Origin of the sequence: Azorhizobium sp. AG788, assembly GCF_943371865.1 — a bacterium.
In the GTDB taxonomy this organism is placed as follows: domain Bacteria; phylum Pseudomonadota; class Alphaproteobacteria; order Rhizobiales; family Xanthobacteraceae; genus Azorhizobium.
This window is the reverse complement of the sequence record NZ_CALRWL010000032.1, coordinates 1-57,671: the sequence shown is the minus strand read 5'-3', so window position 1 is coordinate 57,671 and position 57,671 is coordinate 1. Positions and strand designations below refer to the sequence as shown.

38 protein-coding genes and 1 rRNA gene (1 of these 39 running past the window's edge) are annotated in these 57,671 nt (G+C 66.4%); 17 read left to right on the top strand and 22 right to left on the bottom strand.

What is annotated here, in order from left to right; all coding sequences use genetic code 11:
• From AAG816_RS17855 to urtA, 12 genes are all read right to left on the bottom strand, one after another.
• Window positions 1-991, bottom strand: partial view of an EAL domain-containing response regulator gene (locus AAG816_RS17855; RefSeq protein ID WP_341991019.1) — the 5' portion only. The gene continues 230 nt to the left of window position 1, outside the view; only the first 991 of its 1,221 coding nucleotides appear in the window; its start codon is at window positions 989-991; the stop codon falls past the left edge of the window.
• Window position 992: 1 nt separating this feature from the next.
• Window positions 993-1,403 (bottom strand): response regulator, encoded by a 411-nt coding sequence (locus tag AAG816_RS17850; protein WP_341991018.1) that lies wholly within the window; start codon window positions 1,401-1,403, stop codon window positions 993-995.
• Complete coding sequence (locus AAG816_RS17845) at window positions 1,400-3,100, bottom strand: ATP-binding protein (RefSeq protein WP_341991017.1); 1,701 nt, start codon at window positions 3,098-3,100, stop codon at window positions 1,400-1,402. The genes AAG816_RS17850 and AAG816_RS17845 overlap by 4 nt, the downstream gene beginning before the upstream one ends.
• Window positions 3,101-3,125: 25 nt before the next feature.
• The gene (locus tag AAG816_RS17840; protein WP_341991016.1) at window positions 3,126-3,626 is read right to left on the bottom strand and encodes a hypothetical protein; all 501 of its coding nucleotides are present in this window, start codon (window positions 3,624-3,626) and stop codon (window positions 3,126-3,128) included.
• A 298-nt stretch (window positions 3,627-3,924) separates the two neighbouring features.
• Window positions 3,925-5,751, bottom strand: coding sequence for a malto-oligosyltrehalose trehalohydrolase (treZ, locus tag AAG816_RS17835; RefSeq protein ID WP_341991015.1), 1,827 nt, complete (start codon window positions 5,749-5,751; stop codon window positions 3,925-3,927).
• A 106-nt stretch (window positions 5,752-5,857) separates the two neighbouring features.
• On the bottom strand, window positions 5,858-6,229 hold the full coding sequence (locus AAG816_RS17830) for an FmdB family zinc ribbon protein (RefSeq protein ID WP_341991014.1): 372 nt from the start codon (window positions 6,227-6,229) through the stop codon (window positions 5,858-5,860).
• Between the two features lie 80 nt (window positions 6,230-6,309).
• A complete protein-coding gene (gene fmdA, locus AAG816_RS17825) occupies window positions 6,310-7,539 on the bottom strand; it encodes a formamidase (RefSeq protein ID WP_341991013.1) in 1,230 nt (409 codons plus the stop codon).
• A gap of 112 nt (window positions 7,540-7,651) precedes the next feature.
• Window positions 7,652-8,341 carry an urea ABC transporter ATP-binding subunit UrtE gene (gene urtE, locus AAG816_RS17820; RefSeq protein ID WP_341991012.1) on the bottom strand — a complete coding sequence of 230 codons (690 nt, stop codon included), beginning with the start codon at window positions 8,339-8,341 and terminating at the stop codon, window positions 7,652-7,654.
• 10 nt (window positions 8,342-8,351) lie between these two features.
• A complete protein-coding gene (gene urtD, locus AAG816_RS17815) occupies window positions 8,352-9,119 on the bottom strand; it encodes an urea ABC transporter ATP-binding protein UrtD (protein ID WP_341991011.1) in 768 nt (255 codons plus the stop codon).
• Window positions 9,120-9,129: 10 nt separating this feature from the next.
• Window positions 9,130-10,281 (bottom strand): urea ABC transporter permease subunit UrtC, encoded by a 1,152-nt coding sequence (gene urtC, locus AAG816_RS17810; RefSeq protein ID WP_341991010.1) that lies wholly within the window; start codon window positions 10,279-10,281, stop codon window positions 9,130-9,132.
• A gap of 10 nt (window positions 10,282-10,291) precedes the next feature.
• Entirely contained in the window at window positions 10,292-11,218 is a 927-nt protein-coding gene (urtB, locus tag AAG816_RS17805; RefSeq protein WP_341991009.1) for an urea ABC transporter permease subunit UrtB, read from the bottom strand.
• 348 nt (window positions 11,219-11,566) lie between these two features.
• On the bottom strand, window positions 11,567-12,847 hold the full coding sequence (gene urtA, locus AAG816_RS17800) for an urea ABC transporter substrate-binding protein (protein WP_341991008.1): 1,281 nt from the start codon (window positions 12,845-12,847) through the stop codon (window positions 11,567-11,569).
• Window positions 12,848-13,275: 428 nt separating this feature from the next.
• Between urtA and AAG816_RS17795 the strand changes: the two genes are divergently transcribed.
• From AAG816_RS17795 to AAG816_RS17765, 7 genes are all read left to right on the top strand, one after another.
• Window positions 13,276-16,668, top strand: a complete 3,393-nt coding sequence (locus AAG816_RS17795) for an ATP-binding protein (RefSeq protein WP_341991007.1) — start codon at window positions 13,276-13,278, stop codon at window positions 16,666-16,668.
• Window positions 16,658-17,587, top strand: a complete 930-nt coding sequence (locus AAG816_RS17790) for a response regulator (RefSeq protein WP_341991006.1) — start codon at window positions 16,658-16,660, stop codon at window positions 17,585-17,587. The genes AAG816_RS17795 and AAG816_RS17790 overlap by 11 nt, the downstream gene beginning before the upstream one ends.
• Window positions 17,588-17,955: 368 nt before the next feature.
• Window positions 17,956-18,564: a sigma-70 family RNA polymerase sigma factor gene (locus tag AAG816_RS17785; protein WP_341991005.1), complete on the top strand. Its 609-nt coding sequence runs from the start codon at window positions 17,956-17,958 to the stop codon at window positions 18,562-18,564.
• Window positions 18,561-19,226: a ChrR family anti-sigma-E factor gene (locus AAG816_RS17780; protein ID WP_341991004.1), complete on the top strand. Its 666-nt coding sequence runs from the start codon at window positions 18,561-18,563 to the stop codon at window positions 19,224-19,226. Before AAG816_RS17785 ends, AAG816_RS17780 begins: the two co-directional genes overlap by 4 nt.
• Window positions 19,227-19,284: 58 nt before the next feature.
• Window positions 19,285-20,742, top strand: coding sequence for an aminotransferase class V-fold PLP-dependent enzyme (locus AAG816_RS17775; RefSeq protein WP_341991003.1), 1,458 nt, complete (start codon window positions 19,285-19,287; stop codon window positions 20,740-20,742).
• A 338-nt stretch (window positions 20,743-21,080) separates the two neighbouring features.
• The gene (locus AAG816_RS17770; protein ID WP_341991002.1) at window positions 21,081-22,937 is read left to right on the top strand and encodes an ABC-F family ATP-binding cassette domain-containing protein; all 1,857 of its coding nucleotides are present in this window, start codon (window positions 21,081-21,083) and stop codon (window positions 22,935-22,937) included.
• Window positions 22,938-23,065: 128 nt separating this feature from the next.
• Window positions 23,066-23,569 carry a DUF1993 domain-containing protein gene (locus tag AAG816_RS17765; RefSeq protein ID WP_341991001.1) on the top strand — a complete coding sequence of 168 codons (504 nt, stop codon included), beginning with the start codon at window positions 23,066-23,068 and terminating at the stop codon, window positions 23,567-23,569.
• 91 nt (window positions 23,570-23,660) lie between these two features.
• On the opposite strand, the gene AAG816_RS17760 is transcribed toward AAG816_RS17765, so the two are convergent.
• Window positions 23,661-24,638 (bottom strand): tripartite tricarboxylate transporter substrate binding protein, encoded by a 978-nt coding sequence (locus AAG816_RS17760; protein ID WP_341991000.1) that lies wholly within the window; start codon window positions 24,636-24,638, stop codon window positions 23,661-23,663.
• A gap of 533 nt (window positions 24,639-25,171) precedes the next feature.
• Here AAG816_RS17760 and AAG816_RS17755 point away from each other — a divergent pair.
• Window positions 25,172-26,476, top strand: coding sequence for a hypothetical protein (locus tag AAG816_RS17755; RefSeq protein WP_341990999.1), 1,305 nt, complete (start codon window positions 25,172-25,174; stop codon window positions 26,474-26,476).
• A 12-nt stretch (window positions 26,477-26,488) separates the two neighbouring features.
• On the opposite strand, the gene AAG816_RS17750 is transcribed toward AAG816_RS17755, so the two are convergent.
• On the bottom strand, window positions 26,489-28,165 hold the full coding sequence (locus AAG816_RS17750) for an alpha-amylase family glycosyl hydrolase (RefSeq protein WP_341990998.1): 1,677 nt from the start codon (window positions 28,163-28,165) through the stop codon (window positions 26,489-26,491).
• 258 nt (window positions 28,166-28,423) lie between these two features.
• Between AAG816_RS17750 and AAG816_RS17745 the strand changes: the two genes are divergently transcribed.
• From AAG816_RS17745 to AAG816_RS17720, 6 genes are all read left to right on the top strand, one after another.
• Entirely contained in the window at window positions 28,424-31,723 is a 3,300-nt protein-coding gene (locus AAG816_RS17745) for a maltotransferase domain-containing protein (RefSeq protein WP_341990997.1), read from the top strand.
• 3 nt (window positions 31,724-31,726) lie between these two features.
• Entirely contained in the window at window positions 31,727-35,032 is a 3,306-nt protein-coding gene (gene treS / locus AAG816_RS17740; RefSeq protein ID WP_341990996.1) for a maltose alpha-D-glucosyltransferase, read from the top strand.
• Window positions 35,033-35,120: 88 nt separating this feature from the next.
• Window positions 35,121-37,370 carry a 1,4-alpha-glucan branching protein GlgB gene (gene glgB / locus AAG816_RS17735; protein ID WP_341990995.1) on the top strand — a complete coding sequence of 750 codons (2,250 nt, stop codon included), beginning with the start codon at window positions 35,121-35,123 and terminating at the stop codon, window positions 37,368-37,370.
• 217 nt (window positions 37,371-37,587) lie between these two features.
• Complete coding sequence (gene malQ / locus AAG816_RS17730; RefSeq protein WP_341990994.1) at window positions 37,588-39,708, top strand: 4-alpha-glucanotransferase; 2,121 nt, start codon at window positions 37,588-37,590, stop codon at window positions 39,706-39,708.
• Window positions 39,705-42,491: a malto-oligosyltrehalose synthase gene (gene treY / locus AAG816_RS17725; RefSeq protein ID WP_341990993.1), complete on the top strand. Its 2,787-nt coding sequence runs from the start codon at window positions 39,705-39,707 to the stop codon at window positions 42,489-42,491. Before malQ ends, treY begins: the two co-directional genes overlap by 4 nt.
• Window positions 42,492-42,754: 263 nt before the next feature.
• Complete coding sequence (locus AAG816_RS17720; protein ID WP_341990992.1) at window positions 42,755-43,039, top strand: hypothetical protein; 285 nt, start codon at window positions 42,755-42,757, stop codon at window positions 43,037-43,039.
• Window positions 43,040-43,116: 77 nt separating this feature from the next.
• On the opposite strand, the gene AAG816_RS17715 is transcribed toward AAG816_RS17720, so the two are convergent.
• Window positions 43,117-43,644, bottom strand: a complete 528-nt coding sequence (locus tag AAG816_RS17715) for a DNA starvation/stationary phase protection protein (RefSeq protein ID WP_341990991.1) — start codon at window positions 43,642-43,644, stop codon at window positions 43,117-43,119.
• 271 nt (window positions 43,645-43,915) lie between these two features.
• Between AAG816_RS17715 and AAG816_RS17710 the strand changes: the two genes are divergently transcribed.
• Window positions 43,916-44,605: a YoaK family protein gene (locus AAG816_RS17710; protein WP_341990990.1), complete on the top strand. Its 690-nt coding sequence runs from the start codon at window positions 43,916-43,918 to the stop codon at window positions 44,603-44,605.
• Here AAG816_RS17710 and AAG816_RS17705 read toward each other — a convergent pair.
• From AAG816_RS17705 to wecB, 4 genes are all read right to left on the bottom strand, one after another.
• A complete protein-coding gene (locus tag AAG816_RS17705; RefSeq protein WP_341990988.1) occupies window positions 44,599-47,394 on the bottom strand; it encodes a bacteriophage N4 adsorption protein A in 2,796 nt (931 codons plus the stop codon). The genes AAG816_RS17710 and AAG816_RS17705 overlap by 7 nt on opposite strands.
• A 159-nt stretch (window positions 47,395-47,553) precedes the next feature.
• The gene (locus AAG816_RS17700) at window positions 47,554-49,674 is read right to left on the bottom strand and encodes a glycosyl transferase family protein (protein ID WP_341990987.1); all 2,121 of its coding nucleotides are present in this window, start codon (window positions 49,672-49,674) and stop codon (window positions 47,554-47,556) included.
• Window positions 49,675-49,691: 17 nt separating this feature from the next.
• Complete coding sequence (locus AAG816_RS17695; RefSeq protein ID WP_341990986.1) at window positions 49,692-51,953, bottom strand: cellulose biosynthesis cyclic di-GMP-binding regulatory protein BcsB; 2,262 nt, start codon at window positions 51,951-51,953, stop codon at window positions 49,692-49,694.
• Between the two features lie 107 nt (window positions 51,954-52,060).
• Window positions 52,061-53,194, bottom strand: a complete 1,134-nt coding sequence (gene wecB / locus AAG816_RS17690; protein WP_341990985.1) for a UDP-N-acetylglucosamine 2-epimerase (non-hydrolyzing) — start codon at window positions 53,192-53,194, stop codon at window positions 52,061-52,063.
• Between the two features lie 167 nt (window positions 53,195-53,361).
• Here wecB and AAG816_RS17685 point away from each other — a divergent pair, with 167 nt between their 5' ends.
• On the top strand, window positions 53,362-54,315 hold the full coding sequence (locus AAG816_RS17685; RefSeq protein ID WP_341990984.1) for a DUF4434 domain-containing protein: 954 nt from the start codon (window positions 53,362-53,364) through the stop codon (window positions 54,313-54,315).
• A 3-nt stretch (window positions 54,316-54,318) separates the two neighbouring features.
• Here the strand turns inward: AAG816_RS17685 and AAG816_RS17680 are convergent, their stop codons facing one another.
• Window positions 54,319-55,221, bottom strand: coding sequence for a LysR family transcriptional regulator (locus tag AAG816_RS17680; RefSeq protein WP_341990983.1), 903 nt, complete (start codon window positions 55,219-55,221; stop codon window positions 54,319-54,321).
• A gap of 104 nt (window positions 55,222-55,325) precedes the next feature.
• Here AAG816_RS17680 and AAG816_RS17675 point away from each other — a divergent pair, with 104 nt between their 5' ends.
• On the top strand, window positions 55,326-56,822 hold the full coding sequence (locus AAG816_RS17675) for a CoA-acylating methylmalonate-semialdehyde dehydrogenase (protein WP_341990982.1): 1,497 nt from the start codon (window positions 55,326-55,328) through the stop codon (window positions 56,820-56,822).
• Window positions 56,823-56,863: 41 nt separating this feature from the next.
• Here AAG816_RS17675 and AAG816_RS17670 read toward each other — a convergent pair whose 3' ends face one another.
• Together AAG816_RS17670 and rrf are read right to left on the bottom strand one after the other, a co-directional pair.
• Window positions 56,864-57,394, bottom strand: a complete 531-nt coding sequence (locus AAG816_RS17670; protein WP_341990981.1) for a flavin reductase family protein — start codon at window positions 57,392-57,394, stop codon at window positions 56,864-56,866.
• 168 nt (window positions 57,395-57,562) lie between these two features.
• Window positions 57,563-57,671, bottom strand: a 5S ribosomal RNA gene (gene rrf / locus AAG816_RS17665); the annotation flags it as partial.

The window sequence follows — 57,671 nt, the reverse complement described above, 5'->3', positions numbered from 1 at the left end:
AGCGCGATTTCACCCATCGGCGCGCCTGGGCGAGGATTTCGAGATCAATCTTCACTTCGGTGATCGGCAGATTCGCCACCTGGAGCAGCCCGCTTTGCCGCCGCCCCACATCATCCAGGGACAGGCCGAACCCGGCCAGACGCAATCGCGCCAACACCGCGAGGGCCTCAGTGGAGGAATCGTAGATCGAATCCTCGGTCAATTCGAAGATCACACTGCTCTCCGGTATGCCTGCCGCCCGCACGGTGGCCAAAAGGGTGGCCACAATCTGCTCGCCGCGCAACACCTCAAACGGCAAATTGATGCTGACCGGGCACGCCCATCCCGCATCTGTCCACCGCCGGCAGCCCTCCGCTGCCATTCGCACCACATCCAGGCTCATCTCCCGCAGGAGATGCGGATCGGATGCGGCCGCGTCCACCATGTCCGGCGGCGACACTGGCCCAAGATGCGGCAAGTGCCCGGCCAGGAGCGCCTCTGCACCGGCAAAGGCCAGCTGATCGCAGGTCACCTTGGGCTGAAACGCCAGCGGCAGGGTGCCGGTCTCCACCGCAAGGGCCACCGCACGCAAAATCTGATCGTTGGTCCATTGCGGCGCAGTGGTGAGTCGCGGGCGGGCGGGCGGGCGGCGCAGCAAGTCCAGCAGATCCTGCGGGTCGAACGGCTTCTGGAGCACGCCGACCACATCCACCTGCCCCCGGCGGGCCACATCGGCGACGGTCTGGAGCATGTCTTCGCCGCGGCCGCTGATCAGCAGCAGGCGCGGGGGCTGGGGCATCAGGCTGAACCGCCGCACCACGTCCAGGCCATCGAGGCCCGGCATGGCAATATCCAGGAGAACGACGTCGAAGGTCGTCAGCTGCGCATCGGACAATTCGCCCGCATTGCCGGCCGTATCGACGAAAAACCCCGCATCCAGGAGAAATTGGGCGATGTCCTCGCGCAATTCCGGTTCGTCATCCAGCACGAGAATGCCCCGGGCCCGCGCCATATCACCCCCTGAAGGCGCCCGATGATGCGGGATCCGTCGCGCCGGAAAGAAGCTTTTCGATGCCATCCATGACAATCACCGGATCGATGGGCTTCACGAACAAGAAATCCGCATTGAATTCGGCAGCAGCGGTTTCGCTCACCACATGCCCAGTGATAATCGCAACAACCTGCGGCTGCAAATGCTTTGGCAGCCCCCGGGTATGGGCCACAAGTTCTGCCCCGTCGTGATCGGCAATGCGCAGATCGGTCAGCAGGCAACTGGGGGCAAAACCGTTGTAGAGGGCGGCAAGGGCTGCCGGAGCCGAGATGCAGACCCGGACCTCCCAGCCGCAGGAGACAAAAAACTCTCCCAATTCTTCCGCCAGTTCCGCCTCGTCGTCACAGATCAGAATGGACCGCGTCGCCATCATGCGACGTCCTGCGACAGGCCGCGATCCACGGGGATGGTGATGGTGAAGCGGGCGCCGCCCTTGATGTTGGACGCGACGATGGTGCCGTTCATGTCCCGCACCACGTTGCGGGCCATGGACAGGCCGAGCCCGGTGCCCTTGTCGGCGGACTTGGTGGTGCAGAATGGATCAAAAATCTGGCCGATAATATCCTCCCGGATGCCGCCGGCATCATCCTCAACTTCAATCAACAGATCCGCACCCCGCAATTGGGTGCGCACCGCGACCACCGCCTGGCGGGTGTCGCGCTGTACGGTGTCATAGGCATCGCGGGCATTGACCAGAAGGTTCACGATCACCTGCTCGAACATGGTCTGGTCGCCCGCCAGCATCAGTTCGGGGGAGACTTCCTGTTCGAGCGAAATGCGGATGCCCGCGGCGCGATATTGTTCGGCGATGAAGCCGGCCGCCAGTTCCACCGCGTGGCGGCAGGAGAAACTGCCGGTTTGGTCGGAGGGCATGCGGGCGTAGCGGCGCACCTGGTCGGTGATGCGCTTGGCCCGGTCCACCTGGGCGCTGATGCGCTCCAGCTTGGAGGTGATGGCTTCCGGATCCGCCTCGCTCAGCACCAGCCGGCGGGCATTGGACACCGCCATCTTGATCACCGCCAACGGCTGGTTCAGCTCGTGGGCGATGGCGGTGGCCATTTCACCCAGGGTCGCGAGCTTGGCCGCCTGCATGAGCTGGAGTTCGGCGTTGCGGATGCGGCTGGTGTCGGTGAGCAGGATCAGGAGTTGCGGTCGGCCCTCCCAGATCACGCCGCACACCGCGCCGCGCAGGGAAATGATGTCGCCCTGCGGCTTGGCGAACGCCATGGAGAGCGAGCCGGATCGCCGGCCATTCTCATCCACCGCCGCCTCGAACGCGGCGCGCACCAGGCGCTTCCATTCGGGATGGTCCGGAGAGGGGTCCACCAGGGCCGCGGCGCTGGGATTGATGAAGCGCACCACATCCCCATCGGGATCGACGATGATGGTGCCGATGGGCATGGCCTCGATGATGGCGCGCAAATTCTCCTGCACCGCCGTCACCGCCGCCTGGGCGGCCATGGTTTCCGCCAGGCGCTGGCGGTCGCGCCGCCCGTCCAGGAACAGGATCACCACCAGGCAGGTGCCGGAGACGAACAGCAGCGCGAACGGCACGATGGCCGGACTGGCTGCGACCTCGCGCTCGCGGCGGAAGATCTCCTCATTATAGGCGATGGATTGCATCAACACCCGTTGTAGCAACCGCCCCAGAGGTTCGATCTCATAATAGCCCTTGCGCAACGCGGGCAGTGCGGCCTCGGAATTGGGCGCCAGTTCGGGCAAGGAATCAATGAGCGTGTCCAGCACCACCTCGTAGCGCTGCACCGCGTCCTTCTGCGCGATGACCTCCTGGAGCAAGCGGCCCTCGTCGGAATCATAGAGCAGCGGCAGGCGCGAGCGCAGCAGTTCCAGGCGGAATTGCAATTCGTCCAGCGCGCGCCGCGAGGGGCGCAGCAGCGCGACCTCGAATTGGCCTTGGGTCTTCACATATTCCAGTTGCGCCTGGTAGGCGACCCAGCCGGACGAGCGCACGGTCGCCGAGAGCAACGCCCGATGCTGCGTCTGCGACACGTAAAGCATCCCGGTGGCCAGAAACAGCCCGAGCGTGGTCACGATGAGCGCTGCGGGCATCAGCCGCGTCCAGGCCCGGGGCTTATTATTGAACAACGAATTCAAGTGCTTTGACCTGCCAGACCATTCGGGCTTGATACATCTGCGTATCAAGATCACGCCTACCGTCGATCGGGTACATGATCCAATAGGGTCCCTTGTCGCGTACCCGCATGGTGTCTCCGTTCAGCCGTGACGCGAGTATGACGCCCTGCCCCTGCCAGTCTGACGCCGGGATGGTCGCAGACCAATCCCCCAGGGAGGTGATGCGCACCTCTTTCACCGCCCTGCCGCCCAGAGCGGCCAAAGTGGACAGGGATGGGCCGGTGAAAGCCTGCATGCCGTGGGTCCAGGGGGTATGGGTGAGAATTCTCGCCTGAGGCAAGGCATCGAGCGCGGCCAAATCGAGGGCCCGCTCAAACAGTAACTGCCCGGCCCCGGTCACCACCGTGATCGTCAGTGGCCTCTGCACGCCCTCGGCCTGCGTCTGGCGCACCGGGAATGCAACCAGCCACAGCACGCAAAACGTGCCGAGGAGTTTTATCATCTCCGCAGATCCATCCCGCCCCTGCGCGCCCGAGATGTCGCCGCCGCTGCACTCCGTCCAGCGATCGCGCCACGCCCATGACCCGCCCCATTCCCCTTTAGGGATTTCCCCTTTTGAGGGATTTCCCCTTTTAGGGATTTGCCTCCGTCAGCCTACACAAGCCCCGTTGCGGACGGATGCAAAATCGCTCCGTTCTGGCATGCAATAGATACCATTCATTCCATTTTGAAAACAATCAGGCATTGCATGTTCCGCGCCTTGCACCCCACACATCACCCGTGCACCGCACCCATGTGGACTATGCTGTATCGCCCAGCGACCACAGCACCGACCACGGCCCGCTCCGGGCACCGTCCCACCAGCCCTCGCTCCACAGCAGATGCGCGCGCGGCACCGTAAACCCGCTCACGCTCTCGCCCGACAGATTGGCCCGCAGTTCCAGCGCCAAACCATCCGCCGCCGCCCACTGCACCTCGATGCCCGCGCCGCCCACCACCCGCCAGGTGCCGCCGGCGGCAATGCCCGGCAGCAGCGGCACCACCCTCTCGCGCCGGACGGCCAGGATGCGCCGATACCAGTCCCGCACCTCGCGGTGGCCGGCCTGCTGGACTTCGGCCCAATCCAGCGTGCTGGCGCGGAATGTGGCCAGGGCGGAGGGATCGGGGATGCGGTCGCGCTTCGCGGGATCCTGGAACGCCGCAAAGTGCTTGAATTCGGCGCGTCGCCCGTTGGCCACCGCCTCCGCCAGTTCGCCGGCAAAGTCGCAGAAGAACAGGAATGGCGTGGATGCGGCCCATTCCTCGCCCATGAACAGCATGGGAATCTGCGGGCACAGCAGATAGGTGGCCGCCGCCGCCCGCACCGCCGGCGCGGGCGCCAGCGCCGCGATGCGTTCGCCGAAGGCCCGGTTGCCGATCTGGTCGTGGTTCTGGAGAAAGGCCACGAACGCCGTGGGCGGCAGATGCACGCTGGGCGCGCCGCGGGCAGAGCCGCGGAAGGCCATCTCCTCGCCCTGGAAGGCGAACCCCTCGGCCAGCGCCAGCGCCTGCTTGTCCATGTCGCCGGCATAATCGGCATAATAGCCCTCGTGCTCGCCGGTCAGAGCGGTGTGGAGCACATGGTGGGCATCGTCATTCCATTGGGCGGTGAAGCTGCGGTCATCGCCGGGGGCGAGGCGGGCGGTGTCATTCTCCTCGTTTTCCAGGATCAGATGGATCGGCCGCTCCGGGCACGACGCCCGCGCGCGGCGGGCCAGTTCCGCCAGAAGATGCTCCTGGCTGTCGTCGCGAATGGCGTGCACCGCGTCCAGCCGCAGGCCGTCGAGGTGAAACTCCTCCAGCCAATAGAGCGCATTGTGGATGATGAAATCGCGCACCGGGGCCGAGTCATGGCCGTCAAAATTGATCGCCGCCCCCCAGGGGGTGTGGTGGCGATCGGTGAAGAAGGTGGGCGCATAGGTGTTGAGATAATTCCCGTCGGGCCCGAAGTGGTTATAGACCACATCCAGCAGCACCATCATGCCGCGGGCATGGGCCGCTTCCACCAGGGCCTTGAAGTCCTCGGGCCGGCCATAGGCGGCATCGCCCGCGAACAGCAGGGCGCCGTCATAGCCCCAGTTGCGGGCGCCGGGAAAATCCGCCACCGGCATGATCTCGATGGCGGTGATGCCGAGATCCGCCAGATGATCGAGTTTCTCCGCCGCCGCCGCGAACGTGCCCTGCGGCGTGAACGTGCCCACATGCAGTTCATAGATCACCGCCTCGTGCCACGGGCGCCCGCGCCAGGTGCCATCCCGCCAGGGATAAGCGGCGGGATCGATCACCTCGCTGGGGCCGTGGACATCCTCAGGCTGAAAGCGGGAGGCGGGATCGGGCACGTCGAGCCCATCGGGCAGGCGGAACATATAGCGCGCGCCCGGCCGCGCCTGGTCGGTGACCAGATGGTGCCAGCCGCCATGCTCGCGGGTCATGGGCAGCAGCGGCCCGTCCAGCAGATTGAGGCCCACCGCCTCCACCCCCGGCGCCCAGAACCGGAAATGCACGCCGCCCCGCACCAGCATGGCGCCGAACGGCATCACATGGGCGCGGGCAAGGACGGACGCGGTCTGCGGAACGGGATGGGTCATGAAGGAACGCACCGGGCAGGAACCAACCCGCGCGAACGGGCTGCGCCGACGGGCGCTCCCACCTAACCCCTCCCGGACGCTCCGGTTCCGCTTCCCGCCCGGCGGCCTAGTGGCTGATCATCCACGGCCGGGCGGACGGGAAGCTCTTGGCGCCGCTGGCCGCCGTCTTGGTGCGGCTTTTCATCTGGCCGCCGCAGCAGCCGCAGCCGGCGCCGTGTTTCTTGGCTGCCTCGCTTCGGGTCCGTTCGCTCTTGGCGGCGAATTGGCCGTTGGTCATGGGCGCATGGGCGCTGCGCTCATTGGTGGCGATCGCCGTGCGGCGGCCCGCGTCCATGCCGGCGAAATAGGGCGCGGTGAGATAGGCGCGGGGCGAGGCGGTGGCGCAGTCGGGACACGGCTGCGCATCCGAGCAGGCGCTCATGGGATGGATCTGCGTGAATGGCCCGCAGCTCTCGCACATATAATCATAGACCGGCATCGCATTGTCCTCCCCGGACCTGGGCCGTTTGGCTTGAACCATGGCCGGGCGGTCATCCCCGGCCATGGCGTTCGCGTGCGCTACAGATCCGGCGACAGCGGCATGTCGATGGAGCCGTCGATGAACTTGGTGGGTCCCGCGGCGGTGGGATTGATGTCGAAGTCGAAGATCTGCGTGGGGAGCCACAAGGTGGCGCAGGCGTTGGGCACGTCCACCACGCCGGAAATGTGCCCCTGCACCGGCGCGGTGCCGAGGATGGAATAGGCCTGGGCGCCGGAATAGCCGAACTTCTTCAGATATTCGATGGCGTTGAGGCAGGCCTGGCGATAGGCGATGTGCACATCGAGATAATGCTGCTCGCCGGCTTCATCCACCGAGATGCCCTCGAAGATGATGTAGTCATTATAGTGCGGGGTGATGGGCGAGGGCTTGAAGATGGGATTCTTGATCCCGTACTTGGCCATGCCGCCCTTGAGCACCTCCACCTTCAGATGCACCCAGCCGGCCATTTCGATGGCGCCGCAGAAGGTGATCTCGCCATCGCCCTGGGAGAAATGCAGATCGCCCATGGAGAGGCCGCCGCCGTCCACATAGACCGGGAAATAGATCTTCGAGCCGCGCGACAGATCCTTGATGTCGCAATTGCCGCCATGCTCGCGCGGCGGCACGGTGCGCGCGCCTTCCGCCGCCGCCTTGTCCTTGGCCGCGCCCGTCAGCCGGCCCATATGGGCGGTGGGGCCGAACGGGGGATTGGCGAGGCCCGGCACGCGGGTGGGATTGGTGGCGATCAGTGCCGCCTCGCGGGTGTTCCAGGTCTCCAGCATCTTGGGATCGGGCAGGCAGCCGATCAGGCCGGGATGGATCAGGCCGGCGAAATTCACCCCCGGAATATGCCGCGACGAGGTGAACATGCCCTTGAAATCCCAGATCGACTTCTGCGCCTGGGGGAAATGATCGGTGAGGAACCCGCCGCCATTGTTCTTGGAGAAGAAGCCGTTGAAGCCCCACTGGCTGCTCGGCATGGCGCCGATATCCAGCAGATCAACAACCAGCAGATCGCCGGGCTCGGCCCCCTTCACCCCGATGGGGCCGGAGAGGAAATGCACGATGGACAGATCGATGTCGCGCACGTCGTCGGCGCTGTCGTTATTCTTGATGAAGCCGCCGGTCCAGTCATAGGTCTCGACGATAAAATCGTCGCCCGGCTTCACCCAGGCCACCATGGGAATGTCCGGGTGCCAGCGATTGTGCACCATGTCGTTGTCGTAGGCGGACTGGTTGAGATCCACCTTGATCAGGGTTTCAGTCATGGACGGCTCCGTTCTCCTTGGGACCACTTCGACCAGGTGCAGGGATGCTGACGCATCCGCACCTTGAAACGCTCAAGCGCCGCGCGGGCTTGACGTGCCGGCGCGCGGCGGCTCAGACGGACAGGAATTTGGCGACCTTGGCCTCGTCGATATCGGCGCGCAGGTCCTCGTGAACGATCTCGCCATTCTCCAGCACCAGCACCCGGTCGGCGATGTCGAGGGCGAAGGACAGCACCTGCTCCGACACCACGATGGACAGGCCGCGCTCATCACGGATGCGCTTCAGGGTGCGGGCCATGTCGCGGATGATGGAGGGCTGGATGCCCTCGGTGGGCTCATCCAGCAGCAGCACCTTGGGCCGGGTGGCGAGCGCGCGGGCGATGGCCAGTTGCTGCTGCTGGCCGCCGGACAGATTGCCGCCGCGCCGCCCCTTCATCTCCAGCAGCACCGGAAACAGTTCATAGATATCGGGCGGCACCTTGCTGTCGCCATGGGCGACCAGGCCGGTCTCGATATTCTCCTGCACCGACATGGTGGAGAAGATCATCCGCCCCTGCGGCACATAGGCGATACCCTTGGCCACCCGCTGGAAGCTCTTCAGATGGGTGATGTCGCCGCCGCCCAGCGAGACCTTGCCGGAGCGGGTGGGCACCACCCCCATGAGCGACTTCATCAGCGTGGTCTTGCCCATGCCGTTGCGGCCCATGATGGCCACGATCTCATTGGGTGCGACGGCGAAGTTCAGACCATGCAGCGCTTCGCTCTGGCCATAGGAGACAACGAGGTTCTCGACGTTGAGCATGATGCGCCTCTCAGTGGCCGAGATAGACTTCGATGACCTTGGGGTCCGCCTGGACCTTGGCCATGGAGCCTTCCGACAGGATCTTGCCCTGGTGCAGGACGGTGACCTTGTGGGCGATGTCCTCGACGAACTTCATGTCGTGCTCGATCACGATCACCGAGCGGTCCTTGATGATGGTGTTCAACAGCTCAGCGGTCTTCTTGCGCTCGGCCACGCTCATGCCCGCCACCGGCTCGTCCAACATGAGCAGTTCCGGGTCCTGGATCAGCAGCATGCCGATCTCCAGCCACTGCTTTTGGCCATGGCTGAGATATTCCGCCCGCTGGTTCAGCAGATCGGCCAGGAAGATGGTCTCGGCCACATGCTGCACCCGGTCCTTCACCGCCCCGTCGCGCTTGAACGCCAGCGCGCCCAGCACGCCGCGCCCCTTGGGATAGGAAATCTCCAGATTCTCGAACACGGTGAGATCGTCATAAATCGACGGGTTCTGGAACTTGCGCCCCACCCCGGCGCGGACGATCTCATATTCCTTCATCTTGGTGAGTTCGGTGTTCTTGAACTTCACCGAGCCGGCGGTGGCCTTGGTGCGGCCGCAGATCAGATCCAGCACCGTGGTCTTGCCGGCGCCATTGGGGCCGATGATGACGCGGATCTCATTCTCATCCACATAGAAGGACAAATCGTCCACCGCCTTGAAGCCGTCGAAGGAGACGGAAAGCCCCTCCACCGCCAGCAGGAAGTCGGGCGCCATCTGGTCGGAAATCACGGGTGGGTTCATGGCGTCCTCCTCACTCGGCAGGGGCGGGAGCGGTGGTGGCGGCTTGCGGCGGCTTGCGAGAGAACAGGGCGCCGAGGCGCGGTTCCACATAGGAGCGGTAGAGACCGGCCAGGCCATTGGGGAACAGCAGCACCACGGCGATGAACAGGCCCCCGAGGCCGAACAGCCACAGCTCCGGGAAGCTCTCGGAGAAGGAGGTCTTGGCCCAGTTCACCAAGAGCGTGCCGTAGACCGCCCCCAGCAGCGACAGCCGCCCGCCCACCGCGGTGTAGATCACCATTTCGATGGAGGGGGTGATGCCCACGAACGAGGGCGACATGAAGCCCACCTGCAAGGTGAACATGGCCCCGCCCACGCCGGCCAAAGCTGCGGCAAAGCAGAACACGAAGATCTTGAACGAGGCCACGTCATAGCCGGAGAACCGCACCCGGTCCTCCTTGTCGCGCATGGCGACCAATATGCGCCCCAGTTTTGAGCGATTGATGAACTGGCACAGCAGGATGGAGCCGACGAGGAGCGCCACATTGACGAAATAGAGGATGAACTTGGCGTTGTCGGTGCGGATGTCCCAGCCCTGCAGGGTGCGCAAATCGGTGATGCCGTTGACCCCGCCGGTATAGCCCTGCTGGCCGATGATCAGGATGCTCATGATCGCCGCCAGCGCCTGGGTGATGATGGCGAAATACACCCCGCCCACCCGGCGCTTGAACAAGGCATAGGCCAGCACCAGGGCAAATACCGCCGGCACCGCCATCACCGCGATGATCGAGAAGCCGAGCGATTTGAACGGCACCCAGAAGAAGGGCAATTGGGTGATCTGGTTCCAGTCCATGAAATCGGGAATGCCCGGCGTGGACTGGATCTTGGTGGCCTCCGGCGTGGAGGCCTGGAGCTTCAGATACATGGCCATGCAATAGCCGCCGAGGCCGAAGAACACCCCCTGACCCAGCGAGAGAATGCCCGCATTGCCCCAGCACAGCACCAGGCCGACGGCGACGAAGGCATAGGTGAGATATTTGCCCACCATGTTGAGCCGGAACGGATCCAGGATCAGCGGCAGCACCACCGCCAGCAGCACGGCGAGCAGGAGCACGCCGATGAGATCCTTGGAGCGGGTGAAGGCCTTGGGGGCGAGCGACGGGGGCGAAAAGGATTTGGACATGCGGGGCTCCTCAGCGCCGAACCTTGAGGACGAACAGGCCTTCGGGCCGCAGCATCAGGATGCCGACCACCACCAGCAAGGTGAGCACCTTGGCCATGGAGCCGGACATGAAGAACTCCATGGTCGACTGCGCCTGGGAGATGGTGAAGGCCGAGGCGATGGTGCCGGCCAGCGAGGTCGCCCCGCCGAACACCACCACCAGGAAGGTATCGACGATATAGAGCTGGCCGGCGGTGGGCCCGGTGGAGCCGATCATGGTGAAAGCCGACCCGGCCACGCCGGCGATGCCGCAGCCCAGGCCAAAGGTGTAGCGATCGATGCGCTCGGTACTGATGCCGATGGCCCCGGCCATGGTGCGGTTCTGCACCACGGCGCGCACCTGCAGGCCCCAGCGGGAGCGGAACATCAAGAGATAGACCGCGCCGGCGATCAGCGTGGTCAGGCCCATGACGAACAGGCCGTTGATCTGCACATCGATGCTGCTGGTGACGGGCAGCGAGCCCATCATCCAGTCGGGGAGTTCCACCCCCACCTCGCGGGCGCCGAAGATGGAGCGGAACGCCTGCTGCATGATGAGCGAGAGGCCCCAGGTGGCGAGCAGCGTGTCCAGCGGGCGCTTGTAGAGGAAGCGGATCATGCTCCACTCCACCAGCATGCCCAAGGCGCCGGAGACCACGAACGCCACCGCCATGGCGACGAAAAAGTAGATGCCGTTCAGCCCCGGCAGATAGGCCTGGAACAGCTGCGAGGTGAGATAGGTCATATAGGCGCCGAGGATCATGAACTCGCCATGGGCCATGTTGATCACGCCCATCTGGCCGAAGATGATGGCCAGGCCGAGCGACATCAGCACGAAGACGGAGAACAGGATCAGCCCCGCGAACGCCTGCATGGCGAAGATGGAGCCCAGTTCGCCCAGCGTATATCCCATGAACATGTGCAGGTTCCTCGGCGTTCGGGTCGGATGGTCGGCGGACGGGCGGCGAACGTGTGGGAGGAAGCGGCTTTCAGCGCGGCCGTCGTGCTGAGGCGGCCCTTCCCGCCACGCGACAGGTCCCCTCTCCCGCTTGCGGGGGAGGGATAGGGTGGGGGCCGCGCGGAGCGCGGCGGGCACGGATGCGGATCGGCGCTCGACCGGGAGCGGCAGCCGTTTCGCCGTCGCCGTAAGGAGCTAGCAAAGCGGGCGGGTTTCCGCCTGCGGCGGCCCCCACCCAACCCTCCCCCGCAAGCGGGAGAGGGCTTTACGCCGCGCCCTATGAGCGCGTCCCGCTTTATGAGCGCCTGCTCACTGATAGCCCTTGGGGAAAGGATCGGGCTCCACCAGTTCGGAGGTCTCGAACACCACGTCATATTGGCCGTCCAGACGGGCCTTGCCGACGCGGGTCTTGCTCCACAGATGGTGGTTCTCGTGGATGCGCACATAGCCCTCCGGCGCCTTGTCGAACGCCACCCCCGGCGAGGCGGCGGCGATCTTGTCCACGTCGAACGAGCCGGCCTTCTCCACCGTGAGTTTCCACAGCCACGGCCCCAGATACGCCGCCTGCGTCACGTCGCCGATCACGATCTTGTCGCCATAGGTCTTCTTGAAGGCGGCGACGAAGGCCTTGTTGTTGGGATTGTCCAGCGATTGGAAATATTTCATGCAGGCAAAGGCGTTGGCGATATTCTCGCCGCCGATGCCCTGGATCTCGTCCTCGGTCACCGAGATGGTGAGCAGGGTCTGCTTGGACAGATCGATGCCCGCCGCCTTGAGCTGCTTGTAGAAGGCGACGTTCGAGCCGCCGACGATGATGGCATAGATCACGTCCGGCTTGGTGAGCTTGATCTTGTTGATGGCCGAATTGAACTGGGTGTGGCCCAGGGGGAAATATTCCTCGCCCACCACCTTCAATTTCAGGAAATTCTCGATGTGCTTGCGGGCGATCTTGTTGGAGGTGCGCGGCCAGATATAGTCCGAGCCGAGCAGATAGAAGGTCTGCGCGCCGCGCTCCTTCACCACCCAGTTCAGCCCGGCGATGATCTGCTGGGTCGCTTCCTGGCCGGTGTAGATCACGTTCTTGGACTGCTCCAGGCCTTCATAGAAGGTGGGGTAATAGAGCATGCCGTTATACTGCTCGAACACCGGCAGCACCGCCTTGCGCGAGGCGGAGGTCCAGCAGCCGAACACCGAGGCGCATTTGTCCTGCACCAAGAGCTTCTTGGCCTTCTCGGCGAAGGTCGGCCAGTCGGAGGCGCCGTCCTCCTGAATGTATTTGATCTTGCGGCCGAGGATGCCGCCGGCGGCATTGATCTGGTCGATGGCCAGCTTCTCCGCCTGCACCGAGCCGGTCTCGGAAATGGCCATGGTGCCGGTGACCGAGTGCAGGATGCCCACCGTAACTTCGGTGTCGGTTACCGCCAGGCCCGTTGTATTGACTGCCGACGTGGCAGGTGTTTGCGCCAGCGCGCTGTGAGAAAACAGGCTCGCGGCAGGAACAGCCGCAGCAATGGGCAGCGCCGCCATCCCCTTCAATACGCCGCGCCGCGTGGCGCTCATCTTGTCTTGACGGTCGTCACTGGAAGACATGCCCATCCCCCTCCACGAATGTTACGTGGCGTTGGCAGATTCACGATCGAACCTGCGATGGGGCTTATGCTTCACGGGACGGGGGCGGTGCAGCAATACGTCGATTGACGTATATGCGGCATCGCAACATGCCCTAAGATGGGTGTTAACGAGGGAAGTCCGCCTTAGGCGAGGCTTCGTGCGCGCGCGGGAAGGTAAAGCGCGTCTTCTATAGGCAGGACATGCCGCGTTATTGGGCGCGCCCGGCGCGGCACGGGGATGACAAACGCGCGGGCCAAGCCGATGATCTCGGCAACGCTCGGCAGGACCGGCGATGCACGTAAAAATTGCAGACGCCACAGGAACGATTACCAGAATAAGAACCAGCGTGCAGGGGGGCGATGCGACAGGAGGTTCCTTCGACCGGATCGGGGACGGGGCACACCACCATGCCGGCGGAACAGCGGATCGTGCGCGTGCGACGCCAGTACAACCAGTGGGTCGTCAATGAGACGCTGGAAGACTATGCGCTGCGCTTCACCGCCAAGAGCGCGCGCCGCTGGTCGGCCTTCCGGGTCGCCAACACCGCGCTGGGCGCCATTTCCTTCCTGGCCCTGGAGGCCATCGGCGGGGCGATCACGCTCAGCTATGGCTTCACCAATGCGGCCGCCGCCATCATCGTGGTCAGCGCCATCATCTTCGCCGTCGGCCTGCCCATCAGCTTCTATGCGGCCAAGTTTGGCGTGGACATCGATCTGCTCACCCGCGGCGCCGGCTTCGGCTATATCGGCTCCACCGTCACCTCGCTGATCTATGCCTCATTTACCTTCATCTTCTTCGCCATCGAGGCGGCGATCCTGGCCCTGGCGCTGGAGATGTGCTTCGGCATCCCCTTGTCGGTGGGCTATGTGCTGAGCGCGGTGGTGGTGATCCCTCTGGTCACCCACGGCATCACCTTCATCAGCCGGTTCCAGACCTGGACCCAGCCTTTATGGCTGGTGCTGCACATCATCCCCGTGGTCTGGCTGGTGGCCTTCCGCGGCGACGACATCGCCCAGTGGACCGCCTTTACCGGCCTGTCCGGCCCCAAGGACGGCAGCTTCGATCTCCTGGCCTTCGGCGGCGCCTCCACGGTGGTGTTCGCTTTGGTGGCGCAGATCGGCGAGCAGGTGGATTTCCTGCGCTTCCTGCCCCGTCGCCAGCCCGGCTCCCGTGACGGCGGCACCGCCAAATGGTGGATCTCTCTGCTGGCCGCCGGCCCCGGCTGGATTATTCCCGGCGCGCTGAAGATGCTGTTCGGCTCGTTCCTGGCCTATCTGGCGCTGCAGAGCGGGGTGCCGCTGGATAAGGCGGCCGAGCCCACCCAGATGTATCTGGTGGCGTTCGGCGCCATGATCCCCTCCCATCAGGTGGCGCTGGGGCTGATGGGCGTGTTCGTCATCGTCTCGCAGCTGAAGATCAATGTGACCAACGCCTATGCGGGGTCCATCGCCTGGTCGAACTTCTTCTCCCGCCTCACCCATTCCCATCCCGGCCGGGTGGTGTGGCTGGTGTTCAACGTCACCATCGCCTTGATGCTGATGGAGCTGGGCATCTATCGGGTGCTGGACGAGATTTTGGGCCTCTATGCCATCGTCGCCATCGCCTGGGTGGCGGCGCTGGTGGCGGATCTGGTGGTCAACAAGCCGCTCGGCCTGTCCCCGCCCACCATCGAGTTCAAGCGCGCCCATCTCTATGACATCAACCCGGTGGGGATCGGCGCGGTACTGGCCGGGGGCAGCGTGGCGGTGCTGGCCTATACGGGGATGTTCGGGCCACTCCCCCAGGCGTTCGCGCCGTTCGTGGCGCTGGGCGTGTCGTTCCTCGCCGCCCCGGCCATCGCTTACGCCACCAAGGGCCGCTATTATATCGCCCGCACGCCCAAGACCCAGTGGCGCCAGGGCATGGTGCGCTGCTGCATCTGCGAGCACAAGTTCGAGCACGAAGACATGGCCAACTGCCCGGTCTATGCCGGGCCGATCTGCTCCTTGTGCTGCACGCTGGATGCCCGCTGCCACGACCGCTGCAAGGTGGACGCCCGCGCCGGCGACCAGATCTTGGCCGTGCTGGGCGCCGCGCTGCCGGCCTGGGCGGTGGCCAAGCTGAATTCGCGGGTGGGGCATTATCTGGCGATCCAGGCCATCCTCGCCTTGGTGATCGGCGGCCTGTTGGCGATCATCTATTTCCATGCCCGCCTGGAATCCCCCGCCCAGGGGGCGGCCATCCGCACCACGCTGTGGACGCTCTACTTCATCTTGATGATCATCGCCGGCGTGGTGGCCTGGCTGTTCGTGCTGGCGCAGGACAGCCGCCGGGTGGCGCAGGAGGAAAGCCAGCGCCAGACCACCTTGCTCATGCGCGAGATCGAGGCCCACAAGCGCACCGACGCCAAATTGCAGAAGGCCAAGGAAGTGGCGGAGGCGGCGAACCTCGCCAAGAGCCGCTATGTGGTGGGCATCAGCCATGAGTTGCGCACGCCGCTCAACGCCATCCTCGGCTATGCCCAATTGCTGGAGCGCGACACCTCCATTCCCGCCCATCGCCGCGATGCCATCCGCGTGGTGCGGCGCTCGTCCGAGCATCTGTCGGGGCTGATCGATGGCCTCCTGGACATCTCCAAGATCGAGGCCGGGCGGCTGCATCTTTATCGTGACGAGGTGCGGATCCGCGAGCTGCTGGACCAGATCGTCGACATGTTCCGCCTCCAGGCCAAGGCGCGGGGCGTGGCGTTCCTGCATTCCCGGTCCGAACGGCTGCCGGCGGTGGTGCATACGGATGAGAAGCGGCTGCGGCAGATCCTCATCAATCTGTTGTCCAACGCCATCAAGTTCACCGCCACCGGCCATGTGGCGCTGCGGGTGTCCTATCGCAACCAGGTGGCGGAATTCGAGATCGAGGACACCGGCATCGGCATCGCCCCCGAAGAGCGCGAGCGCATCTTCGAGCCGTTCGAGCGCGGCGCGCGCGGCGGGGCGTTCAATGCCATCGGCATTGGCCTGGGGCTCACCATCACGAAATTGCTCACCGAGATCATGGGCGGGGAAATCACCCTCAAGAGCGAGTTGGACCAGGGCAGCGTCTTCAAGGTGCGGCTGCTGCTGTCGCAAGTGCAGGGCCGCGACGAGGCCGCGCCGCCGGAACGGCGCATCGCCGGCTATGCGGGGCAGGCCCGCACAGTGCTGGTGGCGGATGATGACGATGCCCATCGCGACCTCATGTGCGAGGTGCTGCGGCCGCTGGGCTTCATCGTCTTCACCGCCGCCGATGGCCTCGCCTGCCTGGAGATGGCGGCGCAGACCGATCCGGACCTGGTGCTGCTGGATGTCTCCATGCCCCACCTCACCGGCTGGGAGGTGGCCACCGCCTTGCGCACCCGCGTCGCCCCCAATGCCCGCATCATCATGGTGTCCGCCAATGCGGCCGACATGGGCCGCAGCGACGAGGCCCGCGCCGCCGAGGCCAACGCCCATGACGACAGCTGCGTGAAGCCGGTGGATCTGCGCGCGCTGCTGGAGAAGATCCGCGCCCTGCTGGCCCTGGAATGGACCTTCCACAGCGAGGCGCCGGAGCCGCCCGCCGTGGTGGCCGCGCCGGTGATCCCGCCCTCCGCCGGCCATCTGGAGGAACTGCTGGCCCTGGGCCAGATCGGCTATGTGCGCGGCATCCAGGCCAAGTTGCAGGCCCTTGCGGCGGAATCCCCCGCGCACGAGCCGTTCGTCAAAGAAATGAGCGACATCGTGCGCACCTTCGATCTCAACCGTTACATGGCCGTGCTGGAGGCACTGCGCACCGATGATGCATAGCGCCAAACGTCGCGACATCGTCCTGGTGGTGGACGACAGTCCCGAAACCCTCAGCCTCCTCACCGATGCGCTGGAGGAGGCCGGCGTCACCGTGCTGGTGGCGGTGGAGGGGGCCAACGCCCTCACCTTGGTGGAGCAGATCACCCCCGACGTCATCCTCATGGATGCCATGATGCCGGGCATGGACGGCTTCGAGACCTGCCGGCGGCTGAAGACCAACAAGGCGCTGGCCCATGTGCCGGTGATCTTCATGACCGGCCTGTCGGAGACCGAGCATATCGTGAAGGGGCTGGATGCGGGTGGGGTGGACTATGTCACCAAGCCGGTGGTGCCCAATGAGATCATCGCCCGCATGCGGGTGCATCTGGCCAATGCCCGCCAGACCCAGAGCGCCCAGGTGGCGCTGGACAATGCCGGCCGCTTCCTCATGTCCGCCAGCCTGGACGGGCGGGTGCTGTGGAGCACGCCGCAGGCGACGCGGCTGATCGGCGGCCTGTTCACGGCGCTGCCCGGCGAGGGCTATCTGCTGCCGGAGGCGGTGCGGGCCTGGCTGGCGCGCGCCCATGGCGCCCCCACCACCCCGCCCGAGACCATCGAGGTGCCGGATGGGCTGGGCGAGCGGACGCTGAAGCTCTCTTATGTGGGCCAGATCGGCGAGCGGGAGGTGCTGCTGCGGGTGGCGGATGCGGTGCGCATCAAGGATGAGGACGTGCTGCGCCTCGCCCTCGCCGTCACCCAGCGCGAGGCGGAGGTGCTGGCCTGGATCGCCCGCGGCAAGCCCAATCGCGACATTGCCGAAATTCTGGGCCTGTCGCCGCGCACGGTGAACAAGCATCTGGAGCAGATCTACGCCAAGATCGGGGTGGAGAACCGCGCCGCCGCCGCCGCCATCGCCGTGCGGGCGCTCTCGCCCAAGTAAGATCGCTCAAGGAAGATATGTCGTTGCGATCAAGATGGTCTTTGGCAAGCCGAAGCCCAGGGGCGGCCCGCCGCATGCGGCTTGGCGGCCGCGTCATTTGGCCCCTGCGGGGCCGGGAGCGGCCGTGCGAGCGACGACATGCCCGTTCCCGCGCCATTTGGCCCCTGCCCGGACCTTGGGCAGCGGCGGTGCACAGGCCTTGGACAATCCGGGCGCGCCGCCTATTCTATCGCGCTGGTTGAGCTTGAACCGCGGGCAGGCGCCTGACGGTTTCGGTGCGGACCGCAGACGAGGATGTGAATGCCGCCGCTCCGTAGGTGTGGGTGCAGAACAGAAGTGCCGGATGGCGCAGAGCGCGGGCGTCGCCGATGACCGATGCCGATCGCCCTCCTGCGCCCGCCAATCCCGCCCCCCCCACTCCGGCACCGACCAATTCCGCCCCGTTCAACCGCATGATCCAGGACATCGCCGCGCGCGGCGACCGCGAGGCGTTCGCGGCGCTGTTCAAGCATTTCGCGCCGCGGCTGAAGACCTTTCTCATGCGCTCGGGCCTCACCCCCACCGCCGCCGAGGAGGTGGCGCAGGAGACCATGCTCTCGGTGTGGCGCAAGGCCTCCTATTTCGATCCGGCCAAGGCCGGGGCCGCCACCTGGATCTTCACCATCGCCCGCAATTTGAAGATCGACGCCCTGCGGCGCGACCGCCCGGTGGCGCAATTGCCCTCCGATGCGGACGAGACCCCGGATGACGCCCCCAATGGCGAAGCCCTGGTGATCACCGCCGAGCGGGAGGCCAAGGTGCGGGTGGCGCTCAGTGCCCTGTCGCAGGAGCAGGCCCATATCGTTCGCCTGTCCTTCTTTCAGGACAAGCCCCACGCCCAGATCGCCGAAGAACTGGGCATTCCGCTCGGAACCGCCAAATCGCGGGTGCGACTCGCTTTGAGCCGCCTGCGCACGCTGCTGGATGACCTTGGATGAGCGCGACCCATCTGCCCCAGGACGAAACCCTGGCCCGCTTTGCCGCCGGCACGCTGGAGCCGGCCACCCGCCTGGTGGTGGCGGCCCATCTGGAAGCGGCGCCCCAGGCCCGCGCCCGGCTGGCGCTGTTCGAGGCCACCGCCGGCACGCTGCTCGATACCCTGCCGCCCACGGCTCTCTCCGATGACGCCTTGGACCGGACGCTGGCGCTGCTGGACGCCCCGCCCCGCGCGGCGGCCCGGCCGGCCGCCAGTCGCAAGCCGCCGCGCCATGCGGCCCGCCTGCCCGCCGGCGTCACGCTGCCGCGCGCTCTGGCCGATTGCACCGTGGGCCGGTGGATCTGGGTCGGCCCCGGGGTGCGCTGGAGCCGCATCGGCATTCCCGGCGTCGCCCATGCCAATGTGGGACTGGTGCAGGTGGCGCCCGGCCGCGCCTTGCCCGAGCATGGCCATGGCGGCAAGGAGATCACCTATGTGATGTCCGGCGCCTTCTCCGATGCGTCCGGCCGCTATGGCCCGGGCGATGTGTGCGAGGCCGACCCGGAGGTGGAGCACCAGCCGGTGGCCGATGCCCGGGACGGCTGCATCTGCATCATCGCCATGGAGGGCGCGCTGCGCTTCCGCGGCCTGCTCGGCACCTTGCTGCGTCCCTTCACGCACTGAGCCCACCGCGGGCTATGATCCCACGTGTTCGGCATTCCGCTGCCAGGAGCCCTGCCCCGTGAGCGAACCCACCCTCGATCCGGCCGACTGGAGCGCCCTGCGCGCCGCCTTCCACACCGCCGTGGACGATGGCCTCGCCCATCTGCAAGGCGCCCTCGACGCGCCCGTGTGGGTGCCGCCCCCGGCCAGCGCCCAGGCCGCTTTGCGCGAGCCGCTGCCGCAGGCGCCGCAGCCGGTGGCCGACGTCTATGCCGCCTTCAAGGCCCATGTGCTGCCTTATGGGGTGGGCAATGTGCATCCGGGCTTCTTCGGCTGGGTGCATGGCGCCGGCAATGCGGAGGGGGTGCTGGGCGAACTGATGGCCGCCTTCATGAACGCCAATGTGGGCGGGCGGTGGCATATCGCCAGCGATCTGGAGCATCAGGTGGTGGACTGGTGCAAGGAGATGGTGGGCCTGCCCGCCTCCGCCAGCGGCCTGCTCACCTCCGGCACCTCCATGGCCACCATCATCGCGCTGACGGTGGCCCGCAACACCCACGCCAGCGGCGACGTGGCCCGCGACGGCGTGGCCAAAGCCGCCGCCGGACTGGTGGGCTATGCCTCCACCGAGGCCCATAGCTGCTTTGCCAAGGCGTTCGACCTCTTGGGCCTCGGCCGGGACGCGGTGCGGCCGGTGCCGGTGAATGCCGCCCGCGAGATCGATTGCGATGCGCTGGAGGCCATGATCGCCGCCGACCGGGCGGCGGGGCTGGTGCCGTTCTGCGCGGTGGCCACCATCGGCACGGTAAATACCGGCGCCATCGACGATGTGGCCCGCGTGGCTGACATCTGCGCCCGCGAGGGTCTGTGGTTCCATGTGGATGCGGCCTTCGGCATCGGCGCGCTGTTCAGCCCGGCGCACCGGCATCGGGCAGAGGCCATGGGGCGGGCGGATTCGGTGGCGTTCGATTTCCACAAATGGTTCCAGGTGCCCTATGACGCCGGCATCGCCTTGATCCGCAATGAGAGCGCCCATTACGCCGCCTTCTCCGCCCGTAAGGAATATCTGGCCACCGCCGAGCGCGGGCTGGCGGCGGGCGAGCCCTGGTTCTGCGACTATGGCCCGGAGCTGTCGCGCACCTTCCGGGCGCTGAAGGTGTGGTTCACGTTCAAGAGCCACGGCCTGGAGGGCCTCGGCGCCATCATGCGCAAGAACATCGCCCAGGCGGCGTATCTGGAGCAATTGGTGCGCGAGAGCGCGCCGCGCCTGGAACTGCTGGCGCCGGCCAGTCTCAACATCGTCTGCTTCCGCTATGTGGGGCCGGGCGACCGGGCCGCCACCAATGCCCTGAACAAGGAGATCGTCGCCGATCTCCAGGAACTGGGCCTTTCCGCCCCCTCCACCACCACTTTGTCCGGGGTGACGGCGATCCGCGCCTGCCTGACCAACCACCGTACCCGGCGCCAGGATCTGGAAGCCCTGGTGCGCGGCGTGCTGGAGCTGGGGGACAAGCGCACGGCCGCCTCCGCCGCCTGAGGAGGCTGCCCGGTGCCGGCGCGCCCGAGCGCCAAGGGCGCGCACTTGGCTTGCAGCCGTTTCACCCCCCTCCCTGCCCTCCCCCGCAAGGGGGGAGGAGCCCGCACCTGAGGCGGCACAGTTCCACTGCGACGGCACCCAAGACGGTACCGCCCACCATTTTCCCTCCCACGCAACGCGCCCCCTCCCCCCTTGCGGGGGAGGGTTGGGGTGGGGGGTGAAACGGCGGGGACAGGGCGCGCGTCTCCCATCGCGCTCCGCGCACCCGCAGCCCTGAACGACCGCACCGCACACAAACCCTTGCCCTTCGGCCTCGCGCCTGCGAGAAGAGCCCGATCATGATCGTGCTCGACGATATCTCGCTCCGCCTTGCCGGCCGTCTGTTGCTGGACCACGCCTCCGCTGCGCTCCCTGAGAACGCGCGTGTGGGCGTCGTCGGCCGCAACGGCACCGGCAAAACAACCCTGTTCAAGGCGCTGGTGGGCGAGCTGGAGCTGGAAAGCGGCACCATCCGCATGCCCAACCGCACCCGCATCGGCCGGGTGGCGCAGGAAGCCCCCGCCGGGCCGGACAGCCTGCTGGAGCGGGTGCTGGCCGCCGACGTGGAGCGCGCGGCGCTGTTGGAGGAAGGCCTTACCGCCACCGATCCGCACCGTATCGCCGAGATCGAAATCCGGCTGGTGGACATTGAGGCCCATTCCGCCCCCGCCCGCGCCGCCCGCATTCTCGCCGGCCTCGGCTTTGACGAGACCGCCCAGGCCCGCCCCTGCGCCGAATTCTCCGGCGGCTGGCGCATGCGCGTGGCGCTCGCCGCGCTCTTGTTCACCGAGCCGGACCTGCTGCTGCTGGACGAGCCCACCAACTATCTGGATCTGGAAGGCACGCTCTGGCTGCAGGATTATCTGGCCAATTATCCGCGCACCGTGGTGCTGATCAGCCATGATCGCGACCTCTTGGATACCTCGGTCGATCACATCCTGCATTTCACCAATGGCAAGCTGGCGCTCTATCGCGGCGGCTTCACCCAGTTCGATCGCCAGCGCCGCGAGCGGCTGCTGCTGGACCAGAAGGCCCGCAAGAAGCAGGAAGGCCAGCGCGCCCACATGGAAGCGTTCGTCGCCCGCTTCCGCGCCAAGGCCTCCAAGGCCAAGCAGGCGCAGTCGCGCATGAAGGCTTTGGCCAAGATGGAGCCGCTGGCCGCCGAAGTGGGCGAGCAGGCGGCATCCATCTCGATCCGCCATCCCGAGAAGCTGCTGTCCCCGCCCATCGTGGTGTTCGACAATGTCTCGGTGGGCTATGTGCCCGGCAAGCCGATCCTCAAGGGCCTCAACCTGCGCCTGGACGAGGATGACCGCATCGCCTTGCTGGGGCCGAACGGCAACGGCAAGTCCACCTTTGCCAAGCTGCTGGCGGATCGCCTCCAGGCCCAGAGCGGCAGTGTGGTGCGCGCCGACAAGCTGGAAGTGGCCTATCTCGCCCAGCACCAATTGGACGAGCTGATCCCCGGCGATACCCCGGCCCAGCATGTGCGCAAGCTCATGCCCGATGCCCCGGAATCCCGGGTGCGCGGTCGGGCGGCGGAAATGGGTTTCTCCGGCGGGGCGGCGGACACCAAGGTCTCGTCCCTCTCCGGTGGCGAGAAGGCCCGGCTGCTGCTGGGGCTGGCCGCCTTCAACGGCCCGCATCTGTTGATCCTCGACGAGCCCACCAACCATCTGGACATCGAGTCCCGCGCCGCTTTGATCACCGCCATCAATGATTTCCCCGGCGCGGTGATCCTGGTGTCCCATGATCGCCATCTGCTGGAAGCCTGCGTCGAGCGGCTGTGGATGGTGGGCGGCGGCACGGTGAAGCCCTATGACGGCGACCTCGACCAGTATCGCCGCGAAGTGCTCAGCCGCTCCGGCACCGAGCGCATGACCGACGAGGGCCGCAAGGACAAGGCCGACGCCAAGCGCGATGCCAATGCCCTCGCCCCGCTGGAAAAGCGGGCCAAGGAGCTGGAAGCGCAGGTGGCCAAGTGCGAGCGGGACATCGCCGCCATCGACAAGCGCCTGGCCGACCCCAAGATCGCCAAATTCCCCAATGACGCCGCCCGCCTGAACAAGCAGCGCGACGAGGCGGTGGCCACGCTCGCCAAGATCGAGGAAGAGTGGCTGGAAGCCAGTTCCGAGATCGAGACCTTAGCCGGCTGACACTCTGTCGGCGGGCAGCGCTTGCGGCCCGCCCCTGCGATGATCACTTAAGCCCGGTGCCGACGGCATGCCTTCGTCCCCAGCGAAGGGGCTTTCAACGTGATCCATCCCAGAAACAGGCAGCATTCATGACCGCCCTTTCCATGCATCAGGCTTCGGTTCCGGTCTTCATCCGGGGCCTGACCGCGCTCTCCGCCGAACTGGAGAAAGCTGCCGCCTCCGCCGGCGAGCGCAAGTTCGATCTCAATATCCTGGCGAGCGCGCGCCTCGCCCCCGACATGCTGTCCCTAGCCGGCCAGGTACAGCGGGCCAGCGATACCTCGAAACTCTCCGGCGAACGCCTCTCCGGCACCCCGGCGCCGAAATTCGAGGACACGGAGACCACCCTGCCCGAACTCCAGGCCCGGATCGCCAAGACCATCGCCTATCTGGAGAGCCTGGACCCGGTGCTGTTCGTGGGCAGCGAGGACAAGACCATCACCCTCAACCATATCGGCGACCTCAAGGGCGACGCCTATCTGCTGAGCTTCGCCTTGCCGAACTTCTTCTTCCACGTGGCCACCGCCCACGCCATCCTGCGCCAGAACGGCGTGCCGGTGGGCAAGCGCGACTTCCTCGGGCCGATCGCTTAAGACGGCGCGGCGCAGGATCTGCTTCAGGTCCTGCGCCGGTGGCAATGGCCCGGGCCGCACGGCGCGGCCACGCGGCCGGTCACGCGCCCGGTCACTCGGGCTTGATGTTCGCCGCTTTCACCACCTCGGCCCATTTGTCCACTTCGCTCGCGAGGAAGGCCGCAAAGGCGGCGGGCGTGGTGCTGCTGGCCACAGCGCCCTGCTGGGCCAGCTTCGCCTTCACGTCGGGGAGGGCCAAGGTCTCCACCAGCGCCGCATGCAGCTTGTCGGCGATGGGCTGCGGCAGGTTGCGCGGGGCGACGATGCCGTACCAATTGTCCGCCACCACCTTGGGAAAGCCCAGTTCGGCGGTGGTGGGCAAATCGGGCAGCATGGCGGACCGCTCGGGGCTGCCGATGGCCAGCGCCCGCATGCGTCCAGCCTGAACGTGGGGCAGCAGAACGGCGATGTCCATGAACATGGCATCCACTTGGCCGCCCAGCAGGTCGGTCACGGCCGGGGCCGCGCCGCGATAGGGCACATGCACCAGCTGGATGCCGGCATATTGCTGCAACAGTTCGGCCGCCAGATGCGGCATGCTGCCGGCCCCGGACGAGGCCACCGTCAGCGAGCCGGGCTTGGCCTTGGCCAAAGCGATGAACTCGGCCAGGGTCTTGGCCGGCACATTGGGATTGACCACGAACAGCTCGGGCACGCTGGCCGCAAGGGTCAGCGCCAGCAGGTCGGTGCGCGGATCATAGGTGGGATCCGGCTGGAGGGAGACGCTGATGGCCAGCGCGCCCGCCGATCCGATGCCGAAGGTGTAGCCGTCGGCCGGCGACTTCGCCACCGTCTTCATGCCCGTCACGCCGCCGGCACCGGGGCGGTTGTCGACGATGACCGGCTGCTTGAGGATCCCGCCCAGCTTGTCCGCCAGGGTGCGGGCAATGGCGTCCGCCGGCCCGCCGGAGGCAAACGGTACCACCATCTTGATGGCGCGGCTGGGATAGACATCGGCCGCATGCCCTGAGGGTGAGGCGAGCGCCATGGCCGCCGACAGAATTAATCCACGGATCAGCACCTTCATCATGGACCTCCCAGCCTGCCCCACGCTCTCGAGGCGTGTTTAACCCTCGGGACATCCTGTCAGCGCTCGGAGGCACCGACAAAGACCTTCTGGCGATGGTCAGAGATGCCGCTACGGCATCGCCGACGCCGCCCGAGACCCAGAATATGCCGGGGCAGCATGGAACCACCTTCGGGCCCCTGTTGCTCTCTTCCGTGGGGATGGTTCCACCGCCATCCAAGGATGAGCGGAACGGTCATGTCCAGATTGTTCCGGGAAACGCCGCGCCGGCACACCGGCGCCCGCACCCGACGGGCGATGCCGGCCAAGAGGATGCCGGCCAAGAGGAAGGACGCGGGCCGACGCCCCTTCGATGCTCCAGACTTTGCCAGGTGAGGCTCCGTGCGCGCCGGACAGCACCGCCAAGATCGGCCCACGGCATGGATCTGCCCACGGCATAGATCGGCACAAGGTCTGTGCGAAACGCCCACACCTCCGCTAAGCTTGGACTTTCGCTCGACGGGGCCACGCCGCAGGGCATCTAAGGATTGCGAACCATGGATTTCATTGTCGGGCTCTGGTCGGTTACGACCGCAGTGCCATCCTTTACTTCGGCCACTATCAATCAACGGATCAATGACCTGGAGAGCGCGGTGGACGAACTGGCGGTTCAGGTCGCCATGGCGAGCTTTCCGGTTGACCAGAAGATCCGCGGCATCTTCGTCGCGCCGGAATATTTTCTCGCGCATCAGGATGCCGAAAAAGTGGTTTCATCGCAGGTGACCGAGCGCACGATCTCGGTGGGCGAGCGCGACGCCTGCATCCAGCAGCTCTGCGCCCTCAGCACGCTCCACCCGCACATCTTGATTGTTCCGGGAACCATCGCCTGGAAGAAGACCTTCGCGCGGCGCAGCGGCGACCCCAAGACCGTGGACCGGCGGCAGCGCGGGGTCAAGCAAATCGACTATTTCATCAACCTGGACAAGAAAAGTCGCATCAAGGGGATGGATGCCTACGATGACGTCCGCAGCAATGGCGCAACTTATTATCTGCCGAGCGCGCCGGCAAAGCGACAGATGATCCTCGGAAAAAAGAGCACAAAAGAAACGGTGGATGGAAATACATATAGAACGAATGCTGGTATTAAATACTATATTCGAAATACCGCCTACGCCTTCTTGGACGGAGAGGTCGTCTATAAATATCACAAGCGCGGCGATTTCTTCGAATCCGTCAACACGGACGATGCGGTTTTCATCCCGAGCGTCAAGCGTCCTGTGGTCTCTTTGCCGGTAACCCCGACAAAACACATGACATTTGGCTTCGAAATTTGCCTCGATCATCATATCGGCATGCTCAAGCGCCTGATTGCGGAGCAGAACATCTCCAATCCCGACTTCCACATTATCAGCTCCGCGTCCGTCGAGAACGACATCGACAACATGTGCATGCGCGATGGCGGCTACATGCTGCATGCATCCTCAAAAAGCTCTTGTACCTGCGTCTTCAAGAAAAACGGCAGCAGCAAGACGCGGATCTCCATGGACAGCCACAGCACAAGCGGCGGCTACACCCTGCGCTTCTGGGCACTCTCCATCGCAACGGGCGCCAGCGCGCTGTTTGGGGACGTGGACGGCGCGCTGAAAGCCTACAACAAGACCAAGACCTTCTTCGCCAGCGCCGCGAGCAAGAATGCCTATGACAAGCTGCTCGACCTGCACAGCAAGCGCGATGAGGCCGGCCTGCGCAGCCATCTGGACTGGTATCTGGGCAAGCCCGGCGCCCGCCAGCCGCAGGGGGCCGGCAGCCAGATCCCCAAGGACAAGCGCTTTTTCAATCTTCTGAACGCCTTCAAATATTAGCCGCTTGCGGTGTCATGCCGGCGCTGCGGCACCAAGCGCTGCCAGCCGCGGCCACGCCGCTTCCGGCTCCAGCCGCACCACCACGCCCTCGGCGCCGCGCAGGGCCAGGGCGCCCGTCACCGGCTCGTCCACCCGGTCGCAGAAGGTGGAGAGGAGGATGCGTCCGTCCGCCCCCGGCGCGAAGGTGGCCACGGCCGGCGCGCCGCCGAGATTGAGCGCCACCAGGAACCGCTCGCCCGCATGTGCGCGCACATAGAGCAGCAGATCGCCCGCGACCCCGACCGGCTGATAGCGCCCCACCGCCAGCGCCGGATGCGCCCGGCGCAGACGCAGCAGGGTTTGATACAGCGTGTACAAGGACGCCGGTGCGCCACGGTGTTGCATCAGGTTATTTTCGGGGAAGTTAGCGTCCAACGGCAGCCACGGTGTCGCATCGGTGAAACCGCCGTTGGGGGAGCCGTCCCACGGCATCGGCGTGCGCACCCCATCCCGCCCGAGGCCGAGGCCGGGCACGTTCTTCTCATAGGGATCCTGGATCCGGTCGGGCGGGATCGGCACCGTGGTCATGCCGATTTCATCGCCATAATAAAGGGTTGGCGTGCCCCGCAGGGTGAGGAGCAGCATCGCCGCCACCCGCGCCTGCTCAGCCCCCAGCCGGCTCGCCACCCGCGGCCGGTCATGGTTGCCCAGCACCCAATTGGGCCACGCCCCCGGTGGCAGCGCAGCTTCATAGCGTGCAATGAGATCTGCCAGCGCCCGGGCCTCCCAGGGGGCCTCCAGCAAGGCAAAGTTGAACGGCAGGTGGGCCCCATCCAGATGCGCGCCATAATAGGCGCCAAGCCGTTCCACCGGCAGGTAAATTTCGCCGATGAGCAGCCGCTCTGGAAACGCGTCCACCACCCGCCGCAGCCCGGCGATCACTCCGTGGACCTCCTCCAGGTCGGTGGTATGGAGGGGCTGCAACTGGAAATAGGGGTTGCTGCCCTCCCGCCAGTCCGGATTGGGCGGATTGTCGCGAAAGTCCTGATCTTTCAACAGGTGCCAGATCACATCCACCCGGAACCCATCCACCCCCCGCCGCAGCCAGAACCGCATGGCCTCATGGATCGCGGCCGCCACCTGCGGGTTCCGCCAGTTCAGATCCGGCTGCTCGGCCAGGAAGGCGTGATAATAATATTGCTGGCTATCCGGGTCATAGGCCCATGCGCTGCCGCCGAATTCCGAGCGCCAGTTGTTCGGCGGCCCGCCATCGGCGGCGGGGTCCCGCCAGATATACCAGTCCCGCCTGGGACTCGCCCGGCCGCTGCGGGCCTCCTGGAACCAGGGGTGGGCGATGGAGGTGTGGTTGGGCACCAGATCCAATAAGACCTTGAGGTTTAAGGCCTTTGCCTCGGCCACCAGCGCATCGAAATCCGCCAGGGTGCCGAACAGCGGGTGGATGCCGGTATAATCGGCCACGTCATAGCCGAAGTCGGCCATGGGCGAGGGAAAGATCGGCGAGATCCAGAGCGCATCCACCCCCAGTTCCACCAGATGGGGCAGCCGCCGGCGGATGCCGGTGAGGTCTCCCACCCCGTCCCCGTCGCTATCCTGGAACGAGCGCGGATAGACCTGATAGATCACCCCGCTCTGCCACCACTTCGCTGGCTGCGGGAGGCCATCGGGGCCGTCGGTCGTGGGATCTGGCACGGGGCGGGCCTCCGGATTGCGCAAGGGCAAGGCTGACGCCCTCCCGCCCATCCTGGCCGGGGGGCGACCGCAGCCCGATGACGCCCAGCCATAGCATGAACCGCATCCGCGCGAGCCGCGACCAGGGCGCCCCCGGCGCCGCCACCGGCCAGGGAACCCTGGGTGCAGTGCGGCGTTGATGGAGCGAAGGGGACCGCTCAAAGCCGCGTGGCGGCGGTGACGTGCCCTGTCCGCGTCCCCCGCCAGCGACGAGTGCCCATGCAGATCCTGCGCGATGCCTTCCCCCGCCCCGCCCCCGCCGCCGACGCGGGTTCCCCGCTGCCACGGCTCTATCTCGTGCATCCGCTCTGGCTGGGCGGCGTCGATGCCTTCGCTGCCACCTGCGACCATGCGGCGGCCCTGGGCTTCAACGGCATTCTGCTGGCCCCGCCTTTTGCCACCGGGCGCGCCGGCAACATCTTCCTCACCGCCGATCACGATCGCCTGAACGCCGCCTTCGGCAGCGATGCGGATGCGGTGGAGGGGCTGGGGCTCATGGTCAGCGCGGCCCGCAGCCGCGGCCTGTCGCTCTATCTGGATCTGGTGGTGGATCGGGTGGCGGTCGATGGCCTGCTGCCGGCCCTGGAGGCCAGCTGGTTCCTGCCGCACGCGGCGGACGACGCCGTGCCCGATCCGCGCCGCATGGAGCGCCGGCAGGATGCGGCCCATTTCGATTTCGCCCGCCCAGATGTTGCGGCAGCGGTGGGCAGCTATTTTGCCGATCTGGTCTCGCAATGGACCGCCGCCGGCATCGCCGGCTTCCGCTGCGATGCCCCCCATCATGTGCCGCCGGCGGTTTGGTCGGAAATTCTAGCGGTCGGTCGCCTGACCGCCCCCAGCACGACCTTCCTGGCCTGGACGCCGGGCGCACCGCGCGATGCCCTCGCCGCCTTGCGGCCGGTGGGATTTGATGCGGTTTTCTCCTCCACCGCCTGGTGGGACTACCGCAAGCCCTGGCTGGCCGAGGAATGGCGCGACCTTCACCCCCTGGCCGCCGTGCTCGGCTGCCCGGAGGTGCCGTTCGGACCGCGGGTGAGCGTCCCCTCTCTTGCCCCTGCGCAGGCGCAGATGGCCCATCGCCGAGCCCTGGATTTCAGCGCTGCCACCGGCGACGGCCTCCTGGTGTCGGCAGGGTTCGAGTTTGGCGCCCGTGATCCCTTGGACCCGGCGCACGGCTCGCCCGCGGATCTCGCCTTCGTCCGCGACACGGCGCCGTTCGATTTGGCGCCGGCGATCCGGGCCGCGAATGCCCGCCTCGCCGCCCGCGCGGCCCCCACCAGCGCGGCGTGGGAGTTGATCTCCGCGCCCGGCGCGGCTGTTACCGCCTTTGTCCGGACCGAGGGCACCGGTGCCAGCCTGGTGCTGACCAATGCCAGACTGGACGGCACCGTCACGGTCAAGGGCGAAGATCTTCTGCCCCGCGCCCTGGGATTCGGGCGGTTCTTTGCTCCCGACGATCGCGTTCTAATGCCCGGAACCATCCTGGAACTGGCGCCCGGCGAAGTGCTGCGGCTCACCGCGGAGGTGATCGCGCCGGTGCTGGAGGCTCCGGCGGCGGACCCGGAAGGCGCAACGCTGGCAGCCAAAGCGGCCCGCCTGGCCATTGAAGCGGTCACGCCGATGGTGGATGGCGGCGCCTTTCCGGTGAAGCGGATCGTCGGCGAGCAGGTGGTGGTGGAGGCGGACGTCATCACCGACGGCCACGACACCATTGCGGTCGCGCTGCTGTGGCGAGCCGGTGATGACGACCAATGGCACGAAGTCCCCATGCGCCCGCTCGGCAACGACCGCTTCGCGGCGGCGTTCCCCCTGGAACGGCTGGGCAAGCACGAATTCAGCATCGAAGCATGGCGTGACGCCTTCGGCAGCTTCCACCATGAGCTGGACGCGAAGGTGACGGCGCAGATTCCCGTGTCGCTGGAAATCCGCGAAGGCACGGCCTTGGTGGGCGGTGCCACGGCGACGGGCGAGGCGGAGCGCGCGCTGGCACGCCTTCAGCTCGAGTTGGGCCGAGCCTCGGAACCCGCGCAGCAAGCGCTGCTGCTGGCGCCAACGACGATCGCCCTGATGCGCGCCACCCGTGAGCGCCCGTTCGCCACACGGAGCGCCGTCTTCACCGTGGACGCGGAACGGCAGGGCGCGGGCTTTGCCGCCTGGTATGAGATTTTCCCGCGCTCCACCAGCGGCGACGCATCGCGCCACGGCAGCTTCGATGATGTGATCGCGGACCTGCCGCGCATCCGCGACATGGGCTTCGATGTCCTTTATTTCCCGCCGATCCATCCCATCGGCGAGCGCAATCGCAAGGGCCGCGACAACAGCCTGACGCCGGCCCCCGACGATCCCGGTAGCCCCTATGCCATCGGCTCACGCCATGGCGGCCACACCGACATTCACCCGGAACTTGGCACCAAGGATGATTTCCTGCGGCTGGTGGCGGCGGCGCGCGAGCACGGGCTGGAGATCGCCCTCGACTTCGCGATCCAGTGCGCCCCGGACCATCCCTGGCTGACGGATCATCCCGGCTGGTTTGCCTATCGGCCCGACGGCTCGATCCGCTATGCGGAAAACCCGCCGAAGAAATACCAGGACATCGTCAACGTCGATTTCTATGCCCGCGACGCCGTGCCGGATCTGTGGCTGGCGCTGCGGGACATCGTCAACCATTGGGTTGAGCAGGGCGTGCGGCTGTTCCGAGTCGACAATCCCCACACCAAGCCGCTGCCGTTCTGGGCGTGGCTGATTGCCGACGTGCGTGGCCGGCATCCCGATGCGGTGTTCCTGGCGGAGGCCTTCACCCGCCCGAAGATGATGTATCGCTTGGCGAAGGTGGGCTTCTCGCAGTCTTACACCTATTTCACCTGGCGCAATACAAAGGCGGAACTCACCTCTTATCTGGAAGAATTGCGCGAGCCCCCGGTGAGCGACATCTACCGTCCGCATTTCTTCGTCACCACACCAGACATCAATCCCTATTACCTCCAGACCTCCGGGCGCGGTGGATTCCTGACCCGCGCGGCTTTGGCTGCCACTTTGTCCGGACTATGGGGTGTGTTCTCCGGCTTCGAATTGGCCGAAGCCGCGGCGGTGCCGGGCAAGGAGGAATATGCCGCCTCCGACAAATATGAGATCCGCGCCCGAGACTATGCTGCGCCCGGCAACATCGTCGCTGAAATCACTCGCCTCAACCGCATCCGCCGGGAAAATCCGGCGCTGCATACGCACAAGTCCGTCCTTTTCCTCAATGCCTGGAATGATCACGTGCTCGCTTACGCCAAAGCTACCCCCAGTCGCGACAATTTGCTGGTGATCGCCGTCAATCTCGATCCCCATGCGGCTCAGGAAGCCGATTTCGAGCTTCCGCTCTGGGAATTGGGCTTGCCCGATCATGCCAGCGTGGAGGTGGAGGATCTGATGTCCGACGCCGCGTTCCGCTGGACCGGCAAGGTGCAGCGTGTACGGCTCGATCCGGCACAACTGCCCTTTGCCATCTGGCGGCTGCGGAAGGTGGAGGCCTGACCCATGGATGCCATGCGCGCCGGGGGCGATCCACTTTGGTACAAAGATGCCGTGATCTACCAGCTTCACGTCAAGTCCTTCTTCGACGCCAATAATGACGGCATCGGTGACTTTCCGGGCCTACTGTCAAAGCTCGATTACATCGCGGACCTGGGCGTCAACACGGTTTGGCTGCTGCCCTTCTATCCCTCGCCCCGCCGCGATGACGGCTATGACATTTCGCTCTACGAAGGCGTGTCGCCCGATTACGGCACCATGGAAGATGCCCGGCGCTTCATTGAGGCCGCGCATGCGCGCGGCATCCGCGTCATCACTGAGCTCGTGATCAATCATACCTCAGACCAGCATCCCTGGTTCCAGGCCGCGCGCCATGCCCCCAAGGGCTCGCCGGAACGCAATTATTATGTCTGGGCCGACGATGACCAGGGCTATGCGGGCACACGGATCATTTTCTTGGATACCGAAAAGTCCAACTGGACCTTCGATCCCGTGGCTGGCCAATATTTCTGGCATCGGTTTTATTCCCATCAGCCGGACCTGAACTTCGACAATCCCGAAGTGCTGGAGCGGGTGCTCTCCGTCATGCGCTTCTGGCTGGATCTGGGCGTGGATGGCCTGCGGCTGGACGCGGTGCCCTATCTCATCGAGCGCGAGGGCACGTCGAACGAAAACCTGTCCGAGACGCACGACATCTTGAGGAAGATTCGCGCCCATCTGGACGAGAACTACACCGGGCGCATGCTTCTGGCGGAAGCCAACATGTGGCCGGAGGATGCCCAACAGTATTTCGGCGCCGACGCCGACGAATGCCACATGTCGTTCAACTTCCCGCTGATGCCGCGCATGTACATGGCGATCGCCAAGGAAGACCGCTTTCCCATCACCGATATCCTGCGGCAGACACCGGCCATCCCCGATACCTGCCAATGGGCGATCTTCCTGCGCAACCATGATGAGCTGACGCTGGAAATGGTGACGGATTCCGAGCGCGACTATCTGTGGACCGTCTATGCGGCAGACCGTCGGGCGCGCATCAATCTGGGCATTCGCCGGCGCCTCGCCCCGCTGCTGGAGCGGGATCGCCGCCGCATGGAGCTGATGAACGGCCTGCTGCTCACCATGCCCGGCACGCCGGTGATCTATTATGGCGATGAAATCGGCATGGGCGACAATATCCATCTGGGCGACCGCGACGGCGTGCGCACGCCCATGCAATGGTCGCCAGACCGCAATGGCGGCTTCTCCCGCGCCGATCCCGAACAGCTCGTGCTGCCGCCGATCCAGGATCCACTGTACGGCTATTTCGCGCTGAACGTGGAAGCCCAGTTGCGCGATCCGCATTCGCTGTTGAACTGGACCCGGCAGATGCTGGCCATCCGCAAGCGCCACCAGGCATTTGGGCGTGGCACGTTCCGGCTGCTTTATCCCGGAAATCGCAAGATACTGGCTTATCTGCGGGAGTATCAGGACGAGACCATCCTGTGTGTCGCCAATCTCTCCCACACGCTGCAGGCGGTGGAGCTGGATCTCCAGGAATTCCAGCATCGCGTGCCCGTCGCCATGGTGGGCATGACGCCGTTCCCGCCCATCGGCCGATTGCCCTATCTGCTGACCATCCCGCCGTTCGGCATGTATGCCTTCCAGCTCGCCACCGACGTGGCCGAGCCCGCCTGGCATAGCGCGCCGCCCGAGCAATTGCCGGAATTCGCCACCCTCGTGGTGCGCAACGGCCTGACGGACGCTGTCTCGCCGCGCTTCCGGGCGCTGATCGAGAGCGAAGCGTTGCCGGCCTATCTGGGGCGGCGGCGCTGGTTCGCCTCCAAGAACGAGACCATCACCGGCGCCCGCCTCGCCCTCACCGCGGGGATGCCGGGCACCGAGAAGGAGTTCCAGTTCGCCGATATCGAGGTGCAGGTGGGCGGGCGCACCGAGCATTATGCCATGCCGCTCACCATCGCCTGGGAAGACCAGCAGCCAGCGCCTCTGGTTACTCAGCTCGCGCTGACACGGGTGCGGCAAGGGCGGCGGGTGGGCTATCTCACCGATGCGCTGACCTCGGACGCCCTTCCCCATGCGCTGGTGCGGGCGCTGCGGCGCCATGCGGTGATGCCGTTGCCGGACGGCGGCGAACTGCGCTTCGTGCCCACATCGCGGTTGACCGATGTGGAGATCCCGCCGGACGCCCCTATCCAGCGCAATGCGGCGGAACAGTCAAACTCCACCATCATCATCGGCTCCATCGCGGTCATCAAGGTGGTACGGCGCACGCTGTTCGGCATGCATCCGGAATCCGAAATGGCCCGCCACCTGACCGAGCAGGGCTATGCCAACACCGCGCCCTTGCTGGGCGAAGTGGTGCGCATTGCCCCTGATGGAACGCCGGCGGTTCTCGGCCTCATGCTGGGCTTCGTCAGCAACCAGGGCGATGCCTGGAACTGGACGCTGGATCAATTGCGGCGCGCGCTTGATGCCACCGCAGCCACGCCGCAAGCCTCCGAGCATCGGTTCGAGGAGCAGATCTCGGGAATTACGCCCTTCGTCCGTGGTGTCGGGCGGCGCCTCGCGGAACTGCATACGGTACTGGCGCGCACCATACCGGACCCCGACTTCGCTCCCCAATCCGCCACGGCGCAGGACACCGCCAAATGGGATGCCGAGATTTCGCACGAAATGACGGCGGCACTCGACATCCTCGCGAACGTCAGCGTCTGGCCGGACGAGGACACCAAGGCCATCGCCCGCGCCATCCTCGATGTCCGCACCGAACTCCTGCAGGCCGTCCACCGCCTCGCGGCGGAAGCGGATGGAGCGCTGATGACGCGGACCCATGGCGACTTCCATCTGGGCCAGATCCTGGTCTCCGGGGGAGATGCCTTCATCATCGATTTCGAGGGCGAACCCCGCCGCTCCATTCCCGAGCGGCGGGCCAAATCCAGCCCATGGCGCGACGTGGCAGGCATGCTGCGCTCCATCGACTATACCACCGCAACCCTTGCCCTGCCCGGGAGCGACCAATCCGCCTGGGCGGGGAGCGAAAGCCGCGCCGACCTGCTGCGCCGCTTCAAGACCCGCGCAGAGCGAGCCTTCCTGAGCGGCTACGTGGAGGGCGGCGGCCCGTTCGCCGCCATTGATCGCCCGCTGCTCGACCTCTTCCTCTTGGAAAAGGCCGCCTATGAGATCGGCTATGAGGCCGCCAATCGCCCCGCCTGGATCGGCTTGCCGGTCCGCGGCCTGCATGGTCTCGCATCGCGCCTGGCCGGTGCGGTGGAGCTGGATGCCGACGCTCAATTGGAAGGGGAGCCCGCATGAGTGTGCGCACATCCCCTCCTACGTCTTTCATCATCGCCCGTTGTGCGCCTGACGCCAACGGGGCAACACTCTCTGAGGGAGGCCCCCGATGACCATCGCGGAGCGCATCGACCCGGACGTCGCCGTCGATCAGGACGCCCTCACCGCCCTGGTGGAGGGTCGCCATGGGGACCCCTTCAGCTTCCTGGGACCGCACCCTGTTGCCAGCGGGATGGTGGTGCGCACCTTCCAGCCCGGCGCCCGGACCGTGGAGGTGCTTGAGGGCGGAACAGGCCGGGCGCTCGCGCCCCTGCAATTGATTCATCCCGCGGGGGTCTTTGCCGGCCGCCTGCCCGAGCGCTCCATCGGTGGCGAGGGCCAGCCTGGCCGCGTCCAGGACACTCTGGTGATTGGGTGGGCGGACGGGAGCGTGCAGGAGACCGAGGATCCCTATGCCTTCGGGCCGCTGCTGGGGGAACTGGATCTCTACCTGCTCGGCGAAGGCACCCATCTTGAGCTCTCGAGTGTGCTCGGCGCCCATGCGGGCGTGGTGGAAGGTGTCCACGGGGTGCGCTTCGCGGTGTGGGCACCCAATGCCCAGCGCGTTTCTCTGGTCGGTGATTTCAACGCCTGGGACGGCCGACGCCACCCCATGCGCCTGCGCCAAGCCGCGGGAATCTGGGAGATCTTCATCCCCCGGATCGGCGTCGGTGCCCGTTACAAGTTCGAGATCCTGGGCCGCGACGGCACGGTTTTGCCCCTGAAGGCCGATCCGGTGGCGCGAGCAGCCGAACTGCCCCCGGCCACCGCCTCGATCGTGGCAGACCCGACGCCGTTCCGTTGGACCGATGATGCCTGGATGGCCCAGCGCGCACAGCGCCAATCGGCGGAAGCGGCGATTTCCATCTATGAAGTCCATCCCGGCTCATGGATGCGGATCCGCGAGGACGGCGGGCGCAGCCCCGACTGGGAAGAGTTGGGCGATCGCCTGATCCCTTACACCGCCGAGATGGGCTTTACCCATATTGAGCTGATGCCCATCATGGAGCATCCCTTCGGCGGCTCCTGGGGCTATCAGCCGCTGGGCATGTTCGCGCCCACGGCGCGGTTCGGATCGCCTCACGCCTTTGCGCGCTTCATCGATCGCTGCCACGAGGCCGGCATCGGCGTGCTGCTGGACTGGGTGCCGGCGCATTTCCCCAGCGATGCCCATGGCCTAGCCGAATTCGACGGCACCGCCCTTTATGAGCATGCGGACCCGCGTGAGGGCTTTCACCACGACTGGAACACCCTGATCTACAATTTCGGCCGGTCGGAAGTGTCTGGCTTCCTGGTGGCCAGCGCCCTGGAATGGCTGCGCCACTTCCATGTGGATGGGCTGCGGGTGGATGCGGTGGCCTCCATGCTCTACCGCGACTACTCCCGCAAGCCTGGGGAATGGGTGCCCAATATTCATGGCGGGCGGGAAAACCTGGAGGCTGTAGCCTTCCTGCGGCGGCTCAACGAGGTCATCCATGCGGAGGCCCCCGGCGCCATCGTGATGGCCGAAGAGAGCACCGCCTGGCCCGGCGTCACCGCGCCGGTGCAGGTCGGGGGCCTCGGTTTTTCGTTCAAATGGAACATGGGGTGGATGCACGACACCCTGCGCTACATCGGCCACGAGACCATTCACCGCCGCTACCACCATTCCGACATGACCTTCGGGCTGGTCTATGCCTTCTCCGAGCGCTTCGTTTTGCCCATCTCCCACGACGAAGTGGTGCATGGCAAAGGTTCGCTGCTGGACCGGATGCCCGGAGACCAGTGGCAGCGCATGGCCAATATGCGGGCCTATCTCGGCTTCATGTGGGGCCATCCCGGCAAGAAGCTGTTGTTCATGGGCTGCGAGATTGCCCAGCCCACCGAGTGGAACCACGATGGCGAGATCCCATGGGATCTGCTGGACCAGCCGTTCCATCGCGGCATGCAGAAACTGGTGCGCGACCTCAACGGCATCTATACCGCGCTCCCGGCCCTGCATGGGCGCGACGCGATGCCGGACGGGTTCGCCTGGGTCGTGGGCGACGACGTGGATAATTCCGTTTTCGCCTTCTTCCGCTTTGCGCCGGGTGCCGCCCCGGTGCTGGTGGTGAGCAACATGACGCCGGTGCCGCGAAACGACTATCGCATCGGCGTGCCCGAAGGGGGACGCTGGTCCGAGGTGCTCAACAGCGATGCGGCCGCCTATGGCGGCTCGGGCATCGGCAATCTCGGTGGGGTTGAGGCGCAGATGCAGGGGAGCCACGGCCAGCCCTTCAGTCTGATGCTCAACCTGCCGCCCCTCTCCACCCTGTTCCTCACGCCTGGACCGACGGCGTGAGGACACCCACATGACGGTGGCGCAGCGCGCTCGACCGCAAGCAGGGCACCCTTCCGAACGTCGCGGTCGGCAGTCCGGCGGGGCCCTGACCCACCGGCTGTGTCCGCCGCGAAAGCGAAAGCGGTGAATCGGCGCCGGGCGCTCTCCGATATCCTTCAGCGCCCTGTCTCCCGCCCGCGGTCCTGTCCGCGCCCTTGTGCGACGATTGAGAGTCTTCATGGACGAAACCCTTCGCGACCTCGCCCGCGCTGCCGGTATTTCCCCCGCTTGGCATGACGCCTTCGGCCGGCCGCAGTCGGTTCCCGCCGACGCGCTGCGCGCGGTGCTGAGTTCTCTGGGCCTGCCAGCGGCCACGCCTTCCGATATGTCCGACAGCCTGCGCCGCGCGCAGGCGGGCGTTGGCGCGCCGGCCCCGCTGGTGACCGCCGACGTGGGCGCGCAGGCGCGCATTCCCCTGCCCGGCTACAGCGGAACCGTGCGCTACCGCATCACCCTGGAAGGGGGCGATCTGGTGGAGGGCGAAGCGGACGTGGAGGCCGGCGCCATCACTCTGCCGGCCCTCGACAGCCCCGGATATCACGTACTGGAAGTGGGAACGCACCACTGCCTGGTGGCCGTGGCGCCCGAGCGTTGCTTCTCCATCGCCGAAGCGACGGGCGAGGCAGACCCGCGGCTCTGGGGCCTCGCGGTGCAGATCTATGCGCTGCGCCGATCGAAAAGCGGCGGGCTGGGCGATGGCGGCATCGGTGACTTCTCCGCTTTGTCGGAGCTTGCAGCCCTTTCCGCCCAGCGCGGTGCATCCGCCGTGGTGCTCAGTCCGGTGCATGCCCCCTTCTCCGCCGATCCAACGCATTTCAGCCCTTATGCGCCATCCAGTCGCCTGTTCCTCAATGCGATGCATGCCGATCCCGCAGCCCTGTTCGGGGACAGCGCAGCGCAGGCGGCGGCGGCATTGGGGCTAGAGGAGACGCGCTCTGAGTTGGAGGGGGCAGATCTGGTGGAGTGGCCCCGCGCCACCCGCGCCAAGCTCGCCCTTTTTCGCCGCCTGTTCGAGACGGAGCTTCCGAACCGTCCCGACCTGCAGGCGGATTTCGCGGCGTTCCGCGCCGCCGGGGGACCGCCCCTGGAAGACCATGCGCGCTTCGAGGCGCTGCACGCCAAGATGCTCGCCACCGATCCCACCAAATGGAATTGGCGAACCTGGCCGGAAGGCTTCCGCGACCCGCGCAGCGCGGCGGTGGCGGCGTTCGCCCGCAAGTCTGCGCGGGAGGTGGATTTCTATGTCTTTCTGCAATGGATGGCCGCCTGCGGCCTGTCGCGCGCCCAGGCCAGCGCCCGCGCTGCGGGCATGCCCATCGGCCTGATCAGCGATCTGGCGGTGGGCAGCGACGGCGGCGGCAGCCAGGCCTGGAGCCGTCATCAGGATATGCTCATCGGCCTCTCCATCGGCGCGCCGCCCGACCTGCTGAATTCCGTCGGCCAGGCCTGGGGCCTGTCGGCCTTCTCGCCGCGGGCGCTGCGGGAAAGCGGCTTTGTCGCCTTCATCGCCATGCTGCGCGCCACCATGGCCCATGCGGGCGGCGTGCGCATCGACCACATCATGGGCCTCCTGCGACTGTGGATGGTGCCCGATGGCGCCCTCCCCTCCGAAGGAGCCTATCTTGCCTATCCGTTTGACGACATGGAGCGGCTGGTAGCGCTGGAATCCCACCGCCACCGTGCCATCGTGATCGGAGAGGATCTGGGCACCGTGCCGGAGGGGTTCCGCGCGCGGCTGGCGCGCCGCGGCATCCTTGGCATGCAGGTGCTGTGGTTCGAGCGGGAAGACCGTCATTTCAAACCCGCAGCACACTATTCGCCCAACGCCATTGCCGTGACCGGCACCCATGATCTGCCCACGGTGGCGGGCTGGTGGCGGGGTCGCGACATCGACTGGCGGACCCCGCTGGGCCTGCTGGGCGAAAACATGGACGAACCCGCCGCCCGCGCCGAGCGCGAAGCCGATCGCCGGGACATCTGGGAGGCGCTCGACCATCCATCATCGGCTGCGCCGCTGCCGGACACTCCCGAGGCCGTGGTGGAGGCGGCACTGGCCTTCGTGGGCCACACGCCCGCGCCCCTGGTGATCGTGCCGGTGGAGGATGCCCTGGGCCTGGTCGAGCAACCCAATCTGCCCGGCACCGTGGACGCACACCCCAACTGGCGCCGCCGGCTTTCCGCCCCCGCCCAAGAGCTGCTGGACGCGCCCCAGGTGCAGGCCCGGCTTGCCCACCTGGATGCCGCCCGGCGCGACAGCCGGCAGCATGCCGATACCCCGAACAACAGGAAGCAGGCATGATTGCGCCGCGCGCCACCTTGCGCCTGCAGTTTCACAAGGCGTTTCCGCTCGACGCGGCGATCCCGCTGCTGGACTATTTCAGCGCGCTGGGCATCAGCCACATCTATTCCTCCCCCCTCCTCACCTCCCGCGCCGGCTCGCGCCACGGCTATGACACCGTGGACCACGCCAGCCTCGATCCGGAGATGGGCGGGGAGCCCGCCCTGGTGCGTCTCGTGTCCGCTCTGCGGACACGCAACATGGGCCTGATCCTCGACATCGTGCCCAACCACATGGGGGTGGGCGGTGCCGACAACCGGGTGTGGCTCGACGTGCTGGAATGGGGCCGGGCCAGCGCCTATGCGGAGCTGTTCGATGTGGACTGGACGCCGGCGGATCCGCAACTGGCGGGCAAGCTGCTGGCGCCGTTCCTCGACCGTCCCTATGGCGAGGCGCTGTCGGCAGGCGCGCTGGTGCCGGCCTATGCGCCGGAGCGCGGGACCTTCCACATCTCCCACCACGAGCACATCTTCCCGATCTGCCCGCTGCATTATGCCGATCTGCTCGGTGCCGCCGATCTGCCCATCCTGGCGGAGGCGCGGTCCTTGTTCGAGGAAATCGCCGCCACGCCTGCACCGCACCCGGACCGGGTGGCCAATGCCCAGAGCCGCTTGGCCCAAGCCATGGGAGACGTGGACGGCGCAGCGGCGCTCGCCACCATCCTGGCCGCCTTCGATGCCCGCACCGATGACGGAAAAGCCCGCCTGCATGCCTTGCTGGAACGCCAGAACTATCGTCTGGCCTGGTGGCGCACCGCCAATGACGATCTCAACTGGCGTCGCTTCTTCGACATCACCGGCCTGGCCGGCGTGAAGGTCGAGCGGGCGGATGTGTTCGAGCAGGCCCATGCTCTGGTGTTCAAGCTCTACGCCGACGGGCTGATCGACGGATTGCGCATCGATCATGTGGACGGGATCGCCGATCCCGGCGCCTATTGTCAGCGGCTGCGGCGCTGCCTGGATGCGCTCGAGGTGGAGCGGCCGGCGGGAACGCCCCCCGGCGGCTATGTGGTGGTGGAGAAGATCCTGCACCCCGGCGAGCGCCTGCCCGCCGACTGGCCGGTGGAGGGCACCACCGGCTACGACTTCATGGATGAGGTGGCGGGCGTGCTGCACAATCCTGCCGCCACCACGGCCCTGACCGCCATCTGGCAGGAAGCCACCGACGAGCGATCCTCGTACGCGGCGCAGCTGGAAGCCGCCCGTCGCCAGATCCTGCGCGACGGCTTCGGTGCCGAGATGCAGACCGCCACGCGCTCCCTTCACGTTCTGGCCCGCAGTGACCTGGACACCCGCGACATCACCGAGGCCGCCATTCGCCGCGCGCTCAATGAACTGGTGGTGGCGTTCCCGGTCTATCGGTCCTACGTCACCACCCAGGGCCGCACCGAGCAGGATGCCGCTTTCCTGGAGGCGGCGGCTACGCAGGCCCGCCGTCGCCTGCCGTCTATCGACCATCCGGTGCTCGACCTGCTGGAGCGCTGGCTGAGCGGCGAGACACCAAAGGCGGCCGGCGATATCTGGGAAGCCGGAACGCGCGAATATGCCATCGCCAAATTCCAGCAGCTGACCGCGCCCATCGCTGCCAAGTCCATGGAAGACACGCTGTTCTATCGCTATGGCCGGCTGATCTCCCGCAATGAAGTGGGATCGGATCCGGTCGACCTCGCCCTGACGCCAGAGGCCTTTCATGCCACCGGCGCATCCCGCGCCGACGCCCTGCCCCACGCCATGCTGGCCACCGCCACCCATGACCACAAGCGGGGCGAGGATGCGCGCCTGCGCTTGGCGGTGCTCAGCGAGATGCCTCATGACTGGCGTGACGCCCTTGCCACCTTGCTGACGCAGGCAGAACCGTTCCGGCAGGAACTGGACAGTGGACCGGCCCCGGCCCGCGCGGACGAGGTTTTGTTGTATCAGACCCTGATTGGCGCCTGGCCGCGCGGGCTATCGCCGACCGATACAGAGGGGCTGAAAGCACTCTGCGACCGCGTGGCCGAATGGCAGTTGAAGGCGATCCGGGAAGCCAAGCGTCGGACCAATTGGGTGTTCCCGGATGCGCCCTATGAGGACGCCTGCCGCGCGTTCCTGGACCGCATCCTGACCTCGGAAGACGGTGCCGCCATGCGGCGCGGGCTCTGCGCTGTCGTGGCGCGGATCGACCCGGCCGGCGCGCTTAACAGCCTCGCCCAGGCGACGCTGAAATACACTGTCCCCGGCGTGCCGGACCTCTATCAAGGTACGGAATTCTGGGATTTCAGCCTGGTGGACCCGGACAATCGTCGTCCCGTGGACTATGCCGCGCGCATGACAGCCTTTGCCGCCTCGGTGTCACCGGTGGACCTTCTGCCCCACTGGCAAGACGGGCGCGTGAAGCGAGCGATCATCCATCGCCTGCTTCAGGCCCGGCGCGGCCACGTGGATCTGTTCGCCGGCGGCGGCTACCGCGCCCTGGACACCACCGGTGCCCATGCCACGAGCGCCCTGGCCTTCGCCCGGGAACAGGGGCAGGCCGCGCTGATCGTGGTGGTCTCACGGCTGGCGGCGGCTCTTCTGGAGGACAGCCAACTCCCCCTCGTCTCGTCGGAAGCCTGGCAGGACACCGCCATCACCATTCCCGATGCTCTGGAGGGCACCTATCGGGATGTGCTGTCGGGGGAGATGACGGAGATATCCCGCGGTCCGCAGTATCTGTCCCGGGTCCTCCCCGCCCTGCCCACGGCGGCGTTGCTTCGGATGCCGTGAGGCGCTCGCCAGAGGGACGGCCGCGTGGGAAACGGGACCGTGGCGGGAACATGCCCCTAGGTCGAGCGTTGTCTTTGTCGTGCAGCGAGCGCCAACCATCCGCCCCGTCTCCGCCCGAAGATGGGCGATGCGCACGCAGTTCAACCTCGGGACGGAATGCGTGTGTTCATCCAAGTCATCGGAGACGCGCGCGCTTAGCCTGGGGCACCTGACCACCGGACGGGTGAAACACCAGCCTGTCACCATATGCGAGGGGGTTTCCCATGGCATCACATGCAACCACACCCAAGCCCACTTCCAAAGGGGAGCGGAAGCTTGACGAGACGCTGGCGCAAACGTTTCCGGCCAGCGACCCACCGGCCGCAAACCGGTTTACCGGCGCTGAAGTCCACGCAGAGCCGGTGAAGCGGTCGGCGGAGAACATGCCCCACAGCCATGACCAGGCCGAGTCCGACCAATTGGACGAAGCGCTCGAAGAGTCGTTCCCGGCCAGCGATCCGCCGGCGATGACCCTCAAGCGCGGCCATGACGACGCCGAGCCCAGCTGAGGCATTGACCAGCCAACAAAAATGCCCCCGCCGGGTTCGGCGGGGGCATTTTCAATCCCGTGACGGGTATGCGGTGATCAGAGAGCTTCGCCGCGGGTCCGGGTGGTCTCGAACAGGAACCAGGTGCGGCGTTCAGCCTCATCGATCCAATTTTCCAGCAGACTGGCCGTCGCCACGTCGCCATGCTCATCGCACAGGTCATGGGTTTCGCGCATGAAGCTGGTCAGTTGCAGATTGTCCTCGCGCAGTTCCGACAGCATGTCCATGGGCGTGACATAGTCGGCGTCATTGTCCGAAAGCCGCTGCAGCCGGGCGGCGTGACCCAGCGACCGCAGCGTCGTTCCACCGATCTTGCGCGCCCGTTCCGCCATATCATCGGTCATGGCGAAGATCTGATCGCTCTGCTCATCCAACATCAGATGATAGTCGCGGAAATGCGGACCGGACATGTGCCAGTGGAAGTTCTTGGTCTTCAGATAGAGCGCGAATGTATCCGCCAGCAGCGTGGTCAATGCGGCGGAAATGTCCTTCGTGGCATTGGACGGCAGGTTGCTGGGGGTCTGCAAGGGGGCGTCGCGATGCGCCTTGGCATCTTTCTTGGACATGGTGGCACTCCTGGTGGGAACCGCTGAAAGGCGTCTCTGCCGGAACCGAAGTGAAGGGCCGAGGTCACGCATAGCGCGTTGGACGGTAGACAACTCAGGCGGAGCCGTATTGTTCGATCATCCGTTCACGACCCGCCGATGACGGCGCGCCCGGCGGCTCGGCGACGTCCGCCGGAAAGCGCTGGGCGAAGAGCGGCCCGCCCGGCATTGTGAGGACAACCGTCCCCCCACACGCGTCGGCGCAAGACCGCGCGGGGCCAGGAGAGCCGCCATGAAATTTCCCCTACCCGTGGTGCTCAGCTTCAACGCCGGCTACGTGGACACCTCAGGCTTCCTCGCCTTGCAGGGCCTGTTCACCGCCCACGTCACCGGGAATTTCGTGACCTTCGGTGCGGCCATGGTGCTGGGCACCTCCGGGGCCGTCGCCAAGCTTCTGGCGCTGCCGGTCTTCTGTCTGGTGGTCATGGGCTCGCGCCTGCTGGGGCTGGCTCTGGCCGCGCGGGGCTTGCCGGATTTGCGCATCCTGATGGCCATCAAGCTGGTGCTTCTGGCCATTGCCGCGGGGCTCGCCCTGGGGCTTGGCCCGTTTCACAATGGCGACGCGCTACCCGCGGTGGCGATGGGCATGACGCTGGTGAGCGCCATGGCGATCCAGAATGCCCTCCACCGCACCCATCTGACCGACGCGGCGCCCTCCACCTTGATGACCGGCAGCACCACCCAGATCATGGTGGACCTCACCGATTTGATGCGGAGCATCCCCGCCGCGGAGCGCAGCGCGGCCCTTGGCCGGTTGCAGCGCCTGGCGTTCAATGTGGCGGCGTTCGCCTTGGGCTGCGGGTGCGCGGCATGGCTGTTCGCGCGCCTCGGCATGTGGTGCTTCCTGCTGCCACCCGTGGTGGCCGCCCTGCAATTCCTGGCTCCGCTGCGAGGCACGCCCGCGGCCAAGCCGGCTCAGTAGGACAGGAACGCCCCGGCGAACCAGCCGCCGCCGCGGTCGTCCCCCGCAAGACGGATGCGATACTGCGCCGTCAGATCGAGATAAGACATGGGCGCGCGATAGGTATCCTCGCGGAACCAGTTGCGCACGGTCAGCCCCGGACCGGCCGCCAGGGTTCCGGGGGTCGCCAGCAGCGAGTCATAGGCCCCGCCGATGGCAATGAACGGCGTCACGACGACACGCGTGCTGAGCGGGTCCAGCCGATAGGACCGGCCCCAGCGGGCCTCGAAATTGCCCAGCGTTTCCGGCGTCTGGGTGAAGTAGTCCAGTTCGCCATAGACCTGCCAATAGTTCCAGTCCGGAACGTCCACCCGCAGATCGGTGCCGTCGCCGGTGGAATAGGCCACCCGGAACAGCACATCCTCCCGCGCCAGTGCGCCGATGGGAAACAGGCGGCTGACCTCGAAGATCAGGTTCTGGTCGCTGATGGGCTTCCACCGCACACCCACGCTGCCCTGGGTGGTGGTGGCGCCGGTGGCGCCTCCGGTCTCGTCATACCAGGTCTGGAACACCCGGCCGAACACCTCGAAGATGGCGCCGTTCTGATAGCCGATGCCCGGCGGGCGCCAATAGACTTCCGCCCCGCCCTGGATGGTGTTGCCCCCGGAGGGCGGCGGCGCCAGCGGCGAGGACGGCGCCACCCCCACCGCGCCATAGCTCACCGAAGCATAAGCGCCCCAGGTGCGGCTGATGTCGGCCGCCTCGCGGCGCAGCCCGAACAGGGTTTGCGCCGGCAGCGGCAGCTTGCCATCCGCATTGGCGTCGATGGCCTGTTCCAGCAGGGAGACGGCTTCGGCATTGTGGAAGGTGCGTTTGGCCGCATAGGCCGCATCCACCAACGCCGGCCCCCGGCGCAGGCTGCCCTCCTCCTCCGCCTGATGGAAATAGGCGTAAGCAGTGGCGGTGTCGCCCACCTGACTGGCCAGATAGGCCAGATCCAGCGTCTTCATTCCGGAGAGCGTTCCGGCCGAAACGGCCTGCGCAAATCGGGCCTTGGCCTCGTCCTTGCGGCCGAGCGCCACCAATTCGCCGATGGCGCCGCTGGTCATGGTGGAGCGTTCCGCAGGCGTGCGCGCCAGGCCGGCTCCGAGATCGAAGGCCGCCAGCGCCTCGTCATGCTGACCCAGCGCCTGCAAGGCAAAACTGCGCCGGGCGGCCACATCATAGCTGCGCTCGCGCGCCAGGGGCGCCAGCGCCTCCAGGGCGCGCGCCGGCTGCTTGGCTGCCATGGCGGCATCGGCCAGCGCCAGGCGCACCCCACGCACTTCCCCGACCGGCAGGCGCCCGGTGGCCAGGGCCGCGGTGAAATCATCGGCCGCGGCGGCGGAGCGCTTCAGCTGCTGGCGCAAATAGCCGCGCTGCGCCAGCAAGGCGGCATCGCGGGGATTTCGCGCTACGGCCGCATCAGCCACGGCCTCCGCCTCGCCGAGCTTGCGCTGGGCGGTCAAGGTGTTGAGCAGGAGCAGCCGATAGCCGGCATTGTCCGGCTCCAGCGCCACGGCTTTGCGGGCCTCGATGGTGGCTGTCACATAGTCGCGCTGCGCGAATGCCTTGTAGGCCGCATCCGCAGCGGCGTAACCCGCATTGGCTTGGGGTGCAGCGGCTTGGGGCGTACCGGCTTGGGGCGCACTGGCCTGGACCGGGGCCGCCTGCGGCCCAGCGGCTTGAGGCGGGGCGGTTTGGGGCACAGGTCCGAACGAGACATCGGGCGCCGCGGGGGCGGCGGGGGATGCGGCAGCAGATGGTGCGGGGTTGGCGACCGCCGGCGGCGCCGGCTCCCGCAAGTCCCGCGGCATCAAGGTGCAGACCAAGCCGGAGGGCGTGTCCTGGCATTCCTGCCGGGGTGCATAGTCTTGAGGTGGGGCAGCAGTATACGCCCGGCCAATCTTTTGGAGCGCCTCGGCGGCGGCGCGGCGCTCACTGACCGCCGGATCGCGATCGCCCGCCAATGGCTTCAGCCACTCCAGCGCCTGCCGTGCATCGCCGGCGGCCAGAGCGCCGTCGACGGCGATCAGCCGATAGGTTCGCGCCTCCGCAGCAGCCAGCCCTGGGGCACTGAGCGCCTTGGCATATTCGGCCATGGCGGCGGCCACCCGGCCGAGCCGCTGGAGCAAAACCGCATGCAGCAGACGCGGCAGAGCGAGCAATGGATTTTGCGCCACCGTGGCCGCGGCAATACCTTCGGCGACCGCGGTGCGCCCCGCGCGCGTCAGCGCATCGATCAGCAGCAGGCGGTCGGGCAATTGGTCTGGCGCCAGATCCACCGCCTGTTGCGCCAGGGGCACCGCGGCGCCCGCATCGCCCTTGGCCAGGGCCTCCACCGCCGCCCGCGCCGGCACCGCGGCCAGGCGCTTGCGAATGGCCGCGCGGCGGGGGGCGAGGGTGGGATCCACCACCCCCTTGGCCATGGCTGCGGAAATGGCGGCTTCCGCCTCGTCCAGCCGGCCGGCGGCTTCCAGCGCGTTGATCAGCAGCAGCTGCCAGCGCGCAATATCAGGCCGCAACGCGACGGCCTCCCGCGCCTTGGCGGCGGAAGCGGCGAAGTCACCGGCGGCATAGGCCTTGTAGGCTTGGTCTGCGAGGGTCCAGGCCGGGCCTTCGCCGCTATCGTCGCCAGCCGCATATACGCTGGCGGACATCAGCAGACTTCCCACCAGGGCGGTCGCGGCCAAGGCCGCGCCGACGCGCCGACGCACCGAAGCGGGCGGGGTTGCACAGCGGGCGAGACGGGGGCGATCGATGGTGGCCATGGCGCCACCGTGCGAAATCGAGGTTAATTCACGGTTAAGGTTACCGATGACCAATTCGGTTTTCGCCAACCAAATCAGAGCCACCTACTTAAGACACCGCAAAAAGACTCGGAAATTATTTCGTAAAGCAAGTATTAACGCGTACGAAACCTCTCAACGTCACTCCGTCGGCAGCATCATCCGGTGGCGCTGTTCCTGCACCGCCGCGTCCACCGCCTCGCGGGTCACAACCGCCTGCGCCACCAGGAAGTCGCCGATGCGCCCGTCGCGCTCGGGATGGTAGTCGGTCATCGCCAAATCGAAGGCCGCACGGTCCACCAGCCCCAGATCTATCAGCAGGTCGCCGATCAACGGCACGTTGACCGCCCTGGTATCGAAGGTCGAGCCCTGATCGGCCAGCAGGCGCAGGGCCGCGGCCACTTCGCCTTCGCGGGCAATCACCTGGCGCGGCTCGACGCCAAGCTCGGTCGCGAAGTCCGCCAAGGCCTCCGGCGACAAGGGACCACCCACGGCGATGCGCGGGACCCCGTCCGCGTCGGGTCCGAAGGGAATGGCCCGGTAGCGGACGCAAAGGCCTGGGCTGATCTCGCCCGCATGGCTTCGCACCCGCGGCTCATCCAGACGTCCCCGCGGCAGCGCCGCCTGGGCGGAAATGGCCTCGGCCAGGGTCTCATCATCGAGCCAGCCTTGGGAGACCAGCAGCCGTCCCAGCGGCACCTGGCGGTCCTCCTGCTGGACCAGCGCCGCCTTCAGCCGGCTCTCGTCCAGCACCTGCCAGGCCAGCAGCAGATCCCCCAGCCGCTGCCGACGCATCTGCAACTGATCCGCAGAAGGGAAGGCATGCATGGTCTTGTCCCAGGAGACCCGGGTGCCGAACAGCAGATTGTCAATGAACAAGCGCCATGCCCGCGCGGTGGCCATGAAGTTCACGCCGTTGCAGATGATCATGCGCGGCACCGAGAGAAGGGCCTGCTCGAATCCATAGATCCGGTTGACGAAGTAAACGCGCTGCACCACCCGCAGGATGAGCGCCGCCATGTTGAACCACAACACCGGCCCAAGCCACGGATTGTCCACGAATACCGGCGGAAAGCGCAATGCCCCGAACCCCAGCAAGGAGGCCACGTAAAAGCCGAGGAAATTCAACACCAGCACGTAGGCCAGGATGGAGACCAGAGAGGTGATCAGTGTCTTGCGATCGCGGAACAGGAGATACTTGGTGGCAAGGCTGCCCGGCCAGCCGATCTGTCGCCAGCTCTGCAGGGCAATGCCCAGGGTCCAGCGCGCCTTCTGCCGATAGGCGGCACGGAACTTATCCGGGAAGAACTCACGCACGCACAGGGGCATGGAGAGTTCCGTGGTGCTCTCGTGCCCCATCACCGACACGCGCTTGACCTTGTACTGCACCGGGAAGCGCACGAAGATGGACTGCATGCCGAGCCGTGACAGGCGCAGGCCGACGTCATAGTCCTCGGTCAGGCTGTCGGTGTTGAAGGGCTGGTTGTTGCTCTCCCCGCACAGGGCCAGGATCGCCCGGCGGGAAAAGGCGGTGCCGACCCCGGCGGACGGCACCATGCCTGACAGGCTTTCGCGCACCGGCAAGTCCTTGCCGTGCCATTCGGCGAACTCGTCCATGTAGGTGCAGGCCACCAGTTCATACCAGTGCCGCTCCAGCGAGACGACCGGCAACTGCACCAGATCCTTGCGCGGGATCAGGTAGTTGAACAGGAAAAGCTCAAGCGGATGGATCACATCCTCGCTGTCGTGAAGGATCACGCCGGCGAATTCGATATGGTTCTGCTCTTCGTAGAGGAAGATGGCCTGGATCACCCAATTCAGGCAGTCCGCCTTGCAGGTGGGGCCGGGATGGGGCACCTCCACCCGCTGCAACTGCTTGAAGCGGCGCTTCATCCGCTCCACTTCGGTCATGGTGGCCGGATCGTTGGGATAGGTGCCGACGAAGATGACGTACTCGCGATAGTCGACGCTCGCCACCATGGTTTCCAGCATGATGGCGATGACGTCGGATTCCTGCCAGGCCGGAATCATGATGGCGAACGGCTGCGGCGGCTTCTCGATCAGTTGCTCAGCGGTGAGGGGGCGATAGACGCGCTGGATGGTCAGCGCGCGATAGCCCTCGCGCAGCCAGTAATAGCTGTCGATGAACAGGTCATCGAGGCTGGAGATCATGATGATCACAGCCACCACCACCGCCGCCCATTCAAGGGCGACGTAGTATTCGGCAGAGCCGTAGGTCAGCAGGAAGGACAGGTCAGGCATGATCTCGCCAACGCGCGTCAGTGCCCTCTGGCGGCACGGCGGCGCGCCCGTTGCGCCAGGATCAGGAACACCAGAAACAGGACGATGCCCGCCCCGAGCGCAATCGGCCCCCAGGAGGGCCCCCGCTTGAGGAAGGCGGAGAAGGGATCGCTGTCATTCGCCTGGGTCTCCGCCCCGGGCTCACGGGTATCGAGAACGGAGACCGGCCCGTCCGCGGAGATGACATTGACATCTCCGCGCCCCAGCAGGAACGGCGTCACCAGGCGCGGCGCGGTCTCCCCTATGGTGCGATAGACGATCCCCAGGTGGCCGTTGGCCTCCACCGCCTCGGCGACCCCCAATTGATCCAGGCCGGAGACGTCGAGCAGCGCCATATCCTTGGCGCCGGTCAGCACCAGACGTCCGCGCTCCACCCGCACCTTGCCGCTCGCCCCGGCAACCCGGGCGCCCACGGAGAGGAATGCGGTCTCGGGCCGCGCCTCGGCCCCATCGGCGGAGACCATCAAGGTGGCACGCTCCGGGGACAGGCCGGAGGCACCGACCATCGAGACCACCAACGGCAGCGACGTCACATTGGCCAGATATTCCTGCGGCACCACCAGCGTTGCCTTGCCCGCCAGACGAGGCACGACCCCGAGGAAATCCACCGAGTGCGGTGGCTCCGAGAGCACCACACGGCTCGACGGCAGCACCGCGGCCGGGAAGGCCTGAGGCACTTCACGGCACCGATCATCCATGGGTTGGCGCTGGAAGCTGACTCGGAGCACGTTGCGGGCCGCCAGCGCATAGCGCGGGACCTTCACCGAAATGCGTTCGGGCCGGCCATTGGCGGTCAGGCTTTTCGCGCCCAGCAGAAAATCGTTGAGGAACACGGAGGCCACGGGCGGAGACGTGCCCGCGCCGGGCGCGGCCGACACGTCCAGCAGGAATTCGGACGGCACCTGGCCGCTGGTGGCAATCCCCGCCAGATCGAAGTTGGCGCTCCAGTCTCCCCGGGCCAGCACATCCAGCGAGCTGGCCGCGCCGCCGAGTTGCGCCAGTTCGACGGACGCACCCGCGGGCACATCCGGATTGCGCGCGGTCGTCACCTTGAGCGACGGCACGATGGCGGTGGCCCGCCATAGGTCCGAGAACAGGCCCGCCACCGCTGCCCCGGCGCCCGGCGTCACGGCGATGACCGGACGCCCGGCCAAGGTCACGAGGCGCACGTTGGCCGTGGCCGCGGCGATGGTGGCAGCGCCATGGCTCCGCCATTCGGACAAAGCCGTCGCCGCTTCGCGGGACGTCGCGCCGACTTCCGCCTCAAGGCTCTTCAAGCCCTCGTCCAGCTGGCCGCGCAGGGCGTCCTCATCCACCACCACGTCGGGCGCCAGCCCACCATTGGCCAGGAGCAGCAGGGCGCCGATTTCCGCAGGACGGGTGATCCGCTGACGGCCGCCCTTCGCCAGCGCCTGGAACGCGGGAACGGTGGACAAGGCCGCGGGAATATCGAGGCCGGTGGTATCCACCTCGTCGCCAAGGCGCGGCAAGGCGACGATCCGGGCCGGCTTTCCGGCCTGGGCCAGCACCGCCGCCAGACGCCAGGCGGTGTCATAGGCGTCCTGGGTCAAGGGGCCGGCGGGAACCATGAGCACGGGATGGGGCGGCAAGGCGCTCCACGCGGTGGCGATATCGCGCACCGCATCCCGGTCGTAGCGATAGGTGAACAGCGTGGTCGGGGAAATTTCGAAGATATTGCCGATGGACCGCTCATCGCCGCACAGATGCTGCGCGATGGAGGACGACCAAGCCACCGACAGATTGACGAAGCCGGTCCGACGGCCGGTGCCGGGCACCTCCAGGGTGTCGGCGATCAGGCCCCGGTCCTCGGTCACGCTGCGGGCCATCAACGGCGTTCCATCGACGCCGGCCACATAGGTGGTGCGCCCGCCATCGCCGCGCAGATACCGCCCTTCCAGCACCACCGCGGCGTCGCGGAGCGGCACGCCCTTCGGTACGGGAAGAAACAGGTCGCGGCGGGCATCGATGCCGGACAGCAGGATCGGGCGGGTGATGCCGAGATCGGACAACGGCAAGCGCACCATCACCGAGCGGGCATCGGTCAACCGCGCCAGGGCCGCCCCCAGCGTCTCCGGGGTCGCCGCAACCGGCAAAGGCGAGGACGGTGCGGCGGTCGCCGGAACCTGCGCCCGTGCGGACCCCAGCCCAAAAACGGAGACGACACCCAAGGCCGCAACGGTGACCGCTACGGCGTGACGTCGAGGATGATGCTGACTCATGTGGTTTCTTAATACCTCTAAACCCGCTTGCGGCGTTCGATAACAGGTTTTTCACAGGCTGGACATGCATAACTGCGCGCGAGACAGGAGGTATAGCGCCCGAGCGTTTACAATTTGAACGGCTCCACAACCCGTCCGCACAACGCATCCACAATGCGGCGGCAGGCCAGTCCGTCGCCATAGGGATTCGATCGGCGCGCCACCCGCCCATAGGCGACGGGATCGTCCAGAAGGCGCGCCGCGGCAGTAACGATGCGGGTTTGGTCCGTCCCCACCAGCTCCACCGTCCCCGCCGCCACGGCCTCCGGACGTTCCGTCACGTCGCGCATCACCAGCACCGGCTTCCCAAGGGAAGGGGCCTCTTCCTGCACCCCGCCGGAATCCGTGAGCACCAGGGTGCTGCGGCGCATCAGCGCAACGAACGGTAGGTAGTCCAGCGGCGCCACCAGATGCACGTTTTTGCGGCCGAACAGCCGATCGTGGACCGGCCCGCGCACGTTGGGGTTGAGATGAACGGGATACACGATCTCCACATCATCCCGCGCCGACAGCGTCGCAAGGGCCTCGCAGATGTCGATGAAGCCGCTGCCGAAATTCTCGCGCCGGTGCCCGGTGACCAGGATCAGCCGGCGCGCCGGGTCCAGCATGGCGAACGGAGCATCCAGTTCCGCTTGCAGCGCCGCATCCCCCTCGATGCGCGCCAGCGTGGCGAACAGGGCGTCGATCACCGTATTCCCGGTCACCAGCACGCGGCCGGGCAGGTGCTCGCCGGCCAGATGGGCCGCGGCGGTGGCGGTGGGCGCGAACAGGTGGCTGCACAGCCGATCCACCAACTGGCGGTTCATTTCCTCCGGCCACGGCCGGGCGAGATCATAGGTGCGCAGACCCGCTTCCACATGGCCGACGGGGATGCGGTGATGGAAGGCGGCAATGGCGGCCATCAAGGCGGTATTGGTATCGCCATGCACCAGCACGCAATCCGGACGCACCGCGGACAAGATCGGATCCAGCGCCGTCAGGATGCGGGCCGAGAGCGCGTTGAGCCCCTGGTCCGGTCGCATCACGTCCAGATCATAGTCGGGCACGATCTGGAACAGGCTCAGCACCTGATCGAGCATGGCCCGGTGCTGGCCGGTCACGCACACCACCGAGGTCAATTCCGGCTCTGCGGCGATGGCCTTGACCAGGGGGGCCATCTTGATGGCCTCCGGGCGGGTGCCGAAGACCGACAGAATTTTCATGATACTAGACCGCCGGTTGTGGGACCTGCTTCTGGCATCTCACTGCGAACCCTGCAATCATCGCCGGCGGTGAGGCCTTCATTTTGCGATCCCCCCATGTGCGCCCCGTTGTCACCGTGCCGGCCCCTTCGGTGCGGCGGGTGAATCGCCGCGCTGTCTTGGGGTTTATGGCAGGAGGCGCTGGGCTGGCGCTTGCGGCCTCCGCGCCGCGGACGGATCGCCTCCCCCGCCGCCTGGATGGCAGCTTTCTTCAGGTGTGGAAGGACGACCTGACATTGCCCCGGCCGCGCTGGGCCGAGCGGCTGCGGCAAATGAAGGTGCTGGGCTGCCAGACGCTGGTGCTGCAATGGACGGCCCTTGGCACCGCTTATGCCATGTCCGACCCGCTGCTGGATGCGTTGATGGATCTGGCCTTGGCCGCTGGCCTCGGGGTGCGGGTGGGCCTCCCCCACCAGGAGGGCTATTGGCCGATGCTCGCCGCGCCGGATCTTGCCGTGCGCGCTGGCTATTTCGTGCGCGCCACCGACGCCGGCACGCGGATCTTGCAGGGTAGCCGGCTCTCAGCCCATCCGGCCTTTTCCGGCTGGTACGTGCCCTATGAAATCGAACAGGTGAACTGGGCAGACGCCGAGCGACGGGGCATCCTGGCGCGCTACCTCGCGGCCTTGGCCAAGGCCAATGACAGCGGCATTCCGCTCGCCATTTCGACCTTTCGCAGCGCCCTCCCCGATGTGAAGACGCTGGCGGATCTCTGGGGCGCGATCCTCGACGAAGTCCCCGTGCGCCTGATGGTGCAGGACGGGGTGGGCATTTTCGGCATGGGCAATTATCGCCATCTGGCGCCGCTGTTTGCCCTGCTGCGGGCGCGCGGCTCCGATTTTGACACGGTGGTGGAATTGTTCACCGAGATTCCGTCGGGAAAAACCGATGGAACAACGTTCAGCGCGGTCCCGGCCACCATGGTCCGCTTGCGAGCCCAACTGGCGGCTGCCGCGGACACGGGAGCACAGAGCCTGATCGGCTTTGCCGTCCATCCCTACATGACTGACGCCAGCCCCGCCGCCACCCAATTGCGCGCCGCCTACGCCCGCGCGCTTGGGAACACAGGCTTCGGCATCTGATCCTCAGGCTGGGCCGGTCCCGGGAGACACGAACGCCCGCCGGGCGGCCTGGACCTCGGCGGCGATGAAGCGCTCCACCTCCTCGATCCGGCGCAGGGCGCGCATGTCCGCATGCACCGCGATCCAATAGCTGCGCTCGAACCGCAGCCCCGGCAGCAGCCGCACCAGCTCGGGATAGGAGGCCGCCGCATAGTCATGCAGGATCCCGACGCCCACCCCGGCGCGGACCGCCTCCATCTGCCCCACCACGCTGGCGCACTCGAAGCGGCGGGCGCACAGATCGGTGAGCGCGTCCATATAATCCAGGCCGGGGCTGTAAGTCAGATCCTGGACATAGGTCACCGCCAGCCGGTCGGCGAGATCGGCGGTGGTGGCGATGGCGCCATGCTGCGCCAGATGGGAGCGGGCCGCATAGACGCTCAAGGTATAAGCCGACAGCTTGCGCCCGATCAGGCGGCCGGAGCGGGGACGGTCCAGCACGATGGCGATGTCCGCCTCCCGCTTCGACAGCGAAAACGTCTGCGGCAGCGGCACCAGTTGGATCAGCAATTCGGGATGCAGCGCCGCGAACCGCCCGAGCCGGGCGGCGAGAAAATAGGTGCCCAGTCCATCGGGAGCGCCCACCCGCACCGTTCCGCTCAGGCGCAGGTCCGCATTGCCCAGCAGCGACTGGGCCTTGACCATTTCGCCTTCCACCCGCTCGGCGATGGCCAGCAATTGCTCGCCCGCCGAAGTCAACACGCAGCCCGCCGGGCTGCGCTCGAACACCTTGGCGCCGAGGTCGTTCTCCAGGGCATTCAGCCGCCGGGTCACGGTGGCATGGTCAAGGCCGAGCTTGCGGGCGGCCGCGAGCATTTGCCCGTCCCGCGCCACCGCCAGGAACACGCGGGCGTGGTCCCAGTTCATGATCGATACGCCTATTTTCGCGGAATGATTGGGCGAACTTACCCATTGCTCCGCGCTGATGCCACCCCTCTAGTGCCTGCTGCATTTCTGGCAGGAGCCGCTCCATGGATACCATCGGCCATTTCATCAACGGTCAGCATGCGGGCACCGTGCCCGGCGGCCGGTTCGCCGCCACCTTCAACCCCGCCACCGGGGAGCAGATCGGCCAGGTGCTGCTCGGCACCGTGGATCAGGTGGGCTTTGCGGTGAAGGCGGCCGCCGCCGCTTTGCCGGCCTGGGCCGCCACCCCGGCCCCGGCGCGAGCGCGGGTGATGTTCCGCTTCAAGGACCTGCTGGAGCGCAACATGGATCGCCTCGCGGCCCTCATCACCCGCGAGCACGGCAAGACCATCGAGGACGCCAAGGGCGAACTGATCCGCGGCATCGAGGTGGTGGAGTTCGCCTGCGGCATCCCGCATCTGCTCAAGGGCGAATTCTCCGACCAGGTGGGCCGTGGGGTCGACACCTTCTCCATGCGCCATCCGGTGGGGGTGTGCGTCGGCATCACCCCGTTCAACTTCCCGGCCATGGTGCCGCTGTGGATGTTCCCGGTGGCGCTGGCCTGCGGCAACAGCTTCGTGCTGAAGCCCTCCGAGAAGGATCCGAGCCTGGCCCTGGTGCTCGCAGAACTGCTCGCCGAGGCGGGCCTGCCGGCGGGCGTGTTCAATGTGGTCAATGGCGACAAGGAGGCGGTGGACGCCTTGCTCTCCCACCCCCAGGTGGCGGCGGTGAGCTTCGTCGGCTCCACGGCCGTGGGTGAATATGTCTATCGCACCGCCACCGCGCACGGAAAGCGCGCCCAGGCGCTGTGCGGCGCCAAGAACCATCTGGTGGTGATGCCCGATGCCGATCTCGACCGCACCGTTGACGCCCTGATGGGCTCCGGCTACGGCTCCGCCGGCGAACGCTGCATGGCGGTCTCGGTGGCGGTGGCCGTGGGCGGCATCGGCGATGAGCTCATCGCCCGCCTCGCCCCCAAGGTGCAGGCACTCAAGGTGGGCCCCGGAACCGATCCCGACAGCGAAATGGGGCCGCTGGTCACCAAGGAGCATCTGGCCAAGGTCTCGGGCTATGTGGACACCGGCGTCGCCGAAGGGGCCAAGCTGGTGGTGGACGGCCGCGGCCTCAAGCTGCAGGGGCACGAGAACGGCTATTATCTCGGCGGCTGCCTGTTCGATCACGTCACCCCGGACATGAAGATCTATCGCGATGAGATCTTCGGCCCGGTACTGAGCGTGGTGCGCGTGCCGGGCTTCGACGAGGCGCTGCGCCTTGTGAACGAACATGAGTATGGCAATGGCGCCGCCATCTTCACCCGCAATGGCGATGCGGCGCGGGCGTTCGACTATGGCGTGCTGGCCGGCATGGTGGGCATCAATGTGCCGATCCCGGTTCCCATCGCCTATCATTCCTTCGGCGGCTGGAAGCGGTCCATCTTCGGCGATCGCAATGTCTATGGCCTGGAGGGCGTGGGCTTCTACACCCGCCTGAAGACCACCACCACCCGCTGGACCGGTGACGTGCGCGGCGGCGCCGAATTCGTCATGCCCGTGCTCGCCTGAGCCTGGCGACCCGGCGCCGGTAGAACAGGTCCGGCGCCGGGCTAGGGCATTTTCGAGGCGAGATGGATGGTCTTTCCGTCCACTACGAACGTGCCGTAGCCGTGATGGTGGATGGTCTTCGGATTCTTCTGTTTGGGATCCCGCCAGCCCTTCACCACTTCGAGGACGAAGAGGTTGTAGCGGTTCACCAGCCGGGTATCGACGACCTTGCATTCGAGGTTGACGAAGCATTCGGCGATCAGCGGGGCGGCAACGCTCTGCGCCGGCACGCCAGTGACGTCGATGGTCGCAAACTTGTCGACATCACGGCCCGAGCAATTGCCGATCGCCACCACCTGCGGCGCGAGCCTCAAGGATGGAATGGCGATGACGCAGGTGCGCGTCGCCCGCAGCGCCTGGAAGCTGAAATCGCCGGCACTGACCACGCAGGCCACCCGCGGCGGGGTGAATTCCACCATCATGTGCCAGGACATGGTCATGACGTTGGCCCGGCCCTTGTGGCGGGTGGTCAGCAGCACCACCGGGCCGGGTTCGAGCCATTGATAGACGTCGGCGAGCGGCAGGTCATCCACGGCAAGCTCCTGCGCATGGCACCGCCCGAACGGCGGGTGATCCAGTATGGCACGCACCGTCGGCGTCTTGCGCTTTGGGCTTCAGACAGCAAAAGGCCCCCATGGTTTTCACCGATGGGGGCGTTTTGGTTTTTGTGATCTGGGCTGATCTTCGCATGTGCTTTGCAGGCCTGGCAGCGACCTACTCTCCCGCATCTTGAGATGAAGTACCATTGGCGCAGAGGAGTTTAACGGCCGAGTTCGGGATGGGATCGGGTTCAGGCTCCTCGCAATAGCC

Coding starts and splice junctions, on each gene's coding strand:
- AAG816_RS17850 (WP_341991018.1), bottom strand. CDS start 1,403: ATGATGGCGACGCGGTCCATTCTGATCTGTGACGACGAGGCGGAACTG.
- AAG816_RS17845 (WP_341991017.1), bottom strand. CDS start 3,100: ATGCCCGCAGCGCTCATCGTGACCACGCTCGGGCTGTTTCTGGCCACC.
- AAG816_RS17840 (WP_341991016.1), bottom strand. CDS start 3,626: ATGATAAAACTCCTCGGCACGTTTTGCGTGCTGTGGCTGGTTGCATTC.
- treZ (WP_341991015.1), bottom strand. CDS start 5,751: ATGACCCATCCCGTTCCGCAGACCGCGTCCGTCCTTGCCCGCGCCCAT.
- AAG816_RS17830 (WP_341991014.1), bottom strand. CDS start 6,229: ATGCCGGTCTATGATTATATGTGCGAGAGCTGCGGGCCATTCACGCAG.
- fmdA (WP_341991013.1), bottom strand. CDS start 7,539: ATGACTGAAACCCTGATCAAGGTGGATCTCAACCAGTCCGCCTACGAC.
- urtE (WP_341991012.1), bottom strand. CDS start 8,341: ATGCTCAACGTCGAGAACCTCGTTGTCTCCTATGGCCAGAGCGAAGCG.
- urtD (WP_341991011.1), bottom strand. CDS start 9,119: ATGAACCCACCCGTGATTTCCGACCAGATGGCGCCCGACTTCCTGCTG.
- urtC (WP_341991010.1), bottom strand. CDS start 10,281: ATGTCCAAATCCTTTTCGCCCCCGTCGCTCGCCCCCAAGGCCTTCACC.
- urtB (WP_341991009.1), bottom strand. CDS start 11,218: ATGTTCATGGGATATACGCTGGGCGAACTGGGCTCCATCTTCGCCATG.
- urtA (WP_341991008.1), bottom strand. CDS start 12,847: ATGTCTTCCAGTGACGACCGTCAAGACAAGATGAGCGCCACGCGGCGC.
- AAG816_RS17795 (WP_341991007.1), top strand. CDS start 13,276: ATGCCGGCGGAACAGCGGATCGTGCGCGTGCGACGCCAGTACAACCAG.
- AAG816_RS17790 (WP_341991006.1), top strand. CDS start 16,658: ATGATGCATAGCGCCAAACGTCGCGACATCGTCCTGGTGGTGGACGAC.
- AAG816_RS17785 (WP_341991005.1), top strand. CDS start 17,956: ATGACCGATGCCGATCGCCCTCCTGCGCCCGCCAATCCCGCCCCCCCC.
- AAG816_RS17780 (WP_341991004.1), top strand. CDS start 18,561: ATGAGCGCGACCCATCTGCCCCAGGACGAAACCCTGGCCCGCTTTGCC.
- AAG816_RS17770 (WP_341991002.1), top strand. CDS start 21,081: ATGATCGTGCTCGACGATATCTCGCTCCGCCTTGCCGGCCGTCTGTTG.
- AAG816_RS17765 (WP_341991001.1), top strand. CDS start 23,066: ATGACCGCCCTTTCCATGCATCAGGCTTCGGTTCCGGTCTTCATCCGG.
- AAG816_RS17760 (WP_341991000.1), bottom strand. CDS start 24,638: ATGATGAAGGTGCTGATCCGTGGATTAATTCTGTCGGCGGCCATGGCG.
- AAG816_RS17755 (WP_341990999.1), top strand. CDS start 25,172: ATGGATTTCATTGTCGGGCTCTGGTCGGTTACGACCGCAGTGCCATCC.
- AAG816_RS17745 (WP_341990997.1), top strand. CDS start 28,424: ATGCAGATCCTGCGCGATGCCTTCCCCCGCCCCGCCCCCGCCGCCGAC.
- treS (WP_341990996.1), top strand. CDS start 31,727: ATGGATGCCATGCGCGCCGGGGGCGATCCACTTTGGTACAAAGATGCC.
- glgB (WP_341990995.1), top strand. CDS start 35,121: ATGACCATCGCGGAGCGCATCGACCCGGACGTCGCCGTCGATCAGGAC.
- malQ (WP_341990994.1), top strand. CDS start 37,588: ATGGACGAAACCCTTCGCGACCTCGCCCGCGCTGCCGGTATTTCCCCC.
- treY (WP_341990993.1), top strand. CDS start 39,705: ATGATTGCGCCGCGCGCCACCTTGCGCCTGCAGTTTCACAAGGCGTTT.
- AAG816_RS17720 (WP_341990992.1), top strand. CDS start 42,755: ATGGCATCACATGCAACCACACCCAAGCCCACTTCCAAAGGGGAGCGG.
- AAG816_RS17715 (WP_341990991.1), bottom strand. CDS start 43,644: ATGTCCAAGAAAGATGCCAAGGCGCATCGCGACGCCCCCTTGCAGACC.
- AAG816_RS17710 (WP_341990990.1), top strand. CDS start 43,916: ATGAAATTTCCCCTACCCGTGGTGCTCAGCTTCAACGCCGGCTACGTG.
- AAG816_RS17705 (WP_341990988.1), bottom strand. CDS start 47,394: ATGGCCACCATCGATCGCCCCCGTCTCGCCCGCTGTGCAACCCCGCCC.
- AAG816_RS17700 (WP_341990987.1), bottom strand. CDS start 49,674: ATGCCTGACCTGTCCTTCCTGCTGACCTACGGCTCTGCCGAATACTAC.
- AAG816_RS17695 (WP_341990986.1), bottom strand. CDS start 51,953: ATGAGTCAGCATCATCCTCGACGTCACGCCGTAGCGGTCACCGTTGCG.
- wecB (WP_341990985.1), bottom strand. CDS start 53,194: ATGAAAATTCTGTCGGTCTTCGGCACCCGCCCGGAGGCCATCAAGATG.
- AAG816_RS17685 (WP_341990984.1), top strand. CDS start 53,362: ATGGCAGGAGGCGCTGGGCTGGCGCTTGCGGCCTCCGCGCCGCGGACG.
- AAG816_RS17680 (WP_341990983.1), bottom strand. CDS start 55,221: ATGAACTGGGACCACGCCCGCGTGTTCCTGGCGGTGGCGCGGGACGGG.
- AAG816_RS17675 (WP_341990982.1), top strand. CDS start 55,326: ATGGATACCATCGGCCATTTCATCAACGGTCAGCATGCGGGCACCGTG.